General features: G+C 68.4%; 50 protein-coding genes. 15 read left to right on the forward strand and 35 right to left on the reverse strand.

Annotated elements, in window-relative coordinates:
- The first annotated feature begins 229 nt into the window (after positions 1–229).
- A complete protein-coding gene (locus tag M2351_RS09500) occupies positions 230–1327 on the forward strand; it encodes an NAD(P)H-dependent flavin oxidoreductase (RefSeq protein WP_264655849.1) in 1098 nt (365 codons plus the stop codon).
- Between the two features lie 16 nt (positions 1328–1343).
- On the opposite strand, the gene M2351_RS09505 is transcribed toward M2351_RS09500, so the two are convergent.
- From M2351_RS09505 to M2351_RS09535, 7 genes are all read right to left on the reverse strand, one after another.
- Positions 1344–2378, reverse strand: a complete 1035-nt coding sequence (locus tag M2351_RS09505; protein WP_264655850.1) for a GGDEF domain-containing protein — start codon at positions 2376–2378, stop codon at positions 1344–1346.
- Positions 2379–2497: 119 nt separating this feature from the next.
- Entirely contained in the window at positions 2498–3010 is a 513-nt protein-coding gene (locus M2351_RS09510; RefSeq protein ID WP_264655851.1) for a pentapeptide repeat-containing protein, read from the reverse strand.
- A 53-nt stretch (positions 3011–3063) separates the two neighbouring features.
- Positions 3064–3594, reverse strand: a complete 531-nt coding sequence (locus M2351_RS09515; protein WP_264655852.1) for a thioesterase family protein — start codon at positions 3592–3594, stop codon at positions 3064–3066.
- 180 nt (positions 3595–3774) lie between these two features.
- Entirely contained in the window at positions 3775–7266 is a 3492-nt protein-coding gene (gene metH / locus M2351_RS09520; protein ID WP_264655853.1) for a methionine synthase, read from the reverse strand.
- Between the two features lie 55 nt (positions 7267–7321).
- Positions 7322–7795, reverse strand: coding sequence for a DUF29 domain-containing protein (locus M2351_RS09525; RefSeq protein ID WP_264655854.1), 474 nt, complete (start codon positions 7793–7795; stop codon positions 7322–7324).
- Between the two features lie 78 nt (positions 7796–7873).
- The gene (gene metF / locus M2351_RS09530) at positions 7874–8755 is read right to left on the reverse strand and encodes a methylenetetrahydrofolate reductase (RefSeq protein ID WP_264655855.1); all 882 of its coding nucleotides are present in this window, start codon (positions 8753–8755) and stop codon (positions 7874–7876) included.
- Positions 8752–9735, reverse strand: a complete 984-nt coding sequence (locus M2351_RS09535) for an ArsR/SmtB family transcription factor (RefSeq protein WP_264655856.1) — start codon at positions 9733–9735, stop codon at positions 8752–8754. The genes metF and M2351_RS09535 overlap by 4 nt, the downstream gene beginning before the upstream one ends.
- A 454-nt stretch (positions 9736–10189) precedes the next feature.
- Here M2351_RS09535 and M2351_RS09540 point away from each other — a divergent pair, with 454 nt between their 5' ends.
- From M2351_RS09540 to M2351_RS09550, 3 genes are all read left to right on the forward strand, one after another.
- Positions 10190–10975 carry an MlaA family lipoprotein gene (locus tag M2351_RS09540; protein WP_264655857.1) on the forward strand — a complete coding sequence of 262 codons (786 nt, stop codon included), beginning with the start codon at positions 10190–10192 and terminating at the stop codon, positions 10973–10975.
- A 148-nt stretch (positions 10976–11123) separates the two neighbouring features.
- On the forward strand, positions 11124–11696 hold the full coding sequence (locus M2351_RS09545; RefSeq protein WP_264655858.1) for an MlaC/ttg2D family ABC transporter substrate-binding protein: 573 nt from the start codon (positions 11124–11126) through the stop codon (positions 11694–11696).
- 255 nt (positions 11697–11951) lie between these two features.
- Complete coding sequence (locus M2351_RS09550; protein WP_264655859.1) at positions 11952–13460, forward strand: pentapeptide repeat-containing protein; 1509 nt, start codon at positions 11952–11954, stop codon at positions 13458–13460.
- A 33-nt stretch (positions 13461–13493) separates the two neighbouring features.
- Here M2351_RS09550 and M2351_RS09555 read toward each other — a convergent pair whose 3' ends face one another.
- Together M2351_RS09555 and ettA are read right to left on the reverse strand one after the other, a co-directional pair.
- On the reverse strand, positions 13494–14165 hold the full coding sequence (locus M2351_RS09555; protein WP_264655860.1) for a class I SAM-dependent methyltransferase: 672 nt from the start codon (positions 14163–14165) through the stop codon (positions 13494–13496).
- A gap of 100 nt (positions 14166–14265) precedes the next feature.
- Positions 14266–15942, reverse strand: coding sequence for an energy-dependent translational throttle protein EttA (gene ettA / locus M2351_RS09560; RefSeq protein ID WP_264655861.1), 1677 nt, complete (start codon positions 15940–15942; stop codon positions 14266–14268).
- A gap of 123 nt (positions 15943–16065) precedes the next feature.
- Here ettA and M2351_RS09565 point away from each other — a divergent pair, with 123 nt between their 5' ends.
- Positions 16066–16533: a YaiI/YqxD family protein gene (locus tag M2351_RS09565; protein WP_264655862.1), complete on the forward strand. Its 468-nt coding sequence runs from the start codon at positions 16066–16068 to the stop codon at positions 16531–16533.
- 6 nt (positions 16534–16539) lie between these two features.
- Here the strand turns inward: M2351_RS09565 and M2351_RS09570 are convergent, their stop codons facing one another.
- Both M2351_RS09570 and M2351_RS09575 read right to left on the reverse strand, forming a co-directional pair.
- Positions 16540–17856 (reverse strand): exonuclease domain-containing protein, encoded by a 1317-nt coding sequence (locus tag M2351_RS09570; protein ID WP_264655863.1) that lies wholly within the window; start codon positions 17854–17856, stop codon positions 16540–16542.
- A 278-nt stretch (positions 17857–18134) separates the two neighbouring features.
- The gene (locus M2351_RS09575; RefSeq protein WP_264655864.1) at positions 18135–18830 is read right to left on the reverse strand and encodes a hypothetical protein; all 696 of its coding nucleotides are present in this window, start codon (positions 18828–18830) and stop codon (positions 18135–18137) included.
- A gap of 376 nt (positions 18831–19206) precedes the next feature.
- Between M2351_RS09575 and M2351_RS09580 the strand changes: the two genes are divergently transcribed.
- Entirely contained in the window at positions 19207–19656 is a 450-nt protein-coding gene (locus M2351_RS09580; protein ID WP_264655865.1) for a hypothetical protein, read from the forward strand.
- Between the two features lie 27 nt (positions 19657–19683).
- On the opposite strand, the gene M2351_RS09585 is transcribed toward M2351_RS09580, so the two are convergent.
- Positions 19684–21426, reverse strand: a complete 1743-nt coding sequence (locus M2351_RS09585; RefSeq protein ID WP_264655866.1) for a putative bifunctional diguanylate cyclase/phosphodiesterase — start codon at positions 21424–21426, stop codon at positions 19684–19686.
- Between the two features lie 286 nt (positions 21427–21712).
- On the opposite strand from M2351_RS09585, the gene M2351_RS09590 reads away from it, so the two are divergent.
- Complete coding sequence (locus M2351_RS09590) at positions 21713–22174, forward strand: hypothetical protein (protein ID WP_264655867.1); 462 nt, start codon at positions 21713–21715, stop codon at positions 22172–22174.
- Positions 22175–22247: 73 nt separating this feature from the next.
- Here M2351_RS09590 and bfr read toward each other — a convergent pair whose 3' ends face one another.
- The 15 genes from bfr to serA form a co-directional block, all read right to left on the reverse strand.
- Positions 22248–22727 (reverse strand): bacterioferritin, encoded by a 480-nt coding sequence (gene bfr, locus M2351_RS09595; RefSeq protein ID WP_264655868.1) that lies wholly within the window; start codon positions 22725–22727, stop codon positions 22248–22250.
- 129 nt (positions 22728–22856) lie between these two features.
- Positions 22857–25067 carry a 4-alpha-glucanotransferase gene (malQ, locus tag M2351_RS09600; protein ID WP_264655869.1) on the reverse strand — a complete coding sequence of 737 codons (2211 nt, stop codon included), beginning with the start codon at positions 25065–25067 and terminating at the stop codon, positions 22857–22859.
- Positions 25068–25312: 245 nt separating this feature from the next.
- Complete coding sequence (locus tag M2351_RS09605) at positions 25313–26356, reverse strand: response regulator (RefSeq protein ID WP_264655870.1); 1044 nt, start codon at positions 26354–26356, stop codon at positions 25313–25315.
- 73 nt (positions 26357–26429) lie between these two features.
- On the reverse strand, positions 26430–28592 hold the full coding sequence (glgX, locus tag M2351_RS09610) for a glycogen debranching protein GlgX (RefSeq protein WP_264655871.1): 2163 nt from the start codon (positions 28590–28592) through the stop codon (positions 26430–26432).
- A 299-nt stretch (positions 28593–28891) separates the two neighbouring features.
- The gene (gene glgB, locus M2351_RS09615; protein WP_264655872.1) at positions 28892–31141 is read right to left on the reverse strand and encodes a 1,4-alpha-glucan branching protein GlgB; all 2250 of its coding nucleotides are present in this window, start codon (positions 31139–31141) and stop codon (positions 28892–28894) included.
- 223 nt (positions 31142–31364) lie between these two features.
- Positions 31365–34688 carry a maltose alpha-D-glucosyltransferase gene (gene treS / locus M2351_RS09620; protein ID WP_264655873.1) on the reverse strand — a complete coding sequence of 1108 codons (3324 nt, stop codon included), beginning with the start codon at positions 34686–34688 and terminating at the stop codon, positions 31365–31367.
- A 146-nt stretch (positions 34689–34834) separates the two neighbouring features.
- Entirely contained in the window at positions 34835–35263 is a 429-nt protein-coding gene (locus M2351_RS09625; protein WP_264655874.1) for a bacteriohemerythrin, read from the reverse strand.
- A gap of 165 nt (positions 35264–35428) precedes the next feature.
- Positions 35429–35767, reverse strand: coding sequence for a hypothetical protein (locus M2351_RS09630; protein ID WP_264655875.1), 339 nt, complete (start codon positions 35765–35767; stop codon positions 35429–35431).
- 237 nt (positions 35768–36004) lie between these two features.
- Positions 36005–36487 carry a GNAT family N-acetyltransferase gene (locus M2351_RS09635; protein ID WP_264655876.1) on the reverse strand — a complete coding sequence of 161 codons (483 nt, stop codon included), beginning with the start codon at positions 36485–36487 and terminating at the stop codon, positions 36005–36007.
- A 49-nt stretch (positions 36488–36536) separates the two neighbouring features.
- Positions 36537–37355, reverse strand: coding sequence for a hypothetical protein (locus M2351_RS09640; protein ID WP_264655877.1), 819 nt, complete (start codon positions 37353–37355; stop codon positions 36537–36539).
- Complete coding sequence (locus tag M2351_RS09645; RefSeq protein ID WP_264655878.1) at positions 37352–38434, reverse strand: GNAT family N-acetyltransferase; 1083 nt, start codon at positions 38432–38434, stop codon at positions 37352–37354. The genes M2351_RS09640 and M2351_RS09645 overlap by 4 nt, the downstream gene beginning before the upstream one ends.
- A complete protein-coding gene (locus M2351_RS09650) occupies positions 38434–39489 on the reverse strand; it encodes a glycosyltransferase (protein ID WP_264655879.1) in 1056 nt (351 codons plus the stop codon). The genes M2351_RS09645 and M2351_RS09650 overlap by 1 nt, the downstream gene beginning before the upstream one ends.
- Positions 39480–40346 (reverse strand): PIG-L deacetylase family protein, encoded by an 867-nt coding sequence (locus M2351_RS09655; RefSeq protein WP_264655880.1) that lies wholly within the window; start codon positions 40344–40346, stop codon positions 39480–39482. Before M2351_RS09655 ends, M2351_RS09650 begins: the two co-directional genes overlap by 10 nt.
- Before the next feature lie 100 nt (positions 40347–40446).
- Positions 40447–41187: a hypothetical protein gene (locus M2351_RS09660; RefSeq protein WP_264655881.1), complete on the reverse strand. Its 741-nt coding sequence runs from the start codon at positions 41185–41187 to the stop codon at positions 40447–40449.
- Positions 41188–41276: 89 nt separating this feature from the next.
- Positions 41277–42530 carry a phosphoglycerate dehydrogenase gene (gene serA / locus M2351_RS09665; protein ID WP_454464584.1) on the reverse strand — a complete coding sequence of 418 codons (1254 nt, stop codon included), beginning with the start codon at positions 42528–42530 and terminating at the stop codon, positions 41277–41279.
- 240 nt (positions 42531–42770) lie between these two features.
- Between serA and arsC the strand changes: the two genes are divergently transcribed.
- Together arsC and prmB are read left to right on the forward strand one after the other, a co-directional pair.
- On the forward strand, positions 42771–43112 hold the full coding sequence (arsC, locus tag M2351_RS09670) for an arsenate reductase (glutaredoxin) (RefSeq protein ID WP_264655883.1): 342 nt from the start codon (positions 42771–42773) through the stop codon (positions 43110–43112).
- Positions 43113–44081 carry a 50S ribosomal protein L3 N(5)-glutamine methyltransferase gene (gene prmB, locus M2351_RS09675; RefSeq protein ID WP_264655884.1) on the forward strand — a complete coding sequence of 323 codons (969 nt, stop codon included), beginning with the start codon at positions 43113–43115 and terminating at the stop codon, positions 44079–44081.
- An 80-nt stretch (positions 44082–44161) separates the two neighbouring features.
- Here the strand turns inward: prmB and M2351_RS09680 are convergent, their stop codons facing one another.
- A complete protein-coding gene (locus M2351_RS09680; RefSeq protein WP_264655885.1) occupies positions 44162–45763 on the reverse strand; it encodes a hypothetical protein in 1602 nt (533 codons plus the stop codon).
- 682 nt (positions 45764–46445) lie between these two features.
- Entirely contained in the window at positions 46446–47036 is a 591-nt protein-coding gene (locus tag M2351_RS09685) for a GNAT family N-acetyltransferase (protein WP_264655886.1), read from the reverse strand.
- Positions 47037–47258: 222 nt separating this feature from the next.
- Between M2351_RS09685 and M2351_RS09690 the strand changes: the two genes are divergently transcribed.
- Positions 47259–47597: a hypothetical protein gene (locus M2351_RS09690; RefSeq protein WP_264655887.1), complete on the forward strand. Its 339-nt coding sequence runs from the start codon at positions 47259–47261 to the stop codon at positions 47595–47597.
- A 25-nt stretch (positions 47598–47622) separates the two neighbouring features.
- On the opposite strand, the gene pssA is transcribed toward M2351_RS09690, so the two are convergent.
- Together pssA and M2351_RS09700 are read right to left on the reverse strand one after the other, a co-directional pair.
- Complete coding sequence (pssA, locus tag M2351_RS09695; protein ID WP_264655888.1) at positions 47623–48558, reverse strand: CDP-diacylglycerol--serine O-phosphatidyltransferase; 936 nt, start codon at positions 48556–48558, stop codon at positions 47623–47625.
- Complete coding sequence (locus M2351_RS09700) at positions 48555–49253, reverse strand: phosphatidylserine decarboxylase (RefSeq protein WP_406567373.1); 699 nt, start codon at positions 49251–49253, stop codon at positions 48555–48557. Before M2351_RS09700 ends, pssA begins: the two co-directional genes overlap by 4 nt.
- Before the next feature lie 125 nt (positions 49254–49378).
- On the opposite strand from M2351_RS09700, the gene M2351_RS09705 reads away from it, so the two are divergent.
- Complete coding sequence (locus M2351_RS09705) at positions 49379–49843, forward strand: hypothetical protein (protein ID WP_264655890.1); 465 nt, start codon at positions 49379–49381, stop codon at positions 49841–49843.
- A gap of 12 nt (positions 49844–49855) precedes the next feature.
- On the opposite strand, the gene M2351_RS09710 is transcribed toward M2351_RS09705, so the two are convergent.
- The 3 genes from M2351_RS09710 to M2351_RS09720 form a co-directional block, all read right to left on the reverse strand.
- Positions 49856–50926, reverse strand: coding sequence for a LysM peptidoglycan-binding domain-containing protein (locus M2351_RS09710; protein ID WP_264655891.1), 1071 nt, complete (start codon positions 50924–50926; stop codon positions 49856–49858).
- 175 nt (positions 50927–51101) lie between these two features.
- Positions 51102–52004 carry a c-type cytochrome gene (locus tag M2351_RS09715; RefSeq protein WP_264655892.1) on the reverse strand — a complete coding sequence of 301 codons (903 nt, stop codon included), beginning with the start codon at positions 52002–52004 and terminating at the stop codon, positions 51102–51104.
- Positions 52004–52489, reverse strand: a complete 486-nt coding sequence (locus M2351_RS09720) for a c-type cytochrome (protein WP_264655893.1) — start codon at positions 52487–52489, stop codon at positions 52004–52006. Before M2351_RS09720 ends, M2351_RS09715 begins: the two co-directional genes overlap by 1 nt.
- Positions 52490–52649: 160 nt before the next feature.
- Between M2351_RS09720 and M2351_RS09725 the strand changes: the two genes are divergently transcribed.
- The 4 genes from M2351_RS09725 to M2351_RS09740 all read left to right on the forward strand — a co-directional run bounded on the left by M2351_RS09725 (position 52650) and on the right by M2351_RS09740 (position 55984).
- Complete coding sequence (locus M2351_RS09725; RefSeq protein ID WP_264655894.1) at positions 52650–53234, forward strand: LOG family protein; 585 nt, start codon at positions 52650–52652, stop codon at positions 53232–53234.
- A gap of 241 nt (positions 53235–53475) precedes the next feature.
- Positions 53476–54699, forward strand: a complete 1224-nt coding sequence (locus M2351_RS09730; protein WP_264655895.1) for an NADP-dependent isocitrate dehydrogenase — start codon at positions 53476–53478, stop codon at positions 54697–54699.
- Between the two features lie 136 nt (positions 54700–54835).
- The gene (locus M2351_RS09735) at positions 54836–55216 is read left to right on the forward strand and encodes an oxidoreductase (RefSeq protein WP_264655896.1); all 381 of its coding nucleotides are present in this window, start codon (positions 54836–54838) and stop codon (positions 55214–55216) included.
- Between the two features lie 99 nt (positions 55217–55315).
- Positions 55316–55984 carry an exopolysaccharide biosynthesis protein gene (locus M2351_RS09740; protein WP_264655897.1) on the forward strand — a complete coding sequence of 223 codons (669 nt, stop codon included), beginning with the start codon at positions 55316–55318 and terminating at the stop codon, positions 55982–55984.
- A 115-nt stretch (positions 55985–56099) separates the two neighbouring features.
- Here the strand turns inward: M2351_RS09740 and M2351_RS09745 are convergent, their stop codons facing one another.
- Positions 56100–56468 (reverse strand): GcrA family cell cycle regulator, encoded by a 369-nt coding sequence (locus tag M2351_RS09745; protein ID WP_264655898.1) that lies wholly within the window; start codon positions 56466–56468, stop codon positions 56100–56102.
- Between the last annotated feature and the right edge of the window lie 157 nt (positions 56469–56625).

Here is a 56625-nt window from a genome sequence, read left to right on the forward strand (position 1 = left end):
CCCCTCATCCTAACCGGGTCGCTCGCAAGTCTCGCGCCCCCCGCTGCGCCTACGATCACCTTCGGTGCTCGTCCGGCCTTCGGCCGTCGGCTACGCGCCCCGGAGGGGAGAAGGAACACGGCGCCCCATCACCCACAGTGAACGTCCCCATCACAACAATTCGTTTTTCACGATAGCCGATCCGCCCTAGCCTTCCACCACGATCACACGCATCGCGGAGGGCGAATCCATGCCGGTCCAAACGATCCTGACCCAGCGCCTGGGCCTGACCCACCCCATCGTCCAGGCGCCCATGGCGGGCGGCGGCGACACGGCGGACCTCGTGGCCGCCGTGGGCGAGGCCGGCGGCATCGGCTTCATCGGCGCCGCCTACCTCACCCCCGCCCAGATCACTGAACGGGCGAAGGCGATCCGCGCCCGCACGGGCGCGCCGTTCGGCATCAACCTCTTCGCCCCGCTGCCGGCGCCGGTCCCACCCGCGGACAGCTCGGCCGCGCTCGACCGCGTGGCGCCCTACTACGCTGAACTCGGCCTGCCGGCCCCCGGCACGCCGGCGCTCGGCATCGACGCCTTTGCGGATCAAGTGGCGGCGGCGCTGGACTGCGGGGCCGCGGCCTTCAGCTTTACCTTCGGCATCCCCGTCCCAGACGTCCTCGCCGCCATCAAGGGGCGCGGCATGCTGCTGGTCGGCACGGCCACCACGGTGGAGGAAGCGGTGGCGCTTGAGCGGGCCGGCATGGACGCCGTCGCCGCCCAGGGCGGCGAGGCCGGCGGCCACCGCGGCACCTTCGCCGTCGGCGATGGCCCCGCGGACTTCGGCGCGGCCCAGGTCGGCACCATGGCGCTGGTGCCGCAGATCGTCGACGCGGTGCGCCTGCCGGTGCTGGCGTCGGGCGGCATCATGGACGGCCGGGGCATCGCGGCGGCCTTGGCGCTCGGCGCCTGCGGCGTGCAGATGGGCACCGCCTTCCTGACCTGCGACGAAGCCGGCATCCCGGACGCCTACAAGCAAGCGATCCTGACCGCCCGCGCGCACGAGACGCGGATCACCCGGGCCTTCTCCGGCCGCCCGGCGCGCGGCATCGTCAACCGCGTCATGCGCGAGGTGGCGGAGGAGGAAATCCTGCCCTTCCCGCTCCAGAACGCGCTGACCCGACCGATGCGGACCGCCGCCGCGCAGCAGGGGCGCGCCGAGTTCCTGTCGCTGTGGGCCGGACAGGGGCTGGGCATGGCCCGGCGCCAGACCACAGCGGACCTCGTCACCCGCCTGGCGGAGGAAACCGACGCCGCGATCCGCCGGTTGTCGGGCCCGCTGTCCGGCGGCTGAGCCTGCGGAAACGGAATTATGAACCCGGAGCCTCGGCGGTCACACGGTTGCGGCCGCCGCGCTTGGCCACGTACAGCGCCTCGTCGGCCCGGCGCAGCAGGGCCATCAGTTCCTCCCCGGTGCGGTACTGCGCCGCACCGATCGACAGCGTCACGGAGCCATAGGAGGCGTTGCGCGCCCGGTTGACGATGTGCCGCGACCCGACCGAGGCGCGGAGCTGGTCGGCCAGCGTGATGGCGTTGGTCAGCTCCGTCCGCGGCAGGACGACGGCGAACTCCTCGCCGCCGTAGCGCGCGACGGTGTCGCGGCCCTTGATGCCCTCGGTCAGGACCTTGGCGACCAGCTTCAGCACATGGTCGCCGACCAGATGGCCGTGCGTGTCGTTGAAGATCTTGAAGTGGTCGATGTCGACCATCAGCAGCGACAGCGGAGTGCCGTCCTTCAGCGCGCCCTCCACCGCGGCCACCAACGTCTGGTCGAAGGCGCGCCGGTTGGCGATCCCGGTCAGCCCGTCGGTCATCGCCTCGCGCCGCGCCGTGTCCAGAACAACGCGCAGTTCCGCCAGCTGCTGGCTGGATTCCTGGAGCTGGCCTTGCAGCCGCGCCTGCCGGTCCACGATGGAGGTGGTTTCCGCGGCGATGGCGGCGACCATGGCGCGCAGCTCCTCCACGGTCAGTGCTTGGTCAAGCTCCCCTCGGAAGCCAGCGAGCGCTTGGCCGTAGCGATCCGTCTCCGACCCCACGGTGCCCAACTGGTCAAGGATGCGGCCGAGCGCGGTGCGCGCGCGTTCCGATGTCTCGCGGATCGCCTGCGCCTCCGCGTCCAGCGTGAAGAAGCGCTTGAACAGCTCGTCGCAGTGGGTTTGCGACAGGGTGATGCCGTCGCGCCGGGCGATGTCGATCGCCCGCGTCAGGTCCGGCAGCTGGCCGCCGAAATAGGCATACCAGAGCGTGAAGTTCTCCGGGTTGGGCGCGAGCTGGTCGGCGAGCAGGCGGTCCATGGCGCGCCCTGCAAGGTCGCGCGCCTTTTCAAAATCCTCGATGCCCGCCATGCCCGCAGCCCTTTCCCGATTCCAAGTGAAAATTCTATCGCGGCAGCGAAGACAGGGGCAAGCGACTTTCCGACGCAGCAACTATATGACGAATTGAAATTGCGTTACTGTCTCGGCGGCTAATTGCACTGTCCCAGTGATTTCTCCGCGCAGACAGTCTTGCCGTCGACCCAGGTTGCCCCCGACAGGTCGGCGTGGCGCAGGTCGGCACCCGTCAGCTTGGCCCCCGTGAAGTCGGCCTTCACCAGGATTGTGCTGACGAAGTTGGCGTTGCGCAGGTCGGCCTCCTTCAGGGAGGCGCCGGACAGGTCGGCCCGCGTGAAGTCGGCCTCGATCAGCCGCGCGCCGTCCAATTTCACCCCAGGCATGGTGGTGCTGACGAACTTGGCGCGGTAGCCGTCGGCGTTGGTCAGGTCGGCGTTGGTCAGGTTGGCGCGCTGGAAGGTGGCGTCGCGCAACACGGCGTCCGTCAGCGTGGCCCCGCTCAGGTCGCGGCCGTCGAAGTAGCAGCGGCGCCACAAGACCTTGGCCTGCGCCGGGTCGGTGCAGTCGGCCAGTGCCGGGATCGGAAGGAACAGGGTGGCGGACAGCGTGGCGGAAACCACGAAGGCGGCGAAAATTGTCGTCTTCATGCGCCAAGACATAGGTTGGCGCGCGGGAATTGCCAAACGGGAAAGCGGTTCGCCTAGGGGGTTTTCCCGTCCGCGCCAGCCTCCGCCTTTTTGCCTGTGCGCTGACCGACGGCCTTCCCGGCCTGCGGCGGCTTCGGCAATCGGGCGTGTTCCGCCGCGGTGCGGGCGATCGACTCCGCCGTCTCAGGCGCGAAGGGGACGGTGCGCCGCTCCGTCAGGTCCACATGGACCAGCATGAACTCCGCGGTGGCGGCGAGGAAGCCATCCTCCTCGTGGTGCATCTCGTGGAATAGATGCAGCCGCTTGCCATCCGCCGCCAAAAGACGCGAGGCGAATCGCAGGCCGTCACCTTCCGTCACCTCGCGGGCGTAGGTCAGGTGCGCCTCGACCACGAACATCGACCGGCCCTCCCCCTCCGCGTAAGCCTTGCCGATGCCGAAATGGTCGAGCACCGCGTCGGTCGCGTGGTCGAAGGCCAGCAGGTAAAAGGCCACGTTCATGTGGCCGTTGTAGTCGATCCACTCCGGACGAACCGTCTCGCGGTGCAGGTCCAGCGGGCCGTTGGTGGGGGCTGTTTCACTCATGGGATCAAGATAAGCGCAGGCTGGGCGCTTGGGAACCGCCTTACACCGTCAGGGAGCAAGCCCCAGGAACGCCACCATCTCCGCCCCCACCGCCTGGATTTCGGCGAGCCAGGGGGCGACGTCGTCCAAAGTAGGGTGCCTCCACTCCCATCATAACACGGGAGCGGAGGCGTCGCCTCATCACACGCTGAAGTACTTCGCGCGCGGGTGGTGCAGCACGATGGCCGAGGTGCTCTGCTCCGGGTGGAGCTGGTGCTCGTCGGACATTTCGATGCCGATGCGGCCGGCGTCGAGCAGCTTCAGCAGCTGCTCCTGGTCCTCCAGGTTCGGGCAGGCCGGGTAGCCGAAGCTGTAGCGGCTGCCGCGATAGGCCTGCTGCAACAGCTTCTCCTTGTCGCGGCTGTCTTCGGCGCCATAGCCCAGCTCCGCACGGATGCGGGCGTGGACATACTCCGCCATCGCCTCGGTCATCTCCACGGACAGGCCGTGCAGGTAGAGATAGTCCTGGTAGCGGTTCTCGGCGAACCAGTCCCGCGCCACCTCCGACGCGTGCTGGCCGATGGTGACGACCTGGAGGCCGATCACGTCGCGCTCCCCGTCGTTCACGTCGCGCAGGAAGTCGGCGATGCACTCGCCGTCCTCCTTGGCCTGCCGCGGCAGGGTGAAGCGGGCGACCTCGCTGGTTCCGTCCTCGGCGAACAGGATGACGTCGTTGCCCTCGGCCGCCGCCTTCCAGTAGCCGTAGACCGCCTGCGGCCGCAGGATCTCCTCCTTCGCGGCGATCTGGAGGATGCGATCCAGAACGGGGCGCAGCTCCTTCTTCGCCCACTCCTTGAACTCCTCGAAGGACTTGCCGTCCTTCCGGTAGCCCCACTGGAGCTGATAGAGCATCCGCTCGTTCAGGTACGTCACCAGCGTCTTCAGCGGCACATGCTCGATGACCTTGGCGCCCCAGAAGGGCGGGGTCGGCACCGGCACGCCCTCGGCCAGCCGATGGCGGCGCGCCTGTGCGGCGTCCTTGTCCACCGGGCCGGTCGCGGCGCTGGTCGCCTGCCCCAGAACGCGGCGGCGGTTGACCGCCTTGCCCGCGCGCTTGGCCTGCTGGATGGCCAGCTGCTGGTCGAAGCTGCCGGTCACCACCTTGTCCATCAGCGTCAGCCCGTCGAAGGCGTCGCCCGCGTAGGCGACGCGGCCGGAGCCGTAGGAGGAGACGCAGTCCGTCTCCACATAGGCGCGGGTCAGCGCGGCACCGCCCAGCAGCACCGGCACCTCCAGCCCCTCGCGACTCATCTCCTCCAGGTTCTCGCGCATCACGACCGTGGACTTCACCAGCAGGCCGGACATGCCGATGGCGTCGGCCTTATGCTCCTTTGCCGCCTGGATGATCGCGCCGACCGGCTGCTTGATGCCCAGGTTGACGACCTTGTAGCCGTTGTTGGTCAGGATGATGTCCACGAGGTTCTTGCCGATGTCGTGGACGTCGCCCTTGACCGTGGCCAGCACCATGGTGCCCTTCTGCTGGCCCTCGATCTTCTCCATGTGCGGCTCCAGCCACGCCACGGCGGCCTTCATGGTCTCCGCGGACTGGAGCACGAAGGGCAGCTGCATCTTGCCGGCGCCGAACAACTCGCCCACCACCTTCATGCCGTCGAGCAGGTAGGTGTTGATGATCTCCAGCGGCGAATGAGCCTTCATGGCCTCGGCGAGGTCGTCCTCCAGGCCGGTGCGATCGCCGTCGACGATGCGCTCCTTCAGCCGCCCCTCGACCGTCTCGGCGCGCGCCTTCTTCTTGGTGTCGGCCGCCTTGCGGCCCTCGAACAGCGACAGGAAGACCTGAAGCGGATCGTATCCTTCCGCACGCCGGTCGAAGATCAGATCCTCGGCCACCTTGACCTCGTTCTCCGGGATCTGGTGCAGCGGCATGATCTTGGAGACGTGCACGATGGCGCCTGTCATGCCGCGCTTCACCGCGTGGTCCAGGAAGACCGAGTTCAGCACGTGGCGCGCCGCCGCGTTCAGGCCGAAGGAGACGTTGGACAGGCCCAGGATGATCTGGCAGCCGGGCAGCTCGCGGCTGATCGCCTCGATGCCCTCCAGCGTCCAGATGGCCAGCTTGCGGTCATCCTCGTTGCCGGTGGCGATGGTGAAGGTCAGCGGGTCGAACAGCAGGTCGTGCGCCGGCAGCCCATACTCGTTGACCGCGAGGTCGTAGAGGCGCTTGGCGACGGCGAGCTTGCGCTCCGGCGTCTTCGCCATGCCCTCCTCGTCGATGGTCAGGGCGATGACCGCCGCGCCGAACTTCTTGGCGAGCGCCAGACGCTTGCGCGCCGGCTCCTCGCCGTCCTCGAAGTTGATGGAGTTGATGATGGCCTTACCGCCGTACAGCGCCAGCGCCTTCTCCAGCACGATGTATTCGGTGGAATCGATGACCAGCGGCGCGGTGACGGAGCCGACGAAGCGCTGCACGACCGCCTGCATCTCCGCGACCTCGTCGCGGCCGACGAAGGCGGTGCAGACGTCCAGCGAGTGGCTGCCCTCCTTCACCTGCTCGCGCGCCATCTCGACGCAGCCGTCCCAGTCGTTCTTCTCCTGAAGCTCGCGCCACTTCTTGGAACCGTTGGCGTTGCAGCGCTCGCCGATGGCGAAGAAGGCGTTCTCCTGCCGCAGCGTGACCTGACTGTAGAGCGAGGCGACGGCCGGCACCCAGTGCACCGTGCGGTTCTTCGGGGCCGGACGATGCGAACCGGCCGGGGCCAGTTTGCGCAGCATCTGGTTCGCCGCCGCGATGTGCGGGACGTTGGTGCCGCAGCAGCCGCCGACGAGGTTCACCCCGTCCTCGGTCACGAAGCGCTCCAGCCAGTGTGCGAAGTCGTCGGCGCGCAACGGGTAGTGGGTCTTGCCGTCCACCAGCTCCGGCAGGCCGGCGTTCGGCTGCACGGAGACGAGGCCCTCCCAGTTCTGGGTCAGCCACTTGACGTGCTCGCTCATCTCCAACGGGCCGGTGGCGCAGTTCAGGCCCATCAGCGGCACGTCCAGCGCCTGGATCACCGTCGCCGCCGCAGCGATGTCAGTGCCGACCAGCAGCGTGCCGGTGGTCTCCACCGTCACCTGAACGAAGACCGGCGTGTCGGACCCGGCCTCGGACCACGCGCGCTTGATGCCGTTGACGGCGGCCTTGATCTGCAACGGGTCCTGGCAGGTTTCCACCAGGATAGCGTCGGCGCCGCCGGCGATCAGACCCGCCGCCTGGACGAAGAAGCTGTCCTCCAGATCCTGGTAGGCGATGTGGCCCAGGCTGGGCAGCTTGGTGCCCGGCCCGATGGAGCCGATGACGAAGCGCGGCAGGCCGTCCTTGAAGGTCTCCGCCGCCTCGCGCGCCAGCTCGACCGCGCGCTGGTTGATCTCGAAGGCCTTTTCCGAAATGCCGAACTCGCCCAGCGTCACCGGGGAGGCGCCGAAGGTGTCGGTCTCCACCATGTCCGCGCCGGCCTCGAAATAGCCGCGGTGGATTTCCCGCACGATGTCCGGCCGCGACAGCGGCAGGATGTCGGTGCAGTTCTCGTGCCCCCAGTAATCCTTCTCCACGTCGAGGTCGAGCGCCTGGATGCGGCTGCCGAACCCGCCGTCGCAAAGCAGGACGCGGTCGCGGAGAGTGTCGAGAATGTGCGGCATGGGAAGGGTCGGGTCCGTTTCGGAAGGAAGGTCGGGCGAAAAGGGTCGAAATACGTCAGTCGAGGCCGTGCCGGTTCACCGGCCACCAGCCTTTCTCGGTGATCAGTTCCAGGGACCAGGGGCACTCGGCCGGCAGGTCGTGCAGTGTCAGGCCGTCCTGGGCGAGGCCGAGCGCGGCCAGTTCGCGGGCCGTCTCGTAGACGTCGGGCAGGTCGATCTTGCCGTGCAGGCTGGGGCTGGCCTTCAGATCGCGCAGGACGCGGCCACGGTGCTCCACGACCGAGGCTTTCCAGCCGTTGCGGGGATCGGTCGCCGAGGAGTGTTCCAGCTTCAGGAGATGTTCCAGGATGCGCGTGAGCGCACTTTCGACCGCTCGCGTCTCGGAACGCCCCATATCCTCGATCTCCCCCGCCACATGGTCCCAGTCGATGGGGGTGTTCAGGCGTTCGCGGGCGGCCTCGCGGAGGAGACGCGCCTGTTCCTGGGTCCAGGCGTAGAAGTCGTCGTCGTATCCGATCCGGCTGTCCATGGCCCTGCCCCTCCGTGACCGCGATCTCCGCACCACCCTAACATAGGGGCAGCGCGGACGCCTGCCCGCTCTCCCCGGTTACGACACGGCTGGCTGCTTCGCCTTCACGCCGAGCATCCGGCAGATGGCGACGGTCAGTTCCGACCGGTTCAGCGTGTAGAAGTGGAAGTCCTTGATGCCCTGGGCCTGGAGCGCCTGGCACTGCTCCGCCGCGACGGTGGCGGCGACCAGCTGGCGGGTCTCCGGGTCGGAGTCCAGCCCGTCGAAGGTCTCGGCCAGCCGCTTCGGCATGGAGGCGCCACACTTGCCGGCGAACTCCACCGCGCGGGCGAAGTTGGTGATCGGCAGGATGCCGGGGACGATGGGCACGGTGATGCCCGCCGCGGCGCAGCGGTCCAGGAAACGGAAATAAGCGTCGTTGTCGAAGAAGAACTGGGTGATCGCCCGCGTGGCGCCGGCGTCGACCTTGCGCTTCAGGTTGTCCAGGTCGAATTGCGCGTTCGGCGCCTCCGGGTGGGTTTCCGGATAGGCGGCGACGGAGATCTCGAAGTCGGCGACCTTCCGCATGCCCTCCACCAGGTCGGCCGCGTAGGCGTAGCCGCCGGGATGCGGGACATAGCGGGCGCCGACGCCCCCCTCCGTCTCCGGCGGATCGCCGCGGAGCGCCACGAGGTGGCGGATGCCGGCGTCCCAATAGGTCCGGGCGATGGCGTCGATCTCGTCGCGCGTGGCGCCCACGCAGGTGAAGTGCGCGGCGGCGGCGATGCCCGTCTCCTTCTGGATGCGGGTGACGGTGTTGTGCGTGCGCTCGCGCGTCGAACCGCCGGCCCCGTAGGTCACCGACACGAAGGAGGGCCCGAGCGGGGCGAGGCGCTGGATCGCCTGCCACAGGCTCTGTTCCATCTTCTCCGTCTTCGGCGGGAAGAATTCGAAGCTGACCGACGGAATGCCGGACGTCATGGCTGGGCTCCGCTGCTGGAGAGGATGGTCGAAGGGGTGGCGGGTGTGGTCTTGGCGACGCGGGTGGCCGGCCAGATGGAAACGGTCAGTGGGGCGCCCGGCAGATGCACGACCGGGCCGCAGTCGAGGCCGGCCAGGTGGCACCAGGCGGCGACCTCATCGTCGGTGAAGCCGAGGCGGCGGTGCGCGTGCTCCGCGCGCAGCGATTCGAGCTGGTGCGGCGCGAAGTCAACGATCAGCAGGCGTCCGCCCGGCCGCAGCACCCGCGCGGCCTCGGCCAGCAGGTCGGCCGGCGATTCCGCGAAGTGGAGCACCTGGTGGACCACCGCCGCGTCGAAGGAGCCGGACGGAAACGGCAGCTGGTACATGTCAGCCTGCCGCACATGGCAATGGCGCAGGCCGGCCTCCTCCAGCTTGGTGCGGGCGATCGACAGCATCTCGCGCGACTGGTCGATGCCCACCGCCCGCTGGGCGCGGGTGCCCAGCACCTCCAGCATGCGGCCGGTGCCGGTGCCGATGTCCAGAAGCTCCCCCACGCCGTCGGCGGGCAGCAGGCGCAGCAGCGCCTCCTCCACCTCGCGCTCAGGCACGTGGAGGGAGCGGATCTCGTGCCAGCGGCCGGCGTTCTCGCGGAAATAGCTCGCCGCCGATTCGGAGCGGGCGCGCTTGATCGCCTCCAGCCGCTCCAGGTCGAGCGTCAGCGTCGGGTCGTCGGGGGGGATGGCGTCCACCAGCACGCGGGCGAGTTCCGCCGAGGCGCCGCGCTCCGCCAGCCGGTAGAAGGCGAAGGTGCCCTCCCGGAAGCGGTCGAGCAGACCGGCGTCGCACAGCAGCTTCAAGTGCCGGGACACGCGCGGCTGGCTCTGGCCGAGGATCTGCGTCAGCTCGGTCACGGTCAGCTCGCCATGGGCGCACAGCGCCAGCAGCCGAAGCCGCGTGGTTTCCGCCGCCGCCTTCAATGTCGCAAGCAGATCGTCCATGTCCGCCGCTCGCACCCCTCTGTCCGAGTTCCCGGAACCCTCCGGGCCTTCCATAAGCGAGTCGCACCGTCGCGCGCCCCATCGTGGATACAGATATAAAGATATCTTTATGCAGCGTAAACACGTTTTCGCATCCCGCCACGCAATCGGTGGCCCTCTGCCCGAAAACGCACCATCCTGACGCGTTTTCAGCCGTCTAGAAGGAAACGACGGACGCTGGCGCGGCAATCCTATCACATTGGTCAGACTGCCGGCCGTGACCTCGCGTGGCACGCTGGTCAAACGGCTGCGCCTGTGTTAGTGGACAAGTTCAGGCCGGTGTTGTGCGGTTTCATCCGGACAACGTCGGGTTTCGATACGCCCTGTCTCCGACCGCCCAGGGAGCCGAGGTTCCCGGGGTTCGCGTTGATTGTGCGCCCCGTGCCAAGTGTGCTTCCAGAAAGAGCCGTCGCCGATGAAGCTGGTCACCATCACCCGCTCCCTCCTTCGTCCGGCCGCCGCGGCCGCGCTCGCCCTGTCGGTCGCGGGATGCGCGACCACGCCGGCCACCCCCGAAGCGGAAACCACGGTCAGCGATCCGCTGGAAGGGCCGAACCGCGTCGTCTTCGCGGTGAACGAGGCGGCGGACAAGGCGGTGATCCGCCCGGTGACCGATGTCTATGTCGCCGTCGTGCCCGACCCCCTGCGCCAGGCGGTGCACACCTTCGTCCAGAACCTGATGGGGCCGCTGTACATCGCGAATCATCTGCTGCAGGGCAATTTCGAAGGCGCGCAACTGGCGACCGGCCGCTTCATGACCAACACGATCCTCGGCCTCGGCGGCATCGCCGACGTCGCGTCGGAGGTCGGCCTGACGGAGAAGCCGGCCGATTTCGGCCAGACGCTGGGCGTGTGGGGGGTCGGCTCGGGCCCGTACCTTGTGCTGCCGCTGCTGGGGCCGTCCAACGTCCGCGACGCGGTCGGCTACGGCGTGGACACGCTGGGCGACCCGTTCCGCATCTGGACCGCCGGCGCCAATCAGGAAGGCCTGCAATGGGGCCGCACCGGCGCTTCGGGCGTCGACCGGCGGTCGCAGGTGCTGCGCGAGATCGACGATCTGCGCCGCAACTCCATCGACTTCTATGCGACGGTCCGCAGCCTCTACGCGCAGCAGCGCGAGGCGGCGATTCGCGGCAGCAGCACCCCGGCGAACCCGGAGTTCCCGGAATTCCCGGAATACAACACCCCCGCCAAGAAGTGAGAACCGGCGAAACGCCGCGGACGGCCGCCCCGTACGGCGGCCGAGGCGCTTTGTGCATGATGAGTGTTGACAAAGCCTCCGCGGCAGCCACCTTTGCCTTGCCATGCTGACACGTCGTCTTTTCCTAGTGTGCGCGGCCCTGCTCGCGGTGAGCAGCTGGGCCGTCCGTCCCGCCGCCGCGCAATCGGCCGATCCGGGCGCGACTGCGTTCATCCAGAAGCTGGGGAACGAGACCGTCTCCACCTTCGCCAACAAGGGCCTGCCCCGCGACCAGGCGGTCCAGCGCTTCCGCACCCTGCTCTACCAGGGCTTCGACGTGCCCTACATCGGGCGCTGGGTGCTGGGTCGTTACTGGAATTCGGCCACGCCGCAGCAGCAGGACGAGTACCAGAAGCTGTTCGAACAGCTGATCGTCAAGACCTACGCCGATCGCTTCGTCGATTATTCGGGCGAGTCCTTCAAGATCTCCAGCGCGCGGCCGGAAGGCGAGTCGGACACGATGGTGACCACCCAGGTCCTGCGGCCGAGCGGCCCGCCGGTCAACGTCGACTGGCGCGTGCGCCATCGCGACGGCGCCTACAAGATCATCGACGTGGTGGTCGAAGGCGTCAGCATGGGTGTCACCCAGCGCCAAGAGTTCGCCTCCGTCATCAGCCAGAACGGCGGCCAGGTGCAGGGCCTGATCCAGGCGCTGCGCCAGAAGGTCGGGCAAGCGGGCTGATGAGGCCCGGCTGACGCTTCAAAGGGATACGCGCCCCGGCGCATCGCAAAAAGCCGCCCCCCAGGGCGGCTTTTTTCTTGCGGCTTTTTTCTTGCGGCCTTTCCCTTACGGCCCATTTCTTTCGTGTACCCTTGCCGAGTGTATCAAAATTCGCGTTCACATTTTTCGAGCCCCTCGATTCCGTGACGCGGCACGCGGAACGGGTTATCTTCGCCGCCTGCGCTTCTTTTGCGATGCGTCGGTCACAGGGACCCCATGGCTGAGCGGACTGCGAACGAGATCGAGGCGATCAAGGCGATCATCGCCGCCCATCACGCCTGGCTGCGGCGCCGCGGCGGCCGCCGCGCCGACCTCAGCTTCCGCGACCTGTCCGGCCTGCCGCTCGACCGCGTCAACCTGACCGGGGCGAAGCTGGCCGGGGCCAACCTGGTGGGCGCGCGGCTGGCGCGGGCCGACCTGACGCAGGCCGACCTGTTCGGCGCCGACCTGGAAACGGCGAACCTGACCGCGGCGACGCTGACCGGGGCCGACCTGCGCGGCGCCAATCTGCACCGCGCGACCCTGACGGACGCCAACCTGCGCGGCGCCGATTTCCGCGGCGGCGCTCTGATGGACAATCCGGACTCCGGCAACTCCGAGCCGTCGCGCTCCGGTGCGCGGCGCATGGACGGCGTCACCCGCCTGACCGAGGCGAAGATGGAGCGGTCCATCCTCGCCGGGGCCAACTTCACCGGCTGTGACCTCAGCGGCGCCGACCTGAACGACGCGGACCTGACGGGGGCGGAGTTGACCTCCGCCGTGCTGGTCGGCACCGATTTCTGGGGCGCCACGCTGGACGGCGTCACCTTCAACGGCACGACCATCGACCAGGCGACGCTCGACCGCACCTACCTCCCCTTTGAGGTCGGGGCCGGCGCCATCGTGCAGCCCACCTACAAGACCATGACGGCCGCGGAGTTCCTGGAGGCCGTCGCCGCGCACGAGCGCTGGGTGGACAGCCAGGGCGCCGACGGCCGCCATCTCGACCTCGACCTCGTGTCGGTGACCGGGGTGGACCTGAACGGCCGCACACTGGCCGGGGCGCGGCTGCGCCGCTGTCGTCTGATCGGCGCGCGGTTGGCGAAAGCCGGCCTGGACATGGCCGACCTGTCCTACTGCGACCTGACCGGCGCCGACCTGACGGAGGCCGTCCTGCGTGGCACCAACCTGCGCCGGACCGCCCTGTCCCGCGCGGTGCTGGTGCGTGCGGACGCCCGCCCCGCCGCCTTGAGCGGCGACCGGCAGTGGCCCGCCAACTTCGACGGCGCGACCCTGACCGGCGCCGACCTGCGCGACGCCCGGATGGGCGCGGCGGTCCTGCGCTCCGCCACGCTGACCAACGCCAGGCTGGACGGGTCGGGGATAACCCTGCCGGAGGCCGCCGCCCCGCCCCCGCCGCCCAAGCCGCAGGAGCGGCGCAAGCAGAAGCGCTACGTCCGGCCCAGCCTGATCGTGCAGACCGACCGCGGCACGCACCCGACGCGCAACTGGTCCATCGGGGGCCTGTGCCTTCAGGCGCCGGGCCAGACGTTCCGCCAAGGGGAAATGGTCACCGCGCGCGTGGCGATGGAGGGCCGGGAGGATCTCTCGGCCACGGCGCAGTTCGTCATCCTGCACACGAACCAAGGCCGAGGGCAGGTGTCGGTGCGGTTCCACCAGTACAGCGACGAACTGAAGCAGTTCCTGAAGGCCGCCTTCCTGGAACACCAGAAGCTGGAGGGATGACGACGCCCTGGCAAGGCCGGGTCAGGCACCCTGTCAGGCCGCCCTGTCCTTCCGCGCGATGAAGGCGTGGTAGGTGTCCGGCCCCAGGCCCGTCTCGAAGTCGATCGTCAACGCGTCCAGCAGGGCGAAGCCGTTGCGCTTGATCAGATCGGCCCACATGCTCGCCCCCATGACGCTGTAGTGGTTCGGATTCTCCTGGTGCCGGCAGGACGTGTCAGGTGCCGGCACTTCGATGTACAGGTACCCGCCGGGGCGCAGGATGCGGTTGAAGCCGTTGATCGTGAAGTGAGGAAAGACGCTGTGCTCCACGGCGTGCCGGCACCACACGGTGTCGAAGCTGCCGTCCGCGAAGGTCAGGAACGACTGGTCCATCGCGTGCACGTCGTAGCCGAGGTCCCGGCAAACGCGATGATCTTCGCCCAGCGTGACGCCGGTCGGACGCGCGCCCCGCTCCGTGAACTCCTTCAGCGCCACGCCCTGCCCGCAGCCGACATCCAGAATCCGCCCGCACGCCTCCGGGAACTTGTCGAACAGATAACCGATCATCTGCCGCGTGATGTCCGTGTGCATCGGATGCTGCGGCTCAGGATAGATGTCCTTCTCCAGCCCGCGCAGGAAGGCGTCGAGACGGGCGTAACGGCCCAAGCCGGCGTCAGATGGGTCGGCGCCAGATGGGTCGGCGCCAGATGGGTCGGCGTCGGACATCGTTCCTCCCGGATCAGGATCGGCGGTTGCCGTCTTCGGCCCACCGCCAAGAAAAAGGCCCCTCTCCGCCGGGGAGAGGGACCGGTATCCGCGCCGATGGTTACGAGCGGACCAGCGGCTTGTACTTGATGCGGTGCGGGTTGACCGCGTCCTCGCCCAGGCGGCGCTTCTTGTCGGCCTCGTAGGCTTCGAAGTTGCCCTCGAACCACTCCACGTGGCTGTCGCCCTCGAAGGCCAGGATGTGGGTGGCGAGGCGATCGAGGAACCAGCGATCGTGGCTGATGACCACGGCGCAGCCGGCGAAGGTTTCCAGCGCCTCTTCCAGCGCGCGCAGCGTGTCGACGTCCAGGTCGTTGGTCGGCTCATCGAGCAGCAGGACGTTGGCGCCGGACTTCAGCATCTTGGCGAGGTGAACGCGGTTGCGCTCACCGCCGGACAGCTGGCCGACCTTCTTCTGCTGGTCCGGACCGCGGAAGTTGAAGGACGAGACGTAGGCGCGGCTCGGCATCGACTTCTTGCCAAGGTCGATGATATCCAGCCCGTCGGAGATCTCCTCCCACACGGTCTTGTTCGGGTTCAGCGAATCGCGGCTCTGGTCGACATAGCCCAGCTTCACCGTCTCGCCGACGCGGAAGGCGCCGGCGTCCGGCCCGTCCTGCCCGGTGATCATGCGGAACAGCGTGGTCTTGCCGGCGCCGTTCGGGCCGATCACGCCGACGATGCCGCCCGGCGGCAGGCGGAAGGACAGGCCGTCGATCAGCAGCCGGTCGCCGAAGCCCTTGTTGATCGTCTCGGCCTCGATGACGACGTTGCCCAGGCGCGGCGGCGTCGGGATGACGATGCGGGCCTCGCCCGTCGACTCCTTGCCGCTTTCGGCCAGCAAGGTCTCGTAGGCGGAGATGCGGGCCTTGCTCTTGGCCTGGCGGGCGCGCGGGGACTGGCGGATCCACTCCAGTTCGGTGGCCAGCTGCTTCTGGCGGGCCTCCTCGGCGCGGCCTTCCTGCTCCAGCCGCTTCTGCTTCTGCTCCAGCCAGGAGGAGTAGTTGCCCTCCCACGGAATGCCCGAGCCGCGGTCGAGTTCGAGGATCCAGCCGGTCACGTTGTCCAGGAAGTAGCGGTCGTGGGTGACCAGGACGACCGTGCCCTTGTAATCCTCAAGGTGCTTCTGCAGCCAGGCCACGGACTCCGCGTCCAGGTGGTTGGTCGGCTCGTCGAGCAGCAGCAGGTCGGGCTTTTCCAGCAGGAGCTTGCACAGCGCCACGCGGCGCCGCTCGCCACCCGACAACTTGGTCACGTCGGAGTCGCCCGGCGGGCAGCGCAGCGCGTCCATGGCGATCTCGACCGTGCGGTCGATGTCCCAGGCGTCGGCGGCGTCGATCTTCTCCTGCAGTTCGGCCTGCTCGGCCATCAGCGCGTCGAAATCGGCGTCCGGGTCGCCCATCGCTTCCGACACGGCGTTGAAGCGGTCCAGCAGGGCCTTGGTCTCGGACAGCGCCTCCAGGACGTTCTCCTGGACGGTCTTGGTCGGGTCGAGCTGCGGCTCCTGCGACAGGTAGCCGACCTTGGCGCCCTGCGCGGCCCAGGCCTCGCCGGAATAATCCTTGTCAAGGCCGGCCATGATCTTCATCAGCGTGGACTTACCGGCGCCGTTGACGCCGAGCACGCCGATCTTCACGCCGGGCAGGAAGGACAGCCAGATGTCGTCCAGAACCTTCTTGCCGCCGGGGTAGACCTTGGACAGGCCCTTCATCACATAAACATACTGATAGGACGCCATGCGCCGCTCCGACCCTTCTGCACAAAAAGGAAAAAATCAGGACGCCACCCGCGGCGCCGCTTCGCTCGCCAAGGGTTTTAGCGCATAAGGACGCGACATTAAACGGCGAAGGAGGGAGGCCGGGTGGTCGAGATTTATGTGGATGCCGATGCCTGCCCAGTAAAGGCCGAAATTTACCGGGTGGCCGGACGCTCGGCTACAAAGGTTTGGATCGTCAGCAACGGCCCTTTGCGCCTGCCGACCGAGTGTTTGGCCGAGCTTGTGGTGGTCGGGTCGGAGTTCGACGCCGCCGACAACTGGATCGCCGACCACGTGACGGAGGCCGACATCGTGGTCACCGCCGACATCCAGCTGGCCGACCGCTGCGTCAAAAAGCGCGCCGTGGTGATCGGCCCGACCGGGCGCCCCTTCACCGAGGATTCCATCGGGACGGCGATCGCCACCCGCGCCCTGATGCAGGATCTGCGGGACATGGGCGTGGTCAACGGCAACAACAAGCCGATGAGCCAGCAGGACAAGTCCAAGTTCCTCCAGGCCCTCGACCAAGCCGTCCAGGCCCTCAAGGCCGGCCGGCGGCCCCGCTGGAAGTAGGCGCCATCACCGCCGTTGCACCTGCACCTGTCCTTCGGCGAAGCCCCGCGCGGCGCCGTGGCTGTCGATGCCCCGCCCGTCCAGTTGCAGCAGGATCGCTGCCGCCAGCTCCGCCTGGATGAGTGCCGGGGCGAAGACGTCCGGCCGCGGGTGCGGCGCGACGCCGAACGCGGCGCACAGCCGGTCCAGCGGCGCCCCCTCCAGCGAGCGGTCCAACGCCGTCGCCAGTCGTGCGAGGTCGAGCGACAGCGGCCGTTCCAGCGTGCCCGCCGGCCCCGCCCGCACGAAGTCGCGTTCCAGCGCGTCGAGCGCCGCCTCCACCCCGATCCCGACGACCACGCAGCTGTGCAGGGCCTCGGCGATCACAGGCCAGGACTCCGCGAAGGGCCGCGCACCCTGCACCATGGCGTCGGTCACACCATGCCGGGCGGCGGCTTCCTCGGGAATCGGCCGGCCGGGATCGACGAACAGGTCCAGCGACAGCGACCGGAAAACGCGGGGTCCCGCCAGCCGCACCGTGCCGACAGAGACGACAGTACTGTCTTCCCCGTCCCCCGTGGTCGCGACCCACAGGCTGACCAGCGGCAGTGTCAGCAGTGGCTCCTCGTCGCCGAGATGCGGCGCGCGCGCCATCGGCCGCAGCACCACCCGGTCGCCGGCCAGCAGCGCCGGCGCGTTGCCGCTCCGCGCCGGAAAGACCAGCGCAACCCCGGCCTGCAAGCCGAGGTCCCGGACGCGCACTTGAACCTCGCCGCCCTGCGCCCGGCGCAGCAGGGCGGAAACCATTTGCCCGCTCTCCCGCGCTCGCTCAATGGCGCGGAACAGCTCGGGCCGGGACAGGTGGTCGTAGATGTCGGCGCCCACTGCGATGCCCAACTGGCCTGCGGCAACCGCGTTCAAAAGCTCGACCCGCCCGAAATCGTCCAGCACGACCACGGGCTCCTCCAGGGCCGACATCACGCCGGTCAACTGCGCGCCGCCCCCGGCCGCCGCACTGGACCGATCATGGCGCAGCGCCTCCGCGGCGGCCTTGGCGAGGCGCCCGGCCTCATCGTCGCGACTGTTCGCGGCGAGATCGGCGGCACCCCGTCCGCGCGGCGCCGCCAGGGCGTCCCGCAGCCGCTCCACGTCGCGGAAATGCCGGCCGAGCCGCGCGAAGGCCGCCCACAGCGCCACAACACCCAGCGCGACCGCGCCCATGTCGGTGTAGTAGGCCTCGCGGTCGTCGCCGACCAGCCGGCCGATGTCCATGCCCAGATAGGCGAAGGCCAGCCCCGCGACCGCAAGCCCCAGCACCGCCGACCGCCACGCACCGCCCCCCATCGGGCCGCCTCCCAACGCCAAGACCAGCGTTGAGTCTATCGCTCCTGGAACCGGACGCAAAGAAAAGGCGCCAATTCCCTTCTCCCCTCCGGCCTTTCGCGCCCGCTAGCGGGCGCTGACGGCGACAGGCGGCCTTTGGCCGCCGAGAGCGGGAGAAGGTTAAGGATGAGGGGGCGGCCGCAGGCCGGAAACGCGGGCTCATTGCAGCGCCGTGACGCCCTTACGGGCGCCCCCTCACCTAACCCTCTCCCCAGGGGGAAGAGGGCTTCTCCGCCGTCTCACTTCTCCGCGAAGCAGTACAGCAGGCCCGCCCCGCCCGTGCTCTTCAGCGCGTCCTGGCTGCAGCCGCCGCGCGACAGGTGCGAGGAGTTCCAGGACTTGGCCGGCGGGTCGTCGCTCAGCCCGGTGCGGTCGCTGTGGCCCAGCATGGCGGCCCCCTCCGTCCCGCTCCGGGTCCAGTTGCTGCAGGTGCGATCCTCGGAGACGGCGAAGGCGGTGCCGTCCGGCTGGGTGCCGGTCAGGATGTCGTGCGTGTTCGGGTTGTCGCCCCGACCGTTGACGACTTCGCCCTTCTCGGTCAGCGCGGTCTGCTTGGTCAGGTTGTTGGTGCCGTGCAGTTCCTCCGCGTTGCGGGCGATCACCTGCCCCTTGGCGTTCTGCCATGGGCCGGCGCCGATGCGCTCGCGGGCGTTCACCGCGTTCTGGCCGGGGATCGCCTGGGTGCTGAGGTAGGCCTTCCAGTTGTGGTTGCCCGCGCCGACCGCCTCGGCCAGCTTTTGGCAATGCTGGTCGGCGCCAGCCAACCCGCCGAGGTCTGCCCCCTTGCCAAGTCCCGTGCTGGTGACGAAGAAGGTCATGGCGTTGGCACCGCCGGCCTGCTGCGCCAGGGCACCCCCGCACAGCGCGGCGGGCACCACCAGCGCTGCCCCGAACATCAGCCCACGAATGGTCCGCACCGTCGTCCTGGTCATCATGTTCCTCCCCATTGTTGGCTCCATTGTTGGCCCCGTTGCTGGAAGCGTATCGGGACAGTGACGCTCCAGCAGGGCGGTTTATTCCCCGCGTTCCGTATGGTGCTTTTGGATCTCATCAATCCAGGTGCCGCTCCACCAACGGGCAACACCCTTTTTTGCCCGCAAAATGCTCCGAATTTTGAACCATTTCGACGACGTTACGCGCATACAATTCCCGCAACTCTAAAGAATAACGATAGAATATAGCAGCAGTTCTCTTTATCGGAGTTTGCTCATCCAACAGCATGTTGTTTGCCGGCAAACTGTTAATCTCTTTTTAAACTCTATTCTGCATATTTTCGGGACTTTCTCCTTCCCATGCATTTGGAGACTGCTGATGGTGATGGTGTACCACCCCTACTCGCTCCGGCAGCACGAGGACCGGCGCGGCGGCAGGAAGGCTGTGCTCGCCGTGCTTTTCGCGCTCGCCGTGCCGCTGGCGGTGGGGGCCGGATACACCATGGACGCAGTGCGCGGCTATGCGGTGCAGGCCCGGCTGTCGCAGGCGGTGGACGCCGCGGCTCTGGCCGGCGGCCGCGTCATGTTCGACGACCAGCGCGACGGCCACATCCGCACCTTCTTCTCGATCGCCTTCCCCAACGGGTTCCTGGGATCCAACACGGCCCCGCTGGCCATCGCCGACGACCCGCGCGCCGGCACGCTGACGGTCAGCGCGCGGGCCACCGTGAAGGCGCTGTTCACCCGCCTGCTGGGTGGCGACGACGTGACGGTGGAGGCGCACTCCATGGTCCGCCTCGGCGGCGCGCACGGCCGCAAGCCCCTGTAATCAAAACCACGAATACAGCGTGCGACGTCAGTCGGGGCTGAGCCAGGGACGATCCAGGCCCGGCCGGCCGAAGCGGTAGCCCTGGAGCAGCCGCACCCCCTCCCGCCGCAACGTCGCCGCCTCCTCGTCGCTCTCCACGCATTCCGCGACGGTGGTCATCCCGAACCCGTTGGCCAGCCCGACCAGCGTGCGGATGAACAGAAGCGCGTCCGGCCCGTCCTTCAGCTCGCGCACGAAGGAGCCGTCGATCTTCACGATGTCGATCGGCAGCGCCTTCAGGTGCCGGTAGGACAGGTAGCCCGCCCCGAAATCGTCGAGCGCCGTCCGGCAGCCGAGCGACCGCACCGCGGCCAGGAAGGCGGCGGTTTCCTCCAGATCCTCGATGGCGGCGGTCTCGGTGACCTCCAGGATCAGGCGTTGCGCCAGCTCCGGCCGCGCCCCGAGGCGTCGTTCCAGGGTGTCGAGCCAAGTCCGGTCGGCCGTCGTCGTGGCGGACAGGTTGAGCGACAGGACCACGGCCGGATGGCGCTCCAGCTCCTGCACCGCGTGGTCCAGCGTGTGCAGGTCGATGCGCCGCGCCATGCCCAGCCGCTCGACCGCCGGCATGAAGGCCCCAGCCGGAACCGGCGTGCCGTCCGCCGCCATCAACCGCAGCAGGCACTCGTAAAAGGCAACCTCCGGCCGCCCCACCCCGTCCACGCCGACCACCGGCTGGAAGGCGAAGCGCAGCCCGTCGGCCTGGAGCGCCGCCTTGACCATCTGCCCGGTCGCCAGCGCGTTGCGCAGGCCCGTCTGCTTCGAACTGGTCGCGCGGTGCGGCCAGAAACAGTCGCCGCCCTGCCGCTTGGCCTCCTGAAGCGCGGTTTCCGCCCGGGTCATCACCTCGTCCACGCGGCACCGGCCGTTGTCAGTCCCGGCGCATTTGGCGATGCCGCCGGCCGACACGGTGACGAGGATCGGCCCGGCCGGCGTGTCCACCGGGGCCGCCCGCACCGCGCGCAGCAGCTTGTCGGCCACATGGACCATGTTGTCTTCCGGGCAGTGCGGCAGCACGACGCCGAAGATGTCGCCGCCCGCGCGCCCCACCGTGTCGCCGGGGCGCAGAACGCGCTGCAGCCGGCGTGCCACCTCGCGCACGACGGCGTCCGCGGCGGCGTGCCCCATGGCGTCGTTGACGAGGCCGAGTTTGTCGATGCCCACCGCCAGATACAGGCCGCCGAGCGTCGCGGGGCAGTCCCCTTCCGTATGGCCCCCTTCAACATGGACGGTGCGGCAGGTGCCGGACAGCGCCTCGCGCAGGCGGTGGCGGTTGACGAGGCCGGTCAGCGGGTCGAAATGGGCTTGGTGCTCCAGTTCGACCTCGTAGGCCTTGCGGCGGTCGATGACGCGCAGCACGCCGCGCAGGCGCACGGGCATGCCGTCGCCGTCGCGTTCCACTTGGCCGCGGTCGTGGATCCAGTGCATCCCGCCGTCGGCCAGCCGCAGGCGGTAGTCGCAGTCGAAAGAGCTTCCCGTCTCGATGTGCTGCGACAGCGCGACGCGACGCCGCGCCCGGTCCGAGCGCTCGATCCGCGCCCGCCACGCCTCGCCGTAGGCGATTTCCGCGGGCGCGCCCAGCTGGGCCACCGCCCCGCCGGCCCAGGAGATCGAATCGGTGGCGATGTCCCAGGCATAGGCGATGTCGCCCGACGCGTCGAGGGCCGCCGCGATGACCTGGGACTCCATCCGGGGCCCGTCCATCCGGCGATCATCCAGGACCAGCAGGTCCATGGCCAACTCTCCCACCGGGATTCCGTCGATCGGTAGCGACACGCCGCCTGCCCCCTTCAGCGCCGCCGCGCCTGTCGGCGCGACCCGGAGTCCCTGCGGGGCTCCCGGCGATCTCCGGAAATACGGGATTAACATCAAATAGTATGCACCGACCGGAAACCGCGAGCAACAACCGCAGAGGTCGTCCATAATTTTTAAGGATTCGGGAAGTCATCCCCTGTTAAGGTACCGGTTCGAGTCGCCCAGAATCCGCAAACCCGAACCGCCAAAACACAGACCGCAGCCCGTGTCCAGCATCCCCGCCCTTCCCTCGCCGGCCAGCGCGCAGCCCCAATCGGGGCTCAGCCGCATTCGGCAGATGCTGGCCAGCGACGCCCCGGCCATCCAGCCGGTCCGACGCGTTCCCGGCCAGCAGGAGCGCCAACAGCGGCAGGACGTTTCCGCGACCGACGACGCGCTGAAGGGTGGCAAGAGCGCGCCGCTGGACGGCACGGACGGGAGCCGGACGCGACGGTCGGGCGCCTCCGGCGGCTTCTCGCTGAACGCCGATGATGGGGAAAAGCCCGTCACGCCCGGACCGGCCCCGCAGACCGCGACGCCGAACGCCGGCTTCGTCGCGCAGAGCATCTACCAGGACGCGATGGGGGACGGCCTGCACATCGAGCCTTGGCCCGCGGCCATCCAGGCCTACCAGAAGGCCGCCGGCACGCTCGGCGGCGGCGCGGCCCTCAGCCACGTGTCGGTGTAAGCCGGGCCGCGCTCCAAAAAAACGGGGGAGCGCTTGCGGCTCCCCGGCACTCATGTCCAGGCGGAAACCGCCCTTACTCGTCGCCCTTGTACAACTGCTCCTGCTGGTAGGCGTTCAGGCCGATGCGCTGGATCAGGTCCAGCTGGGTTTCCAGCCAGTCGATGTGCTCTTCGGTGTCGTCCAGGATCTCGCGCAGGATCTCGCGGCTCTGGAAGTCGCGCACGGCCTCGCAGTCGACAATGGCCTCCTGGAGGTTGCCGCGGTTCAGGCTCTCGACGCCCAGGTCGGCGTTCAGCATCTCCGGAAGGTCTTCGCCGATCTTCAGCTTGTGCAGGTCCTGCAGGTTGGGCAGCCCTTCCAGGAACAGGATTCGCTCAATCAGCTTGTCGGCGTGCTTCATCTCGCCGATGGACTCTTCATAGACCTTCTTGGCGATCCGCAGCAAACCCCAGTTCTTCAGCATCCGGGCATGCAGATAGTACTGGTTGATGGCCGTCAGCTCATTGGTCAGAATCGTGTTGAGATGGCGGATGACCTTCGGATCACCTTTCATGTTCCCCTCCGTGTTGAACCGTCGCGCGGGCGCGCACCTCCGGCTCCATTTCCCGTAATCGGCGTATGGGGAAGTGTAAGCGCAACGGCCTAAAAGACAAACCACTTTGGCTGTATATTAGAACTTTCGTCAGTACCGATCCCGCTCCGCGCGAACGGCCGCGGCAAGGCCTTTCAGACCCTCGTGTCCGGGCATCGCTTCCACGGGAACGGACAGCCGGCGCCGCCAGTTCGGGTGCTGGTCGACGGTGCCGGGCAGGTTCGGCTGCTCCGCCTCGCCCAGCGCGTCCTCGACCTGCACCATGGCGATCCGGCCGGGCGAGCGCGCGAGGTAACGGTGCACCGCCTCCATCAGCTCCGGCGAGAAGGGCTGGGAGCCCTCGTCGCTCGGGTAGCTGGCCGGCTTCAACCCCTCCGCCGACAGCGCCTGGAGCATCCGCCAACGGTCCACGCCGCGGTCCCAGCTGTCCTTGTCGCGGGCGCCATTATCCGGATAGAGGTCCAGCCGCTGGCGCCACTCCAGGTCCCGGTTCGTCCAGAACCCCTTGAAGGTGGCGAGGTCGTGGGTGGTCACGGTGACCATGGCGTCGGCCGGATACTCCCCGGGCCGCTTGAAGCCGCCATCGGCGCTGCGTTCGAAATACAGCACGCGGTAGCTCAGGATGCCCGCCCGCTCCAGGGCCGGGCGGAATCCCTCCGGCACGGTGCCCAGATCCTCGCCGATGACAATGCAGCGATTGCGTTGGCTTTCCAGCGCGATGATCCGCAGCAGGTCCTGCATGGGGTATTCGACGTAGGCGCCGTCGCTGCCGTCCGCCGGGATCCAGAACAGGTGCTGCAACGCCATGACGTGGTCGATGCGCAGGGCGCCGGCGTGGCGCATGTTGGCGCGCAGCATGGCAACGAAGTTGGCGTAGGCCGTCTCGCGCAGCCCCACCGGCGACAGCGGGGCGAGTCCCCAGTTCTGGCCCTTCAGGTTGAACTGGTCGGGCGGCGCGCCGACGTTGGCGCCCTGCACCAGTATGCCGGAATCGGCCCAGGCCGCCGCCCCGCCGGGGTGCGCCGCCACAGCGAGGTCGCGGTAGAAGCCGATGGCCAACCCGGCCTTCCGCCCGCGGTCCGCCGCCTCGCCCAGCTGGCGGTCGGCCTCCCATTGCAGGTATTCGAAGAAGTCCACGCGGTCGGCCCGCTCGGCGGCGAAGGCCTGGACCTCCGGGCTGTTCGGATCGTGGAAGGCCGGCGGCCAGTTGCGCCACATCCACAGGTTCGGGTCCTGCCGGTAGAAATGCTCGTGCAGCGCTTCGAACGTCGCGTGACGGCGCAGCGGCTCGCCCATTTCCCGCCGGAAGGTCTCGAAGGCTTGGCGACGCGGGTGCCTCTCCGGCAGCCCGCGGAAGGTGGCGTGCAGCGCCTCCAGCACCGGCAGCTTCAGCGCCGACACGGCGGGGTAGTCCACAAGCTCGGTCGACCGGACAGCGGCGAGGCGGCTGCGGAATCCCTCTCCGCCGATCCCCTCTCCGCCGATCATGGTCCGCGCGTCCGGCGTGGTTTCCAGCTCCGGCACGCGCTCCACGTCGATGTACAGGATGTTCATGAAGCTGCGGCTGGACGGCGAATAGGGGCCGATGTGGTTGGGGTCCGCCGGAAACAGCGCGTGCAGCGGGTTCAGCCCGACCAACCCGGCGCCCAGCCCCGCCGCCGTCTCGGCGAAGCGGCCGAGGTCGTCGAAGTCGCCGATGCCCCAGTCGTCGCCGCTTTTCAGCGCGTAGAGCTGCAGCCCGATGCCCCAGGTACGCCCGCCGGGCACCACCTCCTCGACCGTCAGGCAGCGCTCCGGCGCCACGATCAGCGTGGTGCTGCCCTCCAGCGCGCCCCCCACCCCCTTGGGCCGGATCTCCACGGACAGCCGGTGGTAGCCGAGCGGCAGGTGCGATGGCAGCCGCGTGGACACCGTGCGCCGCTCGAAGGCCACGCCGTCGACCACCGCGCGATCGGCGACCGGCAGGGCGCCCACCGTCAGGGCGGCGCGGTGGCTGACGCCGGTTTCCTCCGTCAGGGTCCAGAACAGGTCGGCGTCCTCAAGCCCGGCCGGCAGCGCGAAGGTCAGGGACAGCGGCGCCTGCTCGTCCAGCACGACGACCGGCGGCAGCATGCGCCGCCACGCCCGCTGGTCCACCGCGCGCAGGCTGGCCTCCACCTCCTCGTCGGAGCCGGCGGGCAAGCCCATGGCCGCGATCAAGGCCCGCTTGGTCGCGTCGGACGTCTCCCGCCGGTTGCCCCAGATGTCATGGTAGAAGGGCTCGATGCCGACCAGGTCGGCAAGCCGGTCGAGAGCGCTCATTCAGGATCCCCGCGGGTTGGAACGACTGGCGACGGACGACGGAACGCCCGCTGCGAACATCGCGCGTCGGCCGTTCCCCGTCCAGCCCCGAACATTCGACTTTTTGCATCCGCCGCAAGAGCGCCGCGCCGAACGCCGAGGCACGGTGACAACACGCCGCAACCCGGGATGATCCGAAATGCCGGCGAGACGCTGACGTAAGTCCCCTCTCCCGCCCCCGGCGGGAGAGGGGACTTACGTCGCGGCTATTCCGCCGCCGCTTCCTTCGGCGCCTCACCCGCGCCCTGCCCCGCCGGACCGGCCACCGCCACGCGCGCTGCCTCGGCCTTCGCCTGGGCGATCTGCTCCAGCCGGGCGCGGTAGCCGGCGACGGCGGTCGCCACCTCCGCGGTCATCGCCTCCAAAGGCCGGCCGCGGTCGACGCCCTGCATCAGTTCGCGGGCGAGGCTGCGGGCGCGTTCCAGCTCTTCCGCCGCGACGGCGCCCGATTCGGCCTGGGCGCGCAGCCGCTCGGCCAGCAGCTTCAGCGACTTGGCCGTGGTCTCGACCGGTGCTGGCTCGTGGCTGTCGTCCAGGCGGCGCAGCAGGTCGTCGAGGAAGCCGGGCACGCGGGCCAGATGCTCCACAGCCATGCGCTCCGGCGGGCGGGCGGACAGGCCTGGCACGGCGAACTCGATCAGGAAGGACACCTGGACGCTGGCGCGCATCAGCTTCTGCTCGTTGACGAAGCCGTTGGCCTCGGCCATCAGCTGGCGGGCGTTGAGGTGGGCCCAGCGGTTCGTCGCCTTCAGCCGCAGCGTGTTGGGGGCGTCGAGCAGCGGCACCTGGGCGCCGTCGCGCGGCGACTTGCGGCGGTCGGGGCCGGTGTAGTCGGCGGTCACCACGAACTTCTTGCGGTTCTCGATCAGCGTCGCCAGCCGGTCCTGCACCTGCTTGGGCGACACGGGCTTGACCAGCAGGTCGTCGGCCCCGGCGTTGGTGACGCGCGTCAGCAGCAGCGGGGTCGGCTGCCATGTGGTGGCGACGATGCAGGCGTAGGGGTTGCGGGTGTCGGGCTCGTTGCGCAGGTTGCGGACCAGCCGCAGGGCTTCGGCCTCCTCCCCGTCGGCGTCCAGCAGGATCAGGTCCGGCGTCGCCTCGGCCAACGCGCGGGCCGCGTCGCGCGCCGAGTTGTAGGTCTCCGCCCGCTTCAGCCCCAGGCGTGACAGAACCTCGCGCAGGACGCGCAGGGTGTTGTGCTGGGTGTCGATGATCGCGGCGTCGACCAGGGAGAAGTCGTAGTCGGGCATGGACGGATCCGGGGGAACAGGCGCACCGGGCCCGACCCTAGCACAAGCTGGAAGCGTTGCCGATTGACCAGTGTCAACGTCCGCGCGATTCCACCTGGACGAAGACCAGGGCCGTCCGCCCGTCCACCGGGACGGACCGCCCGGCCAGTTGCATGCGCTCGTCCCCCGCCCCGTCCGGCACCCGGGTGTCCAGCACGCAGCGCCAGCCGCGGGCGTCCGGCACTTCCGGCAGCGTGACGGTAACGGCCTCCGTGTGGGCGTTCAGCACGATCAGCAGGACGCCGTCGTCCTGCGGCGCGCCGTCCTCCCCGGTGTAGCTGCCGGCGTGGCCGTTCAGCAGCAGCACGATGCAGCGGGCGTGCGTGTTGCGCCAATGCTCCGCCGCTTTCTCAACCCCGTGCGGGGTGTACCAGACGATGTCCTTCAGCCCGTCGGCCGAGGTCTTGCGTCCGTGCAGGAACACCGGCCGGCGCAGCACCGCGTGCGCCTTGCGCAGCGCGATCAGCCGCTTGACGAAGGCGAGCATGGCGCCGCCCTCCCCCGCCGGGCCGCCCTGCTGGCGCGACCAGTCCAGCCAGGAGATCTCGTTGTCCTGGCAGTAGGCGTTGTTGTTGCCCTTCTGGGTGTGGCCGATTTCGTCGCCGGCCAGCATCATCGGCGTTCCCTGCGACAGGAACAGAGTCGCCAGCAGGTTGCGTCGCTGCCGCGCCCGCTCCGCCCGGATGGCCGGGTCGTCGGTTTCGCCCTCCACCCCGTGGTTCCAGGAATGGTTGGCGGAATGGCCGTCGCGGTTGTCCTCGCCGTTGGCCCAGTTGTGCTTGTCGTTGTAAGCGACCACGTCGTACAGCGTGAAGCCGTCGTGCGCCGTGATGAAGTTCACCGACGCCCAGGGCCGCCGCCCACGCTTCTCGAACAGGTCGGAGGAGCCGGCGACGCGCCCGGCCAGTTCCGGCAGCATGCCCTCGTCGCCGCGCCAGTAGCGGCGCACCGTGTCGCGGTAGCGGTCGTTCCACTCCGCCCAGCCCGGCGGGAAGTTGCCGACCTGGTAGCCGCCGGGGCCGACGTCCCAGGGCTCCGCGATCATCTTCACGTCGGCCAGCACCGGGTCCTGCCGCACGGCGTCCAGGAACCCGGACCCGGGGTCGAAGCCGTAGGGCTCCCGCGCCAGCACGGTGGCGAGGTCGAAGCGGAAGCCGTCCACATGCATCTCCGTCACCCAATAGCGCAGGCTGTCCATGACCATCTGCAGGACGCGCGGGTGGCTGAGGTTGAGCGTGTTCCCGGTGCCGGTGTCGTTGATGTAGAAGCGCGGGTTGTCGGGCAGCAGCCGGTAGTAGCTGAGGTTGTCGATGCCCTTGAAGGACAGCGTGGGGCCCAGGTGGTTGCCCTCGGCGGTGTGGTTGTAGACCACGTCCAGGATCACCTCGATCCCCGCCTCGTGCAGGCGGGCGACCATGGTCTTGAACTCCGACAGCACGCCGGTGGTCATGTAGCGCGGCTCGGGCGCGAAGAAGCCAACGGTGTTGTAGCCCCAGTAGTTGCGCAAACCCTTCGACACCAGGTGCCGCTCGTCGGCGATGGCCTGGACCGGCAGGAACTCCACCGAGGTGATGCCCAGCGCCTTCAGGTAATCGATGATCGCGTGGGTGGACATGCCGGCGAAGGTGCCGCGCAGCGGGGCCGGCACCTCCGGATGGCGCATGGTGAAGCCGCCGACGTGCGTCTCGTACAGGATGGTGTCGGACCAGGGCACCAGCGGGTGGCGGTCGTGCCCCCAGGTGAAGGCGCGGTCGACCACGCGGCCCTTCGGCATGGCGCGGGCGTTGTCGCGCCGGTCGAAGGACAGGTCCTCGCGCGTCGAGCCGACGCGGTAGCCGTAATGGGCGTCCGACCACTTGAACGGCCCGAACAGCGCCTTGGCGTAGGGGTCGAGCAGCAGCTTGTTCGGGTTGAACCGGTGCCCCGCCGCCGGATCGTACGGCCCGTAGACCCGGTAGCCGTAGAGCAGCCCCGGCCGCGCGTCGGGCAGGTAGCCGTGCCAAACCTCGTCGGTGTATTCCGGTAGCACGACCCGCTCGACCTCGCGCTGGCCAGTCTGGTCGAACAGGCACAGTTCCACCTTCTCCGCGTGGGCGGAGAACAGGGCGAAGTTGACGCCGAACCCGTCCCAGTTCGCCCCCAGCGGATAGGGCTTCCCGGGCCAGACGGTCGTGCGCGTGGCGGTGGCGATAGACATCAGGGGAGGCTCCCCACGGGCACGATCATCGGACGCGCTGTTCAAGCGGGTGGATTGGGCAGGACGTGGCCTAGCCGAAAGGCCATGCCGCAAGGTGCAATAAACGGGAGGCGGACGGTAGGCGTCAAGGAAAGAGCAGCGGAATCCCCTCTCCCCTCTGGGGAGAGGGTTAGGGTGAGGGGGCGGCCGCAGGCCGACAACCCAGGCTCATTGCAGCGCTTGTCCGCCCTTCGGGCGCCCCCTCATCCTAACCTTCTCCCCGGAGGGGAGAAGGAACAGGTGGAAGGAAGCGGCGGCCCCTACCCCGCCTTCCGCTCCAACACCACGGTGCCCAGGGGCGGCAGGGTCACGTTGATGGAGTGCGGGCGGCCGTGCCAGGCGGTTTCCTCGGACTCGATGCCGTCGGGGTTGCCCACCCCGCTACCGCCATACTCCGTCGCGTCGGTGTTCACCACCTCCTCATACCGCCCCGGCAGCGCGACACCCACACGGTAGCCGTGCCGCGGGATCGGCGTGAAGTTGCACACCACGACCACTTGGTGCTCGGGGTCGTCGGTCTCCTTGCGCAGGAAGGCCAGCACGGAGTTGTCGCTGTCGTTGGCCTCGATCCATTCGAAGCCGGCCGGGTCGCAATCGGTCTGGTGCAGTGGCTTCAGGTCGCGGTACATGCGGTTCAGGTCGCGCACAAGGCTTTGCAGCCCCAAATGCAGCGGCTCCTCCAGCAGGTGCCAGTCGAGGCTGCGGGCCTCGCTCCACTCCCGCCACTGGCCGAACTCGCCGCCCATGAACAGCAGCTTCTTGCCGGGATGGGCGAACATGAAGCCGTAATAGGCGCGCAGGTTGGCGAACTTCTGCCAGTCGTCGCCCGGCATCTTGTTGATCAGCGAGCCCTTGCCGTGCACCACCTCGTCGTGGCTGAGCGGCAGGACGAAGTTTTCCGAGAACTGGTAGATCAGGCCGAAGGTCAGCTGGTGGTGATGGTAACGGCGGTGGATGGGATCCTTCGCCATATACTCCAGCGTGTCGTGCATCCAGCCCATGTTCCACTTGTAGCCGAAGCCCAACCCGCCGAGATAGACGGGCCGCGACACGGCCGGCCAGGCGGTGGATTCCTCGGCCACCGTCATGATGCCCTGGTGGTGCCCGTAGGTCAGCTCGTTCATCCGCTTCAGGAAGGCGATGGACTCCAGGTTCTCGCGCCCGCCGAACTGGTTGGGGATCCACTCCCCGGCCTTGCGGCTGTAGTCGAGGTAGAGCATGGAAGCCACGGCGTCGACGCGCAGCCCGTCCAGCCGGTACTGGTCCAGCCAGAACAGCGCGTTGCCCAGCAGGAAGTTCTGCACCTCCGTCCGGCCGAAATTGTAGATCAGCGTGTTCCAGTCCTGGTGGTAGCCCTGGCGCGGATCGGCGTGCTCGTACAGGTGCGTGCCGTCGAACCAGCCCAGCCCGTGCGGATCCGTCGGGAAATGGCCGGGCACCCAGTCCAGCAGCAGCCCGATGCCCGCCGCGTGGCAGGCGTCCACGAAATACTTGAAGTCCTCCGGCGTGCCGTGGCGGCTGGTCGGGGCGTAGAGCCCGATCGGCTGGTAGCCCCAGGATCCGTCGAAGGGATGCTCCGTGATCGGCAGCATCTCGATGTGAGTGAAGCCTAGGTCCTTCACGTAGGGGACCAGCCGGTCGGCCAGCTCCCGGTAGGTCAAGAAGCGATCGCCTTCCTCCGGCACCCGCGCCCAGGATCCCAGATGGACCTCGTAGATGGAGATCGGCGCCGTCCGCTCCGCGCAATGGCTGCGGGCCTGCTGCCAGCTCTGGTCCTGCCAGCCGTATTTGGGCAGGCCATGCACGACCGACGCGGTCTGCGGCCGCATCTCCGCCTGGAAGGCGTAGGGGTCGGACTTCAGCGGCAGCAGGTCACCGCCGGCCCCCTTGATCTCGAACTTGTAGCGCTGGCCGGCGGTGGCGCCGGGAACGAAGATCTCCCACACGCCCGCTTCCGTGCGCTTGCGCATCGGCAAGCGGCGGCCGTCCCAGTCGCAGAAGTCGCCAACCACGCTGACACGCCGCGCGTTGGGCGCCCACAGCGCGAAGGCCACGCCCGCGACCCCGTCGATCTCCCGCGGGTGCGCGCCCAGCCGCTCGTAGCTCTTCAGGTGCGTGCCCTCGGCCAGCAGGTGGATGTCCAGCTCGCCCAGCACATTGCCAAAGCGGAAGGCGTCCTCGAACTCCTGGGTGGCCAGCGGGAACTGCACGCGCAGGCGGTAGCGGAAGCGTTGCGTCCGCTCCGGCATGGTCGCCAGGAAGAAGCCCTCGTCGTGGACCCGGTCGGCCTCGGCGACGGGATCGCCGCTGGCGCTGTCGATCACCCAGACGCGCTCGGCGCCGGGGATGAAGGCCCGCACCTCCACCGGCCGGCCGTCCCCGTCCTGGTGCATGCCCAGGATCGCGAACGGATCGCCATGGTCGGCGCGGACGATCGCCTCGATGCCGCCGCGCAACGGCGACGCCTTCTGCGTTTCAGGCCGGATTCCCGTGCGGATGTCGTTCGGCATCGGTTGCCCTTCTTCCCCTGCCTTCGTTCTTGGGGTGTGAACATAACGCCACGCCGTTTGTCACACCAGCGACCACACCCTCGCACGCCTCCGGCGGGAGAGGGAGGGACCCACGCCCCAAGGGCGTGGGAGGGTGAGGGCTTGGTTTCTCGGGAAAACCTTGCCCTCACCCTCCCGCCTTCAGCGGGCCCCTCCCTCTCCCATCGGGGATGGAAGAGGGAGTTCACACCGTCCCGTCGAGCAGGCCCAGCACGCCCTTGACCGGGATGCCGATCCAGCTCGGGCGATGCGCGGCCTCGTAGGCGATCTCGTAGAGCGCCTTTTCCATCAGGAACAGGGCCAGCAGGCGCCGGCTCGCCGCTTCGTCCGCGGGCCAACTCGGGCAGCCGCCGATGGAGGCGCGGTAGGCGTCCAGGAAAGCCTGGGTGCTGCGCCGCTCCCAATCCTGTGCTGCTTCCAGCGCGGCGCCGGTGCCCTCCAGCGCGGCCGCCTCGTCGATGCGGAACAGCGCCGCCCAGGCCGCATAGTTGAAGGAGCGCAGCATGCCCGCCACGTCGCGCAAGGGGCTGTGCTTGGCCCGGCGCTCCTCCAGCGACTTCGCCGGCTCGCCCTCGAAGTCGATGATGTACCAGTCGTTCTGGGCGCGCAGCACCTGACCCAGGTGATAGTCGCCGTGGATGCGCGTCTTCAGCCCCTGCGGCGGCGTGTCGGCCAGCTCGGTCAGCCGGTCCATCACCTCGGCGCGGCGGGCGAGCAGCCCCTCCGCCTGCTCCCGCACCGCCGGGGTGAGGCGGTCGAGCGCGCCGGGCAGCGCCGCGAAGGCGGCGTCGGCTTGGCGACGGGCGGCGTCGGCCCAGCCCTTGAGGTCGGCGGCGGTGATCGGCTCCGGATCGAAGGCCGGGTCGCCGGTGCCCTGCGCCAGCGCGCAGTGCAGTTCGGCGGTGCGCTGGCCCAGCGTCGCCGTCATGGCGAGGTGGATGCCGAAGGGCTCCCCGGTCGTCGACTCATCGCCGGCGTGGGAGACGCCCAGGCGGATGTCGTCCAAGTCGCGCACCAGCGAGTCGACCGTGCTGCTCCAGCCATCGCCCTGGTTGCGGACGAAGCCCTGCACGACGACCAGCGCCGTCGGCGTCCCGTTCTCCGCCACATGCTCCACGGAGCCCAGCAGCGGCGGGGTGTTGGGATACCGGGCCACCTCGGTCAGGAAACGCCCCATCTCCAGCTCCGGGTGCGAACCGGGTGTCAGCCGGCGGAACACCTTCAGCACCGCCTGGCTGTCCACCAGGACGGAGCTGTTGCTCTGCTCCACGCCCAGGCGCCGGATCTCCGCATCCTCGCCCAGCGTCAGCTCGGCCATACGCGCCGTCGGCGTGAAGCGCAGCGTGCCGGAGGAGGCCGGAAGCTCCCGCCCCTCGCGCAACGCGTCCAGCAGGCTGCGCGTGAAGGCGTCGGTCTGCACGGCGTCGACGATGGCGCCGGTCCGCGGCCCGCGCCGCGCCTTGGCGAGCGTGTAGGGCAGCAGCGGCCAGCCGGCGTTGCCGGCGTTCTCCTCCCAACTCATGGCGAGCGGCAGCAGGTAGGACTGCCGGCCCCCGCCGGCGAGATCCACGTCGGCCCAGGACAGCATGAAGCCGTCGCCCGGTCCGGGCAGCCGGGCAAACATGGGGACCTGCGCCCGCTCGATGCGGCGGTCCTTGGCGGCGAACCAGCGCTGCTGCGGCAGGAAGGCTTGCAGGATGTCGCGCGCCAGTTCCTCCCGCGCCTGCCCGCTGATCAGGCTGTGCCAGCCGTCGCGCACCACCACGGTCAGCAGGTCGGGCACCGGTTCCGGCGTCGTCTCGTGCCAGGACGGCAGCTGCGCCTCGGCGGCCAGCGCGAACCAGTAGAAGCCGTAGGCCGGGATGGTCAGCAGGTACGGCAGGTCGCCGACCGGCGGGAAGACCGTGCGACCCAGCAGCTCCACCGGCACGCGGCCGCGGAACTGTTTCAGGTCAAGCTCCACCGCCTGGGCGGAGCGCGACAGGTTGGCGACGCAGAGGACGATCTCCTCCCCCTCCTCCGTGGAGTGGCAGCGCAGGTAGGCCAGAACCTTGCGGTTGCCCGGGTAGAGCAGGCGGAAGCTGCCGCGGCCGAAGGCCTTGTGCTGCTGGCGCACGGTGATCAGCCGCTTCATCCAGTTCAACAGGGACGACGGGCTGCGCTGCTGCGCCTCCACGTTGATCGCCTGGAAGCCGTAGATCGGGTCCTGGATCGCCGGCAGGAACAGCCGCGCCGGATCGGCGCGGGAAAAGCCGCCGTTGCGGTCGGGCGACCACTGCATCGGCGTGCGCACGCCGTCACGGTCGCCGAGATAGATGTTGTCGCCCATGCCGATCTCGTCGCCGTAATACAGCACCGGCGTGCCGGGCATCGACATCAAGAGGCTCTTCAGCAGCTCGATCTTGCGGCGGTCGTTTTGCAACAGCGGGGCGAGACGCCGGCGGATGCCCAGGTTGATGCGCATGCGCCGGTCGGCGGCGTAGAAGTCCCAGAGATAGTCCCGCTCCTTGTCGGTCACCATCTCCAGCGTCAGCTCGTCGTGGTTGCGCAGGAAGACCGCCCACTGGCACAGATCCGGGATGTCCGGCGTCTGGCGCATGATGTCGGCGATGGGGTGCCGGTCCTCCATGGCAACCGCCATGTAGATGCGCGGCATCAGCGGGAAGTGGAACGCCATGTGGCATTCGTCCCCGCCCTTTTCCGGATCGCCGAAATAGGGCAGCACGTCTTCCGGCCACTGGTTGGCTTCGGCCAGCAGCATGCGGTCGTTGTAGCCCTTGTCGATCTCCGTCCGGATGGCTTTCAGCACCTCGTGCGTCTCGGGCAGGTTCTCGTTGTTGGTGCCCTCGCGCTCCTTCAGGTAGGGCACGGCGTCGAGCCGCAGCCCGTCCACCCCCATGTCCAGCCAGAAGCGCATGACGTTCAGCACTTCCTGAAGGACCTTCGGATTGTCGAAGTTCAGGTCCGGCTGGTGCGCGTAGAAGCGGTGCCAGAAATAGGCCTGCGCCTCCGGATCCCAGGTCCAGTTGGACTTCTCCGTATCGCAGAAGATGATGCGCGTGCCCTGGTACTTCTGGTCGGTGTCGGACCAGACGTAGAAATTGCGGTGGTTCGACCCCGGCTTGGCCTGCCGGGCGCGCTGGAACCACGGGTGCTGGTCGGACGTGTGGTTGATGACCAGCTCGGTGATGACCCGCAGGCCGCGGTCGTGGCATTCGCGCAGGAACCGCTTGAAGTCCTGCAAATTGCCATAGGACGGGTTGACCGCCTTGTAGTCGGCGATGTCGTACCCGTCGTCGCGCAGCGGCGAGGGGTAGAAGGGCAGCAGCCAGAGCGTCGTGACGCCCAGGTCCTGGATGTAGTCCAGCTTCTGCGTCAGTCCGGCGAAATCGCCGATGCCGTCGTTATCGGCGTCGAAATACGCCTTAACGTGCAGCTGGTAGATGATCGCGTCCTTGTACCAGAGCGAATCCGAGCGATCGATCCGTCCGTTGTCCAAGCTCTTCATGCCGCTGCCGCCACTCCGGAATGGGAACCGGGAAGGGGGCGAATGCCCCCGTGCACCGACATAAACCGCTCAAGCGGGCGACCGTTCCGCCGCGAAGGCGATGTACGTTGTCCAACCTGCGATTGGGTTGTGTGCGCGGCGGTCCGTTATCCCTTCGCCTTCCGGCCCGGCCTGGGCAGGGCGCGGTAGGCGTTCTGGTCCTCTTCGATGAAGTGGGCGATCAGCCGGTGCTCGACCCAGTTCGACAGCTCGTTGGGTGTGCAGAAGACGACGCCGAATTCGCCCTCCTGCCGCAAATCGGCCAGTTCCGCCGCGATGGCCCGGTGCACGGCGCGGTGCTGTTGGGTCGATTTGCTCTTCGCCGTGCCCCAGAAGCGCTCCTCGGCCAGGAAATGCTCCTGCGTGTATTTGACCAGCGCCGCGTAGGCGTTCTGGATGATGCGGTAGCCCTGGCCGGCGTTCACCGCGACGTGCAGAAGGTCCGACAGTTCCAAAAGCGTCCGGTGTTGGGAATCGATGAACTCGTTCCCGACGGTGTACTCATCCTTCCACGGGAATCGCGCAGACGTTTGCATGCTGGCCTTGCTGTCGGGCGAACGGGCGGGCTGACCACAAAGGGCGCCCGGACGTTAGCACCCGCCAACCGTGAGACGGCATGGACAATTTGCCGCAAACGTCGACAAAAACCGGCGACTTCCGCGACTTTCGACAGGCCGGCTTTCAGCGGGCCGCGACGTGGATCACCCCGGCCCCACCCGCGTCCGCCGGATGGTGCGGACCTTCGGCCCGTACTGCCCCCGGCGTTGGGCGGCCAGCGTCAGCGCCTCGTGCGCGATCATGCGGCGGAAGTCGCGGTCGACGCGGGCGAACATGCCGAAGGCCGTCTTCACCGCGTCCGGCGTCGGGTTTGCGGTCGCCTCACGCAAGGCGTTGCGCAGCATGCGCAACTCCAGCACTCCCTTGACGCAGATGTGCTCGACCGCCTCGGCAAGAATGCCGATCGAGCACAGCGACGCCTCGTCGTCGAGCCGAACCTGCACCATGCACCTGAGCGACTGAGCAAACGGATAGGTCGGCACTTTTACCGTCGATTTGAGACAAATCGCACGTTTTTGTCGAACAGCGTCCGTTTTCCCAATCAGGGTTGCACGGCTGCATCACCGGCACAACCCAACCTACGGATCCTGCACCACCGGTGCTTGACCCGCCCCAACCCAAAAGGTTAAAATTCCTACATCAACGGCCGATCCGCGCCCAGCATCCGCGTCCATGAAACATCATCGAAAAAACGTTGCACAATGTTTCATTCGTCGGTTTCATTCGTCGGAATCCAGGTCCTTCACCATCAGGATCAGGTCCAGGGCCTGCTCGACCGGCTCCCCGTCCGGCGTCGTGAAGCGGACGGTTTCCCGGAATGGGCGTTCGGCCCGCCAGCCGCGCCGCTGGTAGAAGCACCGGGCCGCGCTGTTGCCGCGCTCGACGCCCAATTCGGCGCGCCGGACGCCGCGCTCGCGGAGCAGAAGTTCGGCGACGGCCATCAGGTGACCGCCGATGCCGGTTCCGTGCAGCGGGTGGAAGCTGCGCACCGCCCATAGGACGGCGATCCTCTCTCCCCGCTTGGCCGCGAGGTCGATCCAGACCTGCCCGACCGGGAAGCCGCCGGTCACCCCCAGCAGCATCAGCCCGTCGCCCCGCTGCTGGGCCGCGAAGGCCTCCTGGATCACGGCGCGGTGCGGGCTGTAGAGCCCCATCCATTCGAGCGCGGGCAAGTCCGCCGCGGTGCAGAGGCGAATGGTCATGGGGACGCTCAAGGTCACCCGCCCAAACACCGGGCCGATTTCGGCGGGCTCATCCATCGGGCAAGGCGGGCTCCATCAGGCCGACGCGGCGGTACAGCTCCGGCCGGTGCCGCGTCCAGTTCTCGACCACGCACTCGGTCGCCGACCGGTCATAGTAGGTCCAGGGCAGCGCGTGCGCGTTCAACCCCACGAAATGCGCGCCAACCCGCCCGAGTTCCGGAGTCTTCGGCCAAAAGGGCGAACAGATCGACACGTCCGCGGTGGACACCACATGGGCCGGCCGGTCGAGGTCGAGCGCCACGACCTGGAGCCCCTGCTCGTCGAGCTCCGACGCGAGGGGGACGGGGTGCGCCTCCAGCACCGACCGCAACGCCGCACCGAGGTCATAGCCGGGCGGCAGGCCGCGGATGCCGGCGTTGCGCGGCTCCTCGCGGGTGAAGGCGGTGAAGGCGCCGTGGGCCAGCGTGACATCTCCGGCGATCAGGCAGCGCGGCTCCGCCTCCTCCAGCCAAGCGCGCATGGCCACGGGCAGGTCCCAGAGGATGCAGTCGTTGTCGAGCGACAGTTCGTAGCGGTCGGGGAACAGGCGCAGTGGGGCGAACTTCCAGGCCACCCCCTCCGCCATGTCGCCGCCAAGGTGGTTGTCGAGGAAGTCCGGCAGCCCACCCGCCGTTTGCCACGCCACGGCGTCCGGCACCGGGCCGGTGCGTGCGTGCGCGGCGTCCGGAGCCATGCCGTTCACGACCACCGCATAGCGTGCCTCCGGACCGAACAGTCCCCAGGCGCCCCAGATCGACAGCCGCAGCGCCTCGAACCCGCGCGGGCTGACGTCGCCGATGGTCCAGCGGACACCCAGCGGCCGGATCATGCGCCGCCTCCCGCCGTGAAGCGGCGGGTCAGGCTCGGCTGGTCCACCGCGCCCCATTGATACTTGTAGGCCTCGCGCCCGCGCAGGAAGTGGAACTCGGCGGCCCCCTCCGCCAACGCCTGCGCGATGGCGTGCCCCACCGCGAGGACGCCAGGCCCCTGGGCGGCAAGCTCCGGGTCGAAGCCACCCAGGTAATAGTAGGTGCGCTGCCCGTCGCCGAGCCCGTAATGGACCGCGGCCAGACGCCCGCCGATGCGCAGCCGGTGCATGCGCAGAAGGCCAGCCTCGGCCAGCGCGGGCAAGGCCGCGCGGTGGAAGGCCTGAACGGCCGGATCAGCCAGCACCCCCGGCTCTCCACGGCCTGACCAGCGCGCGGCGTGCAGCTCGAACAGGTCCTCCAGCATGCCGCCGGCGGTGTGCGGGGTGGCGTTCTCCACGGCGACTCCGCCGGCCCGCTCCGCCCGGCGCCCGGTGTGCCGGAGGTTGCGCGCCTGCGAGGCGGGAAGCACCGCGGCAAGGTCGCGCTCCCCCTTTGTACCGAGGGGAAGGAATGGGCAGACGTCCGTCGCCCCGCAGGACTCACGCCAGCCCGGCGGCGGGCCAAAGCGAAGCAGCCGCGACCACGGCGGCAACGCGGGGAACTCCAGTGCGCCGCAACCGGTCAGGTCCGGGATGGCGGCCAGCACCTCGGCCAGCGGCACGTCCGGCTCCACCAGCGCGTCGAGCAGGTCGGTGACCCCGGCACCGAGCGGCAACAGCCGGTCGCCCTCCCGGTAGAGCGGCAGCACACCGACCAGACGGACGCGGCGGTACAGGGCCAGCACCCACAGCTCACCATGGGCGAAGGCGCGCCACCAGGGGATCAGCCACGCCGGGTGCTGGAAGGGCGTGGCGTTCGGAACCCGGCCCCACAGGGCAGCCCACGGAGCGGCCAGCGCCTCCAGCGCCGCTTCACTGCGCGCGGCGACGATCCGGACACCGGACGCGGCCGGGCCGGGACTGGTCGCCGCGATGGCCCTGAGGCTCCCGTTCGATGGCATCGGGTTCGGCATCGGGTTCGGCATCGGAGTCGAAGGCATCAGGCCGCTCCCGCGTTCGCCGTCCGGCGGGACAGCCGGGCGTAAAGGTCGAGGTAGTCGTTGCTCATCCGCTCCGCCGAGAAGCGCGCCCGTGCGGCGGCGCGGCAGACATCCGGGTCGAGGCGGCCGGCCGCGGCGACCGCATCGGCCATAGCGGCCGCGTCCTCGACGATGAAGCCGGTGACGCCGGGTTCGACGATCTCCGGCAGGGCGCCGTTGCCGAAGGCGACCACCGGGGTGCCGCTGGCCATCGCCTCCATGGCGACGAGCGAGCTGGTCTCCGGCGCCTCGCTCGGCACCAGCAGGCAGCGCGCCGCGGCGAGCAGGCGCCGCTTGCGCGCGCCGCCAATCGGGCCAAGGAATCGGCTGCCCCCGATCAGACGCGGTTCCACCTCCTCTGCGAAGTAACGCTCGTGCGCCTCGTAGGGGAACACCTGGCCGCCGACCAGAAGCGGCAGGCCGGCGCGTCGCGCCGAGTCCAGGGCGGTGTGGATGCCCTTCTCCGGGCAGATCCGACTGAGCGCCAGGGCGAAGCGGCGCTTGGTCAAGCGCGTGGCGAAGCGGCCCAGCGGGATGCCGTTGGGAATCGGCGGCAGAAGCCGCGCGCTCCGCGGGCAGGCCCGGTGCTGGGAGGCGGAGACGCAGACCAGATGCGTGTCGGGACGGCCGGGGGCGAAGACGTCGGGCGGGTACCAGCCCGGCGGCAGGTGCAGGGTCGCCAGCGCCGGCACGCCGGGTGGCGGCAGGCAGTTGGCGAAGTCGATGCCGTGCAGGTGAACGAGATCCACCGGGTAGCGCGCCAGCGCCGCGCGGACGATCCGCCGCACCTGGGCGTGGACGCCGGCCCGGATCGATTCGTCGATGCGCCCGCCCACCGCGTGCACCGGCAGCAGCGTCCCCGCGACCGTGGACCCCTCGCAGGCCACCACCAGCGACCGGTGGCCTGCGGCGACCAGCGCGCGGTCCAGCGTGGACAGCACCTGCTCCGCCCCGCCCACCGCGTCGGGGCCGACGGGCGCGAAGGGATAGGCGACGCTCAGGACGGTCAAGGGCATCCGCCGCCCTCCCCGCCGGAGGCAGCCAGTCCAAGGGTCCGCAGGGCCTCCGCCGCCAGGGCGCGCCAACGCTCCCCGGTGATGCCCCAGGAGAAGCGGTCGTAGTTCAGCGGGCCATCGTGCGGCGGGCGCGTGAAGTCGTAGGCCGGCGCGGGGCGGAATCGCTCCACGTCGTCGCGAAAGGGGGCGAGCGTGCGCGCTTGGCTGGCGTGTGCGTCGAGCATCCGGCGCTTCAGCACACGGTCTTCCGGATCGAGCCACACGGTGCAGGCGGGGATGCCGGGCCGCGGCAGGAAGTCTTGGAAGACGGTGCCGCCCTCCCCGCCCGCGCCGTGATAGCCCGCCATCTCGACGATCCGAGGGGCCACGCCGTCGAGCAGGGTGCAGGCCGCGTGCACGGCGAAGGCGGTGGCGTCGTGGTCGGGATGCCCGCCTTCGTAGGCGTGGGTCAGCACCACGTCGGGCCGCTCGTCCTCGATCCGGTGCATCACCAGCCGGGTCAGCGCCGCCAGATGGTAGGAGGCGCCCTGGTCGGCGAAGCCCAGCCCGTCGAGCCGGTCCGGCGCGACACCGGCCAGGGCCAGGGCCCGCTCCAACTCCGTACGGCGCAGCGCCGCGTAAGCCGCGGCCGTGGTGCAGCCGGCGGCTTCCGCATCCGGGCCCGTGCGGGGAGCGCCGTCGGTCGTGTGCAGGATGCGGATGCGATTGATGCGGCCGAGTTGGGCGCCGGCTCCTATGGTTTCGTCGTCGGGATGGGCCACGACCACCAGCGCCCGCTGGCTGTGGTCGAAGGGCAGCTGCTGGCGTGACGCGGGCAGCGCCCCATCGATGCAGGCGTCGATGCAGGGGAATGGCATTTCGGCTGTTCGCAGTTTCGGATGTGCGAATGCCAAACAAGGGCACCGGGACCGGGTTCCGAAACTCCGGCGCGCTACACGAAGGTTTAAATCCGGTGGGTCAGACCCGCCGCTTGCCCTTGGGGATATACCGATTGATCTCGCCGTTGCAGGACCGGCTGACCCGTTCGTATTCGGCCAACGTGTCCACCTGCGACTGGCGCCGCTCCCGCTCCTGCCCGAACTCCTGCAGCATTTGGCGGAGCAGGCTGTTGACCGGCAGCAGCAGCGCCCGCATCGCCTGGTCCTTGGAACGGGCGCGAACCGGCTTCATCCGGGCCGCCACGGCTTCCAGCCGGCGGTTCAGCGTCGGCGCGTATTCGCGCAGCAGCTGCTCGTCCACGGCGATGTGCTTCATCTCGTGGCTCAGCACCTCGCCGAAGATGCAGCTGTTCTGCGGCAACTCGCGGGCGACGTAGATGGTCCGCTCCTCATAGCCGAAACCGGCCGTCAGGAGCTTCGGCGTGACGCAGAAGGTCCCGTCGCCCATCGGCTGGATCAGCGCTTCGAGGTTGGACCGCTCGCCGTGCTTGACCAGAGCCAGGCCGAGGATATGCCCGTTCGACGCCCCCGCCGGCCCCGGCGCACGGCCGGGCATGCCGGCCAACTGGTTGATGGACCGCCCGTAGTCCCGGCGCAGCGGCGCCGTCAGGACATCGACCTTGAGCTGGGTCGGGCCATACTCGGGGCAGGCGCCCCCTTGCTGCGCCGCCGCCGGGGCAGCCGACAGGAGGCCCGCCCCGCCGAGGAGGACGAAGCAGGCCGGCAGGAGCAGCCGACGACGGAGGACGCCCGGGATCATTCCCGGAATGTCGGAGCCGCCCCGGCGCACCGCAAGCCCTGCGGCAAGGGGTACCGCGAGCCCGCGCAGCCCCAGCTCCAGGCCAAGCTTCAGCAGCCGCCCGGCTTGCCCGGATAGAGGAAGCGCGCCTTCAGCGTACCCTCGATCGCGCGCAGATCGTTCGCCACCTCGTTCTCGTCCACGTCGCCGTCCACGTCCACTACCACGTAGCCCAGCTCCGGGTCGGTCTGCAGGTACTGGGCGGCGATGTTCAGGTTGCGGCCGGAGAAGACCTCGTTGATCTTGCGCAGCACGCCCGGACGGTTCTCGTGGACGTGCAGGAAGCGGGTGCAGCCGGCGTGGACGGGCAGCGCCACCTGCGGGAAGTTCACCGCCCCCATGGTCGAGCCGTTGTCGGAATACTCGATCAGCTTCTGCGCCACCTCGGTGCCGATGTTGGCCTGCGCCTCCATGGTCGAGCCGCCGATGTGCGGGGTCAGGATCACGTTGTCCAGGCCGCGCAACGCGCTCTCGAACACCTCGGCGTCGCTGCCCGGCTCCTTCGGGAACACGTCGATGGCGGCGCCGATCAGGTGGCGCTCCTTCAGCGCGCCGGCCAGCGCCTCGATGTCGACCACCTGGCCGCGGGCGGCGTTGATCAGGTGGCTGCCCTTCTTCATGGCGCGAAGCTGCGCCGGGCCGATCATGTTGCGGGTCTGCGGCGTGTCGGGGACGTGCAGGGTCACCACGTCGGACACCGCCAGCAGCTCCTCCAGCGAGTGGCAGGGCTGCGCGTTGCCGAGCGCCAGCTTGTTCACCACGTCGAAGTAGCGGACCTTCAGGCCCATCGATTCGGCAAGGATCGACACCTGCGTGCCGATGTGGCCGTAGCCGACGATGCCCAGCGTCTTGCCGCGGATCTCGTAGCTGTCCTTGGCCGACTTCATCCAGCCGCCGTCGTGGACCAGGTTTGACTTCGGGAAGATGCCGCGCATCAGCATGATGATCTCGCCGATCACCAGCTCCGCCACCGAACGGGTGTTGGAATACGGCGCGTTGAAGACGGGAATGCCGAGTCGGCGGGCGGCCTTCAGGTCCACTTGGTTGGTGCCGATGCAGAAGCAGCCGACGCAGATCAGCTTCGACGCGGCTTCCAGCACCTTGGCGGTCAGGTGGGTGCGCGAGCGGATGCCCAGGATGTGCACGGACCCGATGCGCTCCAGCAGCTCCGCCTCGTCCAGGGCGCGCGGCAGCCGCTCGACGGACACGTAGCCGCCGTGCTCAAGCTCGCTGATGGCGTTGTCGTGGACGCCTTCCAGCAGCAGGATGTTGATCTTGTCCTTGGAGAGCGAAAGCTTGGTCACGGCAGGCATCCGTCCATCTGGAGGCCCGCCCCGGCGGGCCGTCATAACAGCGAGGGCGCAAATTAATACCAAGAGCCGACCTTGTCACGCAGGCGATGTTGCGCCGCAGGGCCTCCTTTCGCATGGCGGAATGGCGCGACGCGCGGGGCGCGTCCGCATGTGGCTTGGCGCGGAACGCAGGGCGCGGTATCTCTCGACGCAGCGAGAATGAGGCCCGCGACCCGAAGAAAGGCCCCCGGCATGACCGACGTCACCATCTATCACAACCCGCGCTGCACGAAGTCGCGCGAGACGCTGGAGCTTCTGCGCTCCAAGGGCATCGAGCCCACGGTCGTGGAGTATCTGAAGACCCCGCCATCGGCCGCCGAGCTGACGGCCATCCTGGGCAAGCTGGGCAAGGGGCCGCGGGACATCCTGCGCGCCAAGGAAGCCGCCGAGGCCGGGATCGCCAAGGACCTGGACGGCGCGGCGCTGGTCGCCGCCATGGTCGCCAACCCCAGCGCCATCGAGCGCCCCATCGTCGTCAAGGGCGACAAGGCCCGCGTCGGCCGCCCGCCGGAAAGCGTTCTGGAGATCCTGTAAGTGACCACAAATTCCCTGGGCATCACCGCCGCGGACGCCGCCGCCGAACTGCGGACCATCCGCGACCTCATCCGCTACGGCGTCAGCCGCTTCAACGAGGCGGACATCGACTATGGCCACGGCACCAGCAACGCCTTCGACGAGGCTGTCTTCATGGTGCTGGAAGGGCTGAACCTGCCGATCGACCAGCTGGAGCCCTATCTGGACGCCCGGCTGACCAGCGCGGAGCGGCAGAAGGTCGCCGGCCTGCTGCACGCCCGCGTCGACACGCGCAAGCCCGCCTCCTACCTGCTGAACAAGGCCTACATCCAGGGCATCCCCTTCTATGTGGACGAGCGGGTGATCGTCCCACGCTCCTACATCGGGGAGATCCTGTTTTCCGGCCTCATCGGTGGCGACGACAGCGGCGATGACGACACCGACGACTTCACGCTGGTGGAGGACCCGACGGCGGTGGAGCGGGTGCTGGACCTCTGCACGGGTTCCGGCTGCCTCGCCATCCTCGCCGCGCGCATCTTCCCGGAAGCGCAGGTGGACGCGGTGGATCTGTCCGCCGACGCGCTGGAGGTGGCGAAGCGCAACGTCGCCGACAGCGGGTATGAGGACCGCATCGCCCTGCACCATGGCGACCTGTTCGCGCCGCTGAAGAACCGCAAGTACGACGTCATCATCACCAACCCGCCCTACGTCGACGCCGACGCCATGGCCAATCTGCCGCCGGAATTCCGGCACGAGCCGACGATGGCGCTGGCCTCGGGCGAGGACGGGCTGGACATCGTCCGCCGCATCCTGAAGGAGGCGCCGAAGCACCTGACGCCGGAAGGTGGCCTGCTGTGCGAGTTCGGCACCGGCCGCGAGATCCTGGAAGCCGAATACCCGGACCTTGACTTCTTCTGGGTGGAGACGGCCAACAGCTTCGGCGAGGTCTTCTGGCTGACCCGCGACCAGCTGAAGGCCGGCGGGAAGTAACCTGGGGTCTTCCGGAACGGCATCGGTTGGGGCTCCCCCCGGCCGGTGCCGTTCGCGTTTCCAAGCATCCCCGGCGGCGGCTACACCACCGGCCGGGAGAAGGCCCGGCAGCAGGTTTTCGTGCCGTCGCGGCACGGCCAGAGCTGGGGGACGTTCTCCCAGATGGGGCCAAGTCGGTCCTGCATCTCGCTGATGGTGCTGGTGGCCCCAAGGCGGCCGGCGATGCAGGCCGTGTGGGCCAACGTGGTGGCCAAAAGCCCAACGTCGCCTGGGTTGGCCCTGAACAGCGCCGGGCGGAAGGCGACGGCGGCGCGGGACACGATGCCGAACACCTGTTCCTTGCTGCTGGAGGCGGCGAGATTCTGCCCGCCCGTTTCGGCCATCCGCCACGACACGTTCAGCAGGGAAGCCAGGAGCTTCTCCACCTCGGCGGTCGTGCCGATCTCCAGCGGAGTCCGGTCGGCGAAGGTCACGTCGAGGATGGCGAAGCAGCGCGGCAACAGGACGCCGGCGACCGCCATGCCGACCGCCAAGCGCGCCTTTTCGATGCGCTTCACGAAGGCGTTGTCCTTGCGCATCTTCACCACCCGGTTCAGATGCTGGATCTGCCGATCGACCCCCTGGATGGTGGACAGGATGGTTGCGGTCAGGGCCGCGAATTCCGCGTCGTCCGTCGCCATCTTGCGCCAGCGGGAGACGTCGGTGACGAAATCGCGCGCCCCTTTCTCGATGCTCGACACAAGGAAGTCCATCACCGCGCCGAAGGGTGGCCGCTCCAGCTTTTCCGTCATTTCGTGCCGGACGACCGGCGGTGCGATCGTCAGGATGATCGCCCGGTCCTTCAGGTCGACGGACAGCTGGATCAGGAGGAAATGGGCGTAGGCCTTCGCGTCTTCCGACAAGGTGGTGAGGACGCGGTACAGCGCGTCGATCTGCTGCTCGTCGACCTCCCAAACCGGCTTTTCCCGCGCGGACTGGAAGAAGATCAGGTCGGTTTCGTCATCGCTTCGGTAGAAGACCGCCCGTTGCGCGTGGAAATACCAGCGCGCCATGGTGAAGCAGCCGGCCAGCGCGTCCAAGCCGGCGGCGACATGGTCCAGGGACTGGCCGCTGGCCTTGGCCAAGGCCGGTTCCCAATCCGGTCGCTTCGGTGAGCGGAGCAGCCGGCTGACCGCTTCGGCGGCGTCGATGGTGACGAGGATGCGGTCTTCCGGAGTGGTGGCCCGCGCGTAATCGTCCTTGAATCCGTTCCATTGCGGCAGTTGCGCTTCGACCAGTCCTTCGGTGACGCGGATCAGCGGCCGTGCGATGTGCCAATGCGCGCCGGGAAAATGCTGGATCTTGTCGACGAAGAAATGCTCCGCATGGCGGCACAGCCGCCGCCACAGGGTGGGTGTCCGCGGAGCCTGTTCGCGGCGCAGCGCCGGCCGCAGCGTGGCGAGGAGCTGCTGCCGGTCCAACCCCTCGCACAGGGCGTCCAACTCCCCCCGCTCGACGCTCCGTGCCAGCGTGACGACCGACCGCCCGTCCATTTCACCGAAGAGCTTGTCAAGCTTATCGAGATGGTCGCGGGTGAAAGCGAAGGTCCGTTCCCGCGCTGGCGACGGCCCATCCAACACCAACGCGGTGTTCTTGCCGCGACCGTGCGGAAGCCGGAGGATTTTCAGCAGCGTTTTCTTCATCAATGAAAACCATGGCCAAAGGCGTTTTCGTTTGTCTCCGCCCACCCGTCTTTTTGATTTTTGGAAATCACGGATTTTCTTGATTTCTATCGAAAATGACAACCACAAGATGAGATAAAATCATACACAGAAAACCTTAAGATTAAATAGCGTTCATGTCTTTTTCCGGTCGCATTATTGCGTCTCTCTCGAAAGTAAATTTTTGGTTAATCGTCCTGGTGCGTCAAAACATCTTCACGATGATCGTCTTCAGCCCCACGGTAATTTCCGACGATGGGGACGTCAACAATCCACAAAGGATATTCATTCGCAATATGCTTGATCGGACGCAAAGAATTGTTCGATCACAAACATGATAATCTTTGACCATCCGGATCGCAAAAATCGCGAACCAGAGCAAGTTCAAGGAATTTTGCGGAAAATTGAACGATCCGGAGCAACAGGTCCGGCGGCGTTCGACAACGCTTGATCCTGGACCATGCGGCTATTGGTCTCATGCGACCACCTCATCCGGCCGCCGCCCGAAGCACTGAATGTCTGTCGCGACCGGGTCCGCTCAGACAGCCGGCGCATGAAAAGTTTCATGATCGGCCGGCCGTATGCCCCTTTCGCACATGGCTGCGCCATGTGCTGTCGGGTTTGAACCGAAGGCGTTTGATGGAAGCCGTCGAACTCCTTCGGTTCAAACCCGCCGCCGAAGCAGCAGGCTTCCACCCCGGTGCGGCAAACGTTCGTGCCAGGGGACATCGGCGCGGGCGACCTCTTCGAAGCCTTCTGCGGCGTAGAGCCGCTGCGCCTCCGTGTTGTCGGCCCAGACATGCAGGGTGACGCGGTCGAACCCGCCGGTCCGCGCCCGCTTGTAAACCCAGGCGAGCAGACTGCGGGCGATGCCTCGGCGGCGCCAGTCCGGATCGACCGCCAGGGCCGACAGGAAATAGCTGCCCCAGTCCTGGGTCCGGCTGAAATCGGCCATGTGGGCGAGCCGGTCCGGCGGCAGGCCGGTGTAGTCCTGCGCCCTCATCCAGTCCACCGGGTAGGCGTGGGCAACCCCCACGATCCGCCCATCGGCCTCCGCCACGCCGGAATGACGGTGCGAGAAGGAGCCGGACGATCCCGCCAGCCCCGGCACCAGCATCTCCGCCGCCGTCAGGCCGGGCACCAAGCCGTCCAGCAGGAATTCGTAGACACCGCCGCCGGCCATGTCGATCAGCCGCGCCATCTCCGGCGCGTCGTCGGCCATGGCCGGGCGGATGATCCGATCCGAGTGATCCATCGCGTCTGTTCCGTCCTCGTCCCGTCGGCGTGGCGGAGAGATTGACCGCCCGCTCGTTGCGCCCTATGCTCCCCGGCATGTCTGGACGTCACCTTACCCTGGGTCTGCGAATTAGCAGCCCGGTTCTCGCCTGAGAGCCGGGGTTTTTGCTCGTCCGCTGTTTCCGACCCAACAGACAGGGGCCCAATCCACAGGCCCCCAATCCACAGGTAAGCGTGAACCATGACCACCGTCATGCTGGCGGCCCCCGCCGCTGAATCCCGTCCGACCGACCCCAACCGCTGCGTCGCCTTCGCCGTGGAGGCCGATGCCGATCCCGGCACCCTGCCGCGCGTGCTGGAACTGTTCGCCAAGCGCGGCCTCGTCCCGCTGTCGCTGACGAGCCATCTGCTCGGCGACCGTCTGGCCGTGGAGGTCGAGGTCGTCGGCATGGTCCAGGCCGAATCGAACCACGTCGGCAACTGCCTGCGCCAAATCCCGATGGTGTCGCGGGTTTCGGTCATGGACCGCACCGTTCCCGCCGACCTGCCAGCCGAAGATCTGCCGGCCGCCGCGGACTGAGCGGCAGCCAACAGAGCCACTGTGGTCAGTCGGTCGTCGTCTTCGCCTCGGGCGAGGACGCGGCCGGGCCGGGGCGGAGCGCGTCAGCCTCCGCGGCGTCGGCCCCCGCGCCTTCGGCGACGACCGGTTCCTCGACCGCCTGCATCATCTGGGCGGCACGCTGCAGCTTGCGGAACTGGGCGATCGAGAAGGGCAGGCTCGCCATATAGACCAGCCCGACGAAGGCCAGCGTCCACCAGGGCTGGCTGACCAGCGAGGCGGCGAGCAGCCCGACCCCGACCAGCGCCGGCACCACATAGTGGGTCGGCACCCGCATGCCCTTGCCGGAGAAGGTCGGCAGCGTGCTGACCATCAGTCCGCCGACGAGCAGGGTCCAGGGCACGACGATGGCCGGATGGCCGGCGACCGCCGGACCGGCCTCGAACCCGATGACCATGGGCAGCACCGCCAGCCCGGCGCCCGCCGGGGCGGGGACGCCGGTGAAGTAGTTGAAGGCCCAGGGCGGCAGGTCCACATCGCCCAGCCGCGAGTTGAAGCGCGCCAGCCGCAGCGCCGCGCACACGGCGTAGGCCATGGCCGCGATCCAGCCCAGGCTGCCCGCTCCGTTCAGCGCCCACAGGTACATCATGAAGGCCGGGGCGACGCCAAAGCTGATGACGTCGGACAGGCTGTCCAACTCCGCCCCGAACTTGCTTTGCCCGTTCAGCAGGCGGGCGATGCGGCCGTCCAGCGCGTCGAAGACCGCGGCGATGACGATGCACATCACCGCCTGCTCCCACCGCTCGTGCATGGCGAAGCGGATGGCGGTCAGGCCGGAGCACAGCGCCAGCACCGTCAGGACGTTCGGCAGCAGGTGGTTGATCGACAACCCCTTCAGCCGCGGGTGGGGCCGCCGGGCGCGGCGCTTGCGGAAAACGCCCGGCTTGAAGACCGGCTGCTTGAAGACGGGCGGCCGTTTCATCGGCGCACATCCCCCTGTCGTTGCGGCTCGTCGGAAGTCAGGTCGGCCAGGATCGTCTCGCCGCCGATGGCCGTCTGCCCGACGCAGACCAGCGGCATCACGCCGTCCGGAAGGTAGACATCGGTGCGGCTGCCGAAGCGGATCAGGCCGAAGCGCTCACCCGCCTTCACCTCCTGCCCGGCCTTCACCCAGTAGAGGATGCGGCGCGCGACAAGGCCGGCGATCTGCACGTAGGCGATCTCCCGCCCGTCCGGCAGGCGGTGGCGGAAGGCGGCGCGCTCGTTCTCCTCGCTGGCCTTGTCCAGGGCGGCGTTGACGAATGTCCCCTTGTGGTACTCCGCCGCCACCACCGTGCCGTCGGCCGGCACGCGGTTGACGTGGACGTTGAAGACGTTGAGGAAGATGCTGACGCGGGTGCGCGGCTGGTCGCCCATGCCGAGTTCCGGCGGCGGGACGGCCTGCACGATCATCGTGACGCGGCCGTCGGCCGGGCTGACCAGCAGGCCGGGGCGTGTCGGCGTCACGCGGTCGGGGTCGCGGAAGAAATACGCGCACCACAGGGTCAGCACGAGCCCCAGCCAGCCGAGCGGCGCTGCCACCGCAAGCCCGAGGATCAGGGAAACCACGGCGAAAGCGGCGATGAAGGGCCAGCCGGCGCGGTGGATGGGGACGACTACGGTATCGATGGCGGACATCGCCGGAACTTTACCCTCGGATCGTTTGGAGCGGCGCATTCTAGACGCCCTCCCCCGCCCTTTACAGAATTTTAGCAGGCGAGGCGGAGACTCAGGACGTCAACCACAGGAATGAGCGAGCCCCCGTGTCCGTTCCCGCCGCCCGCCTTCAGGCCATGCCGTCGCTCGCGGAGGTCGCGCAGACGGCCCTGCCCTTCAGCCCCGGCTCCATCAGCATGACGCCGGAAGGCGTGCTGGGCATCGCCAAGCCGCCGCGCCCGGCCCGCCTGCACTTTGTGGCGGAGGGGCTGCCCTTCAGCATCGCCGTCAGCTTCGACGGGGAGAAATCCTGCTCGCAGGTCTGGGCGGAGGTGGGGCACATCCCCTACACGGCGCAGTCCCCCGAACGCCGACGCCATCTGCTGGCCGTTCTGCGCGCCATCGAGAACCTGCAGCACGTGGCCTTCGTGGTCCAGGAAGGGCAGAAGATCCTGCTGTTTTCGGAAAAGACGTTCGACGGGCAAGCGTCGCCGGAGGATCTGATCCACCAGACCGTTCTCGCCGTGCAGGAGGCCCGCCCGTTCCTAAAGCTGCTGGGGCCCTATCTCTGAGCCGCAGGCCGTTCAGTTCGACACGGGAAGCGCGAAGATCTGGCCGGGGTAGATCAGGTCCGGATCGCGGATCCGGTTGCGGTTGGCTTCGTAGATCAGCGTGAACTGGACGCCGTGCCCGTAGGTGGCGCGGGCGATGCGCCACAGGCTGTTGCCGGGCTGAACCACCATCGACCGACCATCCGGCAGGTTGGCAGGGACTTCCGACACCTGCACGGGAAGCTCGACTCGGGCGGTCACCTTTCCCGAGTCGGTCACCTGGTCGGCGCGCAGGGTGTAGACACCGGGGTTGACCGGACGGTCGGGGCTGAGGCGCCAATGCCCGTCCGGGTCAGTGGCCGCCCGGCCGACCAGCAGGTTGTCGAGGTAGAGCTGAACGGCGCTTCCCGGCTGCGCCCGGCCGCCCATGGCGACGTGCCCCGCGGCGTCGTAGTCCATGCTTTCGACCGACACGCCGCCGGGCGGAACCGGAGGGGACACCGACAGGCCGCGCGTTGCGGGCACGTCCGACTTCGGCACCTGGAGAACGGTGCTCGGCCCCACGCCGTCGCGCGGCACGGCAACGGCCAGCGGACCAGCCAACGGACCATTGGGCTGGTCGGAGGAGGCGCCGCCGGGCGCCGGTGGCGGGTCCGGAACCATGACGACCACCACCTTGTCCGCCGGAGTCGGGTCGGCCTTGCCGGGCGCCTTTTCCGTGAGGCTCAACTCGCGCGATCCGGGCGACAGCGGCTGGTCCGGCAGAAGCACCCATTCGCCCCGCCCGTCGGCGGTGGCCGACCCGAGCGCCTTCTCCCCGTCGCGCACGACCACCGAGGAGCCCGGCGTGGCCCGGCCGGCGATGACCGTCGCGCCGTCGGGCGCCACGCGCACGATGTCGAAGCGCGGCCCGGCCGGCGTTGCTGCTTTCTGGTCGGCGGGCTTTACCTCGGCTGGCTTGGCGGGGACCGGAACGGTGCCCAGGGCCACCGGCGTTCCGGTGTTGCCGCCGATTGGTGACGCGGGAGGGGTCAACGACACGTAGGCGGCCGCCCCGACGGCCAGCACCGTCGCGACACCGCCGATCAAGAGGGCCTGGTTCACCGGATCACCGCTGCGTCATCGCCGGCCCGATCGCCGACGAATCATACGATAGCAGAACAAATCACACAAAAAGAACACCGCCGATGGATCCGGACGGTACCCGCAAGGTCGATCAGCACCGCCTTCGCGCCCACTTGGCGCGCCCATTCGGGGTCCAAACTGGAGGCAGTTCCGGTCAGGGCGGCGGGCCGATCGGCGGCAACGATTGCAGGTAGCCGGCGACGGCAGCGCGGTCGTCCGCCGTCAGCTTCGAGGTGGAGTTCCGCACCACCTCCGCCATCGCGTTGCCGACGACGTCGCCTTCGGGTGTCAGCCCCGTTTCCAGCAGCAGGGTGATGTCGCCGGGAGTCCAGCCGCCGATGCCGAACCGAGGCTGCGGCGTGATGTTGGGCACCTTGTCGCCGTTCGGCCCCTTGGGGTTGCCAGCGAGATAACGGTCGGCCTCCGTCCCGCCGAAAGTGGTCCGCGGCGTGTGGCATTCCCCGCAATGGCCGAGCGCGTCGACCACGTAACGCCCGCGGTTCCAGTCCGGCGGCTTCGCCGGATCGTCGGGGCGCGGCCCGCGGTTGTCGAAGTACAGCCACTGCCAGCCGGCCAGCAGGAACCGCCAGGAGAAGGGCATCGACAGGTCATGCGGCCGATTCGCGGCCGCGACCGGCTCCCGCGAGAACAGATAGGCCTTGAGATCCAGCAGGTCGCGGTCGGTCATCCGCGTGTAGCTGGGGTATGGGAAAGCCGGGTACAGGTAGGAGCCGTCCGGCGCCCGGCCCTCGCGGAAGGCGCGGATGAAGTCCGCGTCCGACCAGCGGCCGATCCCGTGCTCCGGGTCCGGCGTGATGTTCGGCGGGTAGAAGGTGCCGAAGGGAGTGGCGAGCGCCCTCCCCCCGGCCAGCGGCTTGCCGCCGCCCTTCTCGTCGGTGTGGCAGCCGAGGCAGCCCGCGGCGTTGAACAGGTACTCGCCGCGCTTCACCGCGTCCGCGTCGGCCGCCCGTGCGTCCGCACCGGGCAGGCCTGCGGCGGCGGCCAGCGCCACCGCGGCGACCATGACGACGGCTGTTGCGGAGGCCCGAAGGGACATCACTGCTTCTTCTGGCGGAAGTCTTCGTGGCAGTTGGCGCAGGCCTTGGAGACGCCCTGCATGGCCTGGGCGATCTGCGCGCGGTCGCCGGCGTTGGCGGCCTCGGTCAGCTTGGCGGTCGCCGGCTTCAGGCCGTTCCAGTACTCCACCGCCTTCGGCCAGTTCTGCCACAGCTCCGGCTTGGCGTGGCTGTCGGCGGTGCCGATCGCGGTGCCCTGGGGGAAGACCATGGCGGGGTCCTTGGACGACGCTTCGGTGATGGCGGCCACCGCGGCCTGGACGTCGGCGGCGGACCCGGCCTCGCCCTTCACGAACTTGGCGATGGTCTGCATCCCGCCACCCATGCTCTTCATCGTCTGCTCACGCTGCTTCACCAAGGCCGCCGGATCGGCGTCGGTCGCGGCCGCGCCCAGCCCGCCGAAGCCAAGATACAGGAACGTGGCAACCGAACCGGCCGCCAGAGCGTTGATCACGCGCGAGTCCATATGGTCCCTCCCGATGGATGATGCCTCACGTCCAGGTAGACGCTGGGGGCGGGGATGTTATTCCCTTGTCCCAGCAGTGCCCGGGCAACAAAAATTTCGCCAGCCACGGAAACGAGAGCTCAACCAAAGCGGAAGCCCAATTCATACAAAGGGGTATGCGATGAAGACCCTGACGTCCGTTTGCGTCTACTGCGGCTCCTCCAGCCGGGTCGCCGATGTGTACAAGGACGCCGCGCACAGCTTGGGCGAGGGGCTGGCCCGCCACGGCATCCAGCTGGTCTACGGCGGCGGGCGGGTCGGGCTGATGGGCATCGTCGCGGACGCCGCCCTGGCGTCCGGCGGCTCCGTCGTCGGCATCATCCCGGAGCACATCCAGTCCGCGGAGGTCGAGCATACCGGCCTGACGGAACTGGTCGTCGTGGACAGCATGCACACGCGCAAGCGCATGATGGTGGACCGCTCCGACGCCTTCGTGGTGTTGCCAGGGGGCTTCGGCACGCTGGACGAAAGCTTCGAGATCCTGACCTGGAAGCAGCTGCGACTGCACGACAAGCCGGTGGTCATCGTGGACGTGGACGGCTACTGGCGCCCGCTGCTCGGGCTGGTCGACCACATGATCGCGCAGGGCTTCGCGCACAGCGGCCACAGGGCCCTGTTCACCGTGGTGGATGAGGTGGACGACGTTTTCAACGCATTGGCGCATGAACCGGAGCCGTCCCTGAAGATCCGGTCACAAAAACTCTGAAAACGGGCAAGTGGTAAGACCAGATCCGGCCGTCCGTGTCACTTTCCCTGCGACATAGGGTGATTTCGTCTCCTCGGGTCCTTTCTTTCGGCGGTGGCCCGGTGCTATATAACCGCGATCCGTTTCCGTCCGGGGAGTCGGGATCCCGCCCCAGGCGGTAACCCGACCAACGCGCACCGGTCCGCGCGTCCGGCGTCCAAGGAAAAGACAACCCCTACCCGTTCGGGGAGAACTCGCACCCATGACGAAGATTAAGGTAGCCAATCCGGTCGTCGAACTCGACGGCGACGAGATGACGCGCATCATCTGGCAGTTCATCAAAGACAAGCTGATCCTGCCGTACCTGGACATCGACCTGAAGTACTACGACCTGGGCATTGAGAACCGCGACAAGACGGACGACAAGGTCACGGTCGAATCCGCCAACGCGATCAAGCAGTACGGTGTCGGCGTCAAGTGCGCGACCATCACCCCGGACGAGGCGCGGGTGAAGGAGTTCAACCTCAAGAGGATGTGGAAGTCGCCGAACGGCACGATCCGCAACATTCTTGGCGGCACCGTCTTCCGCGAGCCCATCGTCTGCTCGAACGTTCCGCGCTACGTGCCGGGCTGGACCAAGCCGATCATCATCGGCCGCCACGCCTTCGGCGACCAGTACAAGGCCACGGACTTCGTCGTTCCGGGCAAGGGCAAGCTCACGATCAAGTGGGTGCCGGAAGGCGGCGGCGAGGCGATCGAGCACGAGGTCTTCGACTTCCCGGGCGGCGGCGTCGCCATGGGCATGTACAACCTGGATGAGTCGATCGAGGGCTTCGCCCACTCCAGCTTCATGTACGGCCTGGAGCGCGGTTACCCGGTCTACCTGTCGACGAAGAACACGATCCTGAAGGCCTATGACGGCCGCTTCAAGGACATCTTCCAGAAGGTCTTCGAGGAGCACTACGCCGCCCAGTTCAAGGCGAAGGGCCTCGTCTACGAGCACCGCCTGATCGACGACATGGTCGCCTCGGCCCTGAAGTGGGAAGGCGGCTTCGTGTGGGCCTGCAAGAACTACGACGGCGACGTGGAGTCGGACGTCGTGGCGCAGGGCTTCGGCTCGCTGGGCCTGATGACCTCGGTGCTGATCACGCCGGACGGCAAGACCGTGGAGGCCGAGGCCGCCCACGGCACGGTGACCCGCCACTACCGCGAGCACCAGAAGGGCAAGGAGACGTCGACCAACCCGATCGCATCGATCTACGCCTGGACCCAGGGCCTGTCCTACCGCGGCAAGTTCGACAACACCCCGGACGTCGTGAAGTTCGCCGAGACGCTGGAGCGCGTCTGCGTCGAGACCGTCGAGAGCGGCTTCATGACCAAGGACCTCGCCATCCTCATCGGTCCGGAGCAGCCCTGGCTGACGACCAAGCAGTTCCTCGACAAGCTGGACGAGAACCTGCAGAAGAAGATGGCTGCCTGGGCGTAACATTTCGTCCGGTGCGACTCCTCGTCCCGGTCAAACGGGATGGTGTGTCGATGTAAGATTGCGGCGGGGGGCCTCGGCTTCCCGCCTTTTTCTTGCGCAAAGCGCACCCGCATCGAACAGGAGTCGGGACGACCCGATGGCCAAGGACATCTTCCGCATCGCCGTGATCGGCGCCGGCGAGACCGGTACGCCGCTGCTGAACAAGCTGCTCGACGCCCCCTTCGTGGAGCTGCTGGGCGTCGCCGACCTGGACGCCGAGGCGCCGGGCATGCGCCTCGCCCGATCCCGGGGCGTGGCCACCACGACCGATTTCATGGACTTCGCCCGGCTTGGGGAAGCGGTGGACGTGCTGATCGACGTGACGGGCGTCGCGGCGGTGCGGGAGGCGCTGCGCCAGCACATGCAGGACAGCGGGAACCACCACACGCTGATCGTGCATGAAACGGTCGTCCAGCTGATGCTGTCGCTGCTGGGCGGCCGGCTGGTCCAGCTGAAGCACGGCGTCGAGGATTACTGACGGGCAGGATTGCCGGAAGGCAGGATCAACATCGGCCCCTTTCCCGCCGGGCGCCATCGCACCACATCCACGGCCAGGACAAGGGATCGGGGATGGGGAATGGAGTCGAAGGATTCAGGAGCGGGTGATCGGGGTGCAGCTGATCGGGGTGCAGCTGATCGGGGTTCCGGGGACCGGCCCACGGCGTCCGCGCTGCTGAAGCGCCTGCGGGGACGGATCAACGGGGACAAGCCGACGGTGGGCGAGGTGTTCGGGCACCTCGGCGACCGTGCGCCGGGCTTCCTTCTGCTGGCGCTGGCGATCCCGGCGATCGTGCCCACTCCGGGGTTGCCGGCCGGCTTTCTGTTCGGAACCGTGCTGGCCGCCGTCGCCCTTCAGATGATCGCCGGGCGGGACCGGCTGAGCGTGCCCGGCTGGATCGGCCGGCGCCGGGTGTCGCGCGGAACCCTCGACAAGCTCGTCGACAAGGGAACGCCGGTGATCGAGCGGGTGGAACGCACCCTGCGGGCGCGTCATCCGGCGCTGACGCGGGCGCGCGTCCTGCGGCCGCTTGGTGCCTTCGTGCTTCTGATGGGAGTGTTGATCGCGCTGCCCATCCCCTTCGGAAACACCCTTCCGGGGCTGGCGGTCCTGGTCACCGCCCTGGGGCTGATCGCGCGCGATGGGCTGGCCGTGTTGGCCGGGATCGGCCTGGGTGCCGTGGCGACGGGCGTTTCGGTCGCGCTGGTCGCCGGAGCTTGGTGGGCCGTCTCGGCGGCACCGGCCTGATCGGACCGGCTTCCTTCCAGCGGCCGGCCGGGCGTCCATCGTCGGAGCACCCGGCTACCGGATCATGGCATCAATCCATTTGCCCATTGGGCTTGCTGGGCCCGTCAGGCGTTCGTCAGGCCGCGCCGACGCTGCGGTCCTCGTCGCGCTTCTTGCCCGAGGAGGCCGGCTGGTAGGCAACCGCGGCGTGTTCCGCGCAGTAAGGCAGGCCCGGCAGAGAGGGCTTGCCGCAAAAGTGGAAGTCCTGGTGCTTCGGATCGCCAACTGGCCACTTGCACATGCGCTCGGTCAGGGCGAGGATCGTTGCACCGCGGGTGGGCTTCTTCTTGATCGGCGACGGCCTGCCCGACAGACCGAGACGATGTGCCTTTCCAATGACGGCGTTGCGGGTGATGTCGCCCAGGATGTCCGCGATTTCACTCGCGCTCAGGCCCTGGCCCCAGAGGTCCTTCAGCTGCTGAACTCGTTCGTCCGTCCAACTCATCCCCTGTCTCCCGTGGTCCGAAAACCGGTGCCCTGATGAACCATTATGTCTTTCGACCAGACGGCCGTTTTCCATAAGGCGCAATATTTTGTGCCAACTGGGGGCAAAGCTACCAGATGGCCGCATTGAGGGATAGGGGGCTTGCGCAACATTCCTG

The sequence above is a fragment of the Azospirillum canadense genome (assembly GCF_025961225.1).
GTDB classification, from domain to species: domain Bacteria; phylum Pseudomonadota; class Alphaproteobacteria; order Azospirillales; family Azospirillaceae; genus Azospirillum; species Azospirillum canadense.

Excerpts from the sequence above, each read along its gene's own strand:
- M2351_RS09500 (WP_264655849.1), top strand. The coding sequence starts at position 230 with ATGCCGGTCCAAACGATCCTGACCCAGCGCCTGGGCCTGACCCACCCC.
- M2351_RS09505 (WP_264655850.1), bottom strand. The coding sequence starts at position 2,378 with ATGGCGGGCATCGAGGATTTTGAAAAGGCGCGCGACCTTGCAGGGCGC.
- M2351_RS09510 (WP_264655851.1), bottom strand. The coding sequence starts at position 3,010 with ATGAAGACGACAATTTTCGCCGCCTTCGTGGTTTCCGCCACGCTGTCC.
- M2351_RS09515 (WP_264655852.1), bottom strand. The coding sequence starts at position 3,594 with ATGAGTGAAACAGCCCCCACCAACGGCCCGCTGGACCTGCACCGCGAG.
- metH (WP_264655853.1), bottom strand. The coding sequence starts at position 7,266 with ATGCCGCACATTCTCGACACTCTCCGCGACCGCGTCCTGCTTTGCGAC.
- M2351_RS09525 (WP_264655854.1), bottom strand. The coding sequence starts at position 7,795 with ATGGACAGCCGGATCGGATACGACGACGACTTCTACGCCTGGACCCAG.
- metF (WP_264655855.1), bottom strand. The coding sequence starts at position 8,755 with ATGACGTCCGGCATTCCGTCGGTCAGCTTCGAATTCTTCCCGCCGAAG.
- M2351_RS09535 (WP_264655856.1), bottom strand. The coding sequence starts at position 9,735 with ATGGACGATCTGCTTGCGACATTGAAGGCGGCGGCGGAAACCACGCGG.
- M2351_RS09540 (WP_264655857.1), top strand. The coding sequence starts at position 10,190 with ATGAAGCTGGTCACCATCACCCGCTCCCTCCTTCGTCCGGCCGCCGCG.
- M2351_RS09550 (WP_264655859.1), top strand. The coding sequence starts at position 11,952 with ATGGCTGAGCGGACTGCGAACGAGATCGAGGCGATCAAGGCGATCATC.
- M2351_RS09555 (WP_264655860.1), bottom strand. The coding sequence starts at position 14,165 with ATGTCCGACGCCGACCCATCTGGCGCCGACCCATCTGGCGCCGACCCA.
- ettA (WP_264655861.1), bottom strand. The coding sequence starts at position 15,942 with ATGGCGTCCTATCAGTATGTTTATGTGATGAAGGGCCTGTCCAAGGTC.
- M2351_RS09570 (WP_264655863.1), bottom strand. The coding sequence starts at position 17,856 with ATGGGGGGCGGTGCGTGGCGGTCGGCGGTGCTGGGGCTTGCGGTCGCG.
- M2351_RS09575 (WP_264655864.1), bottom strand. The coding sequence starts at position 18,830 with ATGATGACCAGGACGACGGTGCGGACCATTCGTGGGCTGATGTTCGGG.
- M2351_RS09580 (WP_264655865.1), top strand. The coding sequence starts at position 19,207 with ATGGTGATGGTGTACCACCCCTACTCGCTCCGGCAGCACGAGGACCGG.
- M2351_RS09585 (WP_264655866.1), bottom strand. The coding sequence starts at position 21,426 with ATGGACCTGCTGGTCCTGGATGATCGCCGGATGGACGGGCCCCGGATG.
- bfr (WP_264655868.1), bottom strand. The coding sequence starts at position 22,727 with ATGAAAGGTGATCCGAAGGTCATCCGCCATCTCAACACGATTCTGACC.
- malQ (WP_264655869.1), bottom strand. The coding sequence starts at position 25,067 with ATGAGCGCTCTCGACCGGCTTGCCGACCTGGTCGGCATCGAGCCCTTC.
- M2351_RS09605 (WP_264655870.1), bottom strand. The coding sequence starts at position 26,356 with ATGCCCGACTACGACTTCTCCCTGGTCGACGCCGCGATCATCGACACC.
- glgX (WP_264655871.1), bottom strand. The coding sequence starts at position 28,592 with ATGTCTATCGCCACCGCCACGCGCACGACCGTCTGGCCCGGGAAGCCC.
- glgB (WP_264655872.1), bottom strand. The coding sequence starts at position 31,141 with ATGCCGAACGACATCCGCACGGGAATCCGGCCTGAAACGCAGAAGGCG.
- treS (WP_264655873.1), bottom strand. The coding sequence starts at position 34,688 with ATGAAGAGCTTGGACAACGGACGGATCGATCGCTCGGATTCGCTCTGG.
- M2351_RS09625 (WP_264655874.1), bottom strand. The coding sequence starts at position 35,263 with ATGCAAACGTCTGCGCGATTCCCGTGGAAGGATGAGTACACCGTCGGG.
- M2351_RS09635 (WP_264655876.1), bottom strand. The coding sequence starts at position 36,487 with ATGACCATTCGCCTCTGCACCGCGGCGGACTTGCCCGCGCTCGAATGG.
- M2351_RS09640 (WP_264655877.1), bottom strand. The coding sequence starts at position 37,355 with ATGATCCGGCCGCTGGGTGTCCGCTGGACCATCGGCGACGTCAGCCCG.
- M2351_RS09645 (WP_264655878.1), bottom strand. The coding sequence starts at position 38,434 with ATGCCTTCGACTCCGATGCCGAACCCGATGCCGAACCCGATGCCATCG.
- M2351_RS09650 (WP_264655879.1), bottom strand. The coding sequence starts at position 39,489 with ATGCCCTTGACCGTCCTGAGCGTCGCCTATCCCTTCGCGCCCGTCGGC.
- M2351_RS09655 (WP_264655880.1), bottom strand. The coding sequence starts at position 40,346 with ATGCCATTCCCCTGCATCGACGCCTGCATCGATGGGGCGCTGCCCGCG.
- M2351_RS09660 (WP_264655881.1), bottom strand. The coding sequence starts at position 41,187 with ATGATCCCGGGCGTCCTCCGTCGTCGGCTGCTCCTGCCGGCCTGCTTC.
- arsC (WP_264655883.1), top strand. The coding sequence starts at position 42,771 with ATGACCGACGTCACCATCTATCACAACCCGCGCTGCACGAAGTCGCGC.
- M2351_RS09680 (WP_264655885.1), bottom strand. The coding sequence starts at position 45,763 with ATGAAGAAAACGCTGCTGAAAATCCTCCGGCTTCCGCACGGTCGCGGC.
- M2351_RS09685 (WP_264655886.1), bottom strand. The coding sequence starts at position 47,036 with ATGGATCACTCGGATCGGATCATCCGCCCGGCCATGGCCGACGACGCG.
- M2351_RS09690 (WP_264655887.1), top strand. The coding sequence starts at position 47,259 with ATGACCACCGTCATGCTGGCGGCCCCCGCCGCTGAATCCCGTCCGACC.
- pssA (WP_264655888.1), bottom strand. The coding sequence starts at position 48,558 with ATGAAACGGCCGCCCGTCTTCAAGCAGCCGGTCTTCAAGCCGGGCGTT.
- M2351_RS09700 (WP_406567373.1), bottom strand. The coding sequence starts at position 49,253 with ATGTCCGCCATCGATACCGTAGTCGTCCCCATCCACCGCGCCGGCTGG.
- M2351_RS09715 (WP_264655892.1), bottom strand. The coding sequence starts at position 52,004 with ATGTCCCTTCGGGCCTCCGCAACAGCCGTCGTCATGGTCGCCGCGGTG.
- M2351_RS09720 (WP_264655893.1), bottom strand. The coding sequence starts at position 52,489 with ATGGACTCGCGCGTGATCAACGCTCTGGCGGCCGGTTCGGTTGCCACG.
- M2351_RS09725 (WP_264655894.1), top strand. The coding sequence starts at position 52,650 with ATGAAGACCCTGACGTCCGTTTGCGTCTACTGCGGCTCCTCCAGCCGG.
- M2351_RS09730 (WP_264655895.1), top strand. The coding sequence starts at position 53,476 with ATGACGAAGATTAAGGTAGCCAATCCGGTCGTCGAACTCGACGGCGAC.
- M2351_RS09735 (WP_264655896.1), top strand. The coding sequence starts at position 54,836 with ATGGCCAAGGACATCTTCCGCATCGCCGTGATCGGCGCCGGCGAGACC.
- M2351_RS09740 (WP_264655897.1), top strand. The coding sequence starts at position 55,316 with ATGGAGTCGAAGGATTCAGGAGCGGGTGATCGGGGTGCAGCTGATCGG.
- M2351_RS09745 (WP_264655898.1), bottom strand. The coding sequence starts at position 56,468 with ATGAGTTGGACGGACGAACGAGTTCAGCAGCTGAAGGACCTCTGGGGC.